This is a genomic window from Haloferax sp. AB510, from assembly GCF_024136985.1.
In the GTDB taxonomy this organism is placed as follows: Archaea; Halobacteriota; Halobacteria; order Halobacteriales; family Haloferacaceae; genus Haloferax.
The window spans coordinates 1-52,277 of the sequence record NZ_JAMYJY010000013.1; the positions used below are offsets into that span (position 1 = coordinate 1).

Annotated in this window: 50 protein-coding genes; 26 read left to right on the forward strand and 24 right to left on the reverse strand. The window is 65.0% G+C overall.

Annotation, left to right across the window (positions count from 1 at the left end; genetic code table 11):
- On the forward strand, positions 1–192 hold a 192-nt coding region (locus tag NKF06_RS04120), incomplete at its 5' end, for a hypothetical protein (protein ID WP_253244605.1).
- A gap of 143 nt (positions 193–335) precedes the next feature.
- Here NKF06_RS04120 and NKF06_RS04125 read toward each other — a convergent pair.
- Positions 336–530 (reverse strand): cold-shock protein, encoded by a 195-nt coding sequence (locus NKF06_RS04125; protein ID WP_004041873.1) that lies wholly within the window; start codon positions 528–530, stop codon positions 336–338.
- Between the two features lie 252 nt (positions 531–782).
- Between NKF06_RS04125 and NKF06_RS04130 the strand changes: the two genes are divergently transcribed.
- Complete coding sequence (locus NKF06_RS04130) at positions 783–1,400, forward strand: class I SAM-dependent methyltransferase (RefSeq protein WP_253244606.1); 618 nt, start codon at positions 783–785, stop codon at positions 1,398–1,400.
- A gap of 12 nt (positions 1,401–1,412) precedes the next feature.
- Here NKF06_RS04130 and NKF06_RS04135 read toward each other — a convergent pair whose 3' ends face one another.
- On the reverse strand, positions 1,413–2,129 hold the full coding sequence (locus NKF06_RS04135) for a hypothetical protein (protein ID WP_253244607.1): 717 nt from the start codon (positions 2,127–2,129) through the stop codon (positions 1,413–1,415).
- A gap of 119 nt (positions 2,130–2,248) precedes the next feature.
- On the opposite strand from NKF06_RS04135, the gene NKF06_RS04140 reads away from it, so the two are divergent.
- Together NKF06_RS04140 and NKF06_RS04145 are read left to right on the forward strand one after the other, a co-directional pair.
- Entirely contained in the window at positions 2,249–2,980 is a 732-nt protein-coding gene (locus tag NKF06_RS04140; RefSeq protein WP_253244608.1) for a hypothetical protein, read from the forward strand.
- 69 nt (positions 2,981–3,049) lie between these two features.
- On the forward strand, positions 3,050–3,598 hold the full coding sequence (locus NKF06_RS04145; RefSeq protein WP_253244609.1) for an NUDIX hydrolase: 549 nt from the start codon (positions 3,050–3,052) through the stop codon (positions 3,596–3,598).
- 68 nt (positions 3,599–3,666) lie between these two features.
- Here the strand turns inward: NKF06_RS04145 and NKF06_RS04150 are convergent, their stop codons facing one another.
- Both NKF06_RS04150 and NKF06_RS04155 read right to left on the reverse strand, forming a co-directional pair.
- Positions 3,667–4,560: an alpha/beta hydrolase gene (locus tag NKF06_RS04150; protein ID WP_058825822.1), complete on the reverse strand. Its 894-nt coding sequence runs from the start codon at positions 4,558–4,560 to the stop codon at positions 3,667–3,669.
- A gap of 189 nt (positions 4,561–4,749) precedes the next feature.
- Positions 4,750–5,406 (reverse strand): helix-turn-helix domain-containing protein, encoded by a 657-nt coding sequence (locus tag NKF06_RS04155; protein ID WP_253244610.1) that lies wholly within the window; start codon positions 5,404–5,406, stop codon positions 4,750–4,752.
- A 178-nt stretch (positions 5,407–5,584) separates the two neighbouring features.
- On the opposite strand from NKF06_RS04155, the gene NKF06_RS04160 reads away from it, so the two are divergent.
- Together NKF06_RS04160 and NKF06_RS04165 are read left to right on the forward strand one after the other, a co-directional pair.
- Positions 5,585–6,358, forward strand: a complete 774-nt coding sequence (locus NKF06_RS04160) for a CPBP family glutamic-type intramembrane protease (protein ID WP_253244611.1) — start codon at positions 5,585–5,587, stop codon at positions 6,356–6,358.
- 48 nt (positions 6,359–6,406) lie between these two features.
- Positions 6,407–8,278: an SLC13 family permease gene (locus NKF06_RS04165; protein ID WP_253244612.1), complete on the forward strand. Its 1,872-nt coding sequence runs from the start codon at positions 6,407–6,409 to the stop codon at positions 8,276–8,278.
- Positions 8,279–8,316: 38 nt separating this feature from the next.
- On the opposite strand, the gene NKF06_RS04170 is transcribed toward NKF06_RS04165, so the two are convergent.
- The 3 genes from NKF06_RS04170 to NKF06_RS04180 form a co-directional block, all read right to left on the reverse strand.
- Positions 8,317–8,799 (reverse strand): cupin domain-containing protein, encoded by a 483-nt coding sequence (locus NKF06_RS04170; RefSeq protein WP_253244613.1) that lies wholly within the window; start codon positions 8,797–8,799, stop codon positions 8,317–8,319.
- Positions 8,800–8,868: 69 nt separating this feature from the next.
- Positions 8,869–10,389: a methyl-accepting chemotaxis protein gene (locus NKF06_RS04175; RefSeq protein ID WP_253244614.1), complete on the reverse strand. Its 1,521-nt coding sequence runs from the start codon at positions 10,387–10,389 to the stop codon at positions 8,869–8,871.
- Positions 10,386–10,667 (reverse strand): hypothetical protein, encoded by a 282-nt coding sequence (locus NKF06_RS04180; RefSeq protein WP_253244615.1) that lies wholly within the window; start codon positions 10,665–10,667, stop codon positions 10,386–10,388. Before NKF06_RS04180 ends, NKF06_RS04175 begins: the two co-directional genes overlap by 4 nt.
- Before the next feature lie 186 nt (positions 10,668–10,853).
- Between NKF06_RS04180 and tgtA the strand changes: the two genes are divergently transcribed.
- The 3 genes from tgtA to NKF06_RS04195 all read left to right on the forward strand — a co-directional run bounded on the left by tgtA (position 10,854) and on the right by NKF06_RS04195 (position 13,131).
- Positions 10,854–12,398: a tRNA guanosine(15) transglycosylase TgtA gene (gene tgtA / locus NKF06_RS04185; RefSeq protein ID WP_253244616.1), complete on the forward strand. Its 1,545-nt coding sequence runs from the start codon at positions 10,854–10,856 to the stop codon at positions 12,396–12,398.
- A 72-nt stretch (positions 12,399–12,470) separates the two neighbouring features.
- Positions 12,471–12,746 carry a winged helix-turn-helix domain-containing protein gene (locus NKF06_RS04190; RefSeq protein ID WP_004041883.1) on the forward strand — a complete coding sequence of 92 codons (276 nt, stop codon included), beginning with the start codon at positions 12,471–12,473 and terminating at the stop codon, positions 12,744–12,746.
- 79 nt (positions 12,747–12,825) lie between these two features.
- Positions 12,826–13,131 carry a hypothetical protein gene (locus tag NKF06_RS04195; protein WP_253244617.1) on the forward strand — a complete coding sequence of 102 codons (306 nt, stop codon included), beginning with the start codon at positions 12,826–12,828 and terminating at the stop codon, positions 13,129–13,131.
- Between the two features lie 50 nt (positions 13,132–13,181).
- On the opposite strand, the gene epsC is transcribed toward NKF06_RS04195, so the two are convergent.
- Positions 13,182–14,045 carry a serine O-acetyltransferase EpsC gene (gene epsC / locus NKF06_RS04200; protein WP_253244618.1) on the reverse strand — a complete coding sequence of 288 codons (864 nt, stop codon included), beginning with the start codon at positions 14,043–14,045 and terminating at the stop codon, positions 13,182–13,184.
- Between the two features lie 254 nt (positions 14,046–14,299).
- Between epsC and NKF06_RS04205 the strand changes: the two genes are divergently transcribed.
- Positions 14,300–16,279 carry a PGF-CTERM sorting domain-containing protein gene (locus NKF06_RS04205; RefSeq protein ID WP_253244637.1) on the forward strand — a complete coding sequence of 660 codons (1,980 nt, stop codon included), beginning with the start codon at positions 14,300–14,302 and terminating at the stop codon, positions 16,277–16,279.
- Between the two features lie 103 nt (positions 16,280–16,382).
- Here the strand turns inward: NKF06_RS04205 and NKF06_RS04210 are convergent, their stop codons facing one another.
- Positions 16,383–16,844 (reverse strand): pyridoxamine 5'-phosphate oxidase family protein, encoded by a 462-nt coding sequence (locus NKF06_RS04210; RefSeq protein WP_253244619.1) that lies wholly within the window; start codon positions 16,842–16,844, stop codon positions 16,383–16,385.
- Between the two features lie 132 nt (positions 16,845–16,976).
- On the opposite strand from NKF06_RS04210, the gene NKF06_RS04215 reads away from it, so the two are divergent.
- From NKF06_RS04215 to NKF06_RS04240, 6 genes are all read left to right on the forward strand, one after another.
- Positions 16,977–17,330 (forward strand): hypothetical protein, encoded by a 354-nt coding sequence (locus tag NKF06_RS04215; protein ID WP_253244620.1) that lies wholly within the window; start codon positions 16,977–16,979, stop codon positions 17,328–17,330.
- Positions 17,331–17,450: 120 nt separating this feature from the next.
- Positions 17,451–19,208, forward strand: coding sequence for an archaeosine synthase (arcS, locus tag NKF06_RS04220; protein WP_253244621.1), 1,758 nt, complete (start codon positions 17,451–17,453; stop codon positions 19,206–19,208).
- Positions 19,209–19,431: 223 nt separating this feature from the next.
- Complete coding sequence (locus NKF06_RS04225; protein ID WP_058825812.1) at positions 19,432–19,701, forward strand: hypothetical protein; 270 nt, start codon at positions 19,432–19,434, stop codon at positions 19,699–19,701.
- Positions 19,702–19,848: 147 nt separating this feature from the next.
- On the forward strand, positions 19,849–20,157 hold the full coding sequence (locus NKF06_RS04230) for an ArsR family transcriptional regulator (RefSeq protein ID WP_253244622.1): 309 nt from the start codon (positions 19,849–19,851) through the stop codon (positions 20,155–20,157).
- A gap of 184 nt (positions 20,158–20,341) precedes the next feature.
- Positions 20,342–20,731 carry a hypothetical protein gene (locus NKF06_RS04235; RefSeq protein WP_058825810.1) on the forward strand — a complete coding sequence of 130 codons (390 nt, stop codon included), beginning with the start codon at positions 20,342–20,344 and terminating at the stop codon, positions 20,729–20,731.
- A gap of 597 nt (positions 20,732–21,328) precedes the next feature.
- Positions 21,329–22,225 carry a hypothetical protein gene (locus NKF06_RS04240; protein ID WP_253244623.1) on the forward strand — a complete coding sequence of 299 codons (897 nt, stop codon included), beginning with the start codon at positions 21,329–21,331 and terminating at the stop codon, positions 22,223–22,225.
- Between the two features lie 15 nt (positions 22,226–22,240).
- Here the strand turns inward: NKF06_RS04240 and NKF06_RS04245 are convergent, their stop codons facing one another.
- Positions 22,241–23,377 carry a hypothetical protein gene (locus NKF06_RS04245; RefSeq protein ID WP_253244624.1) on the reverse strand — a complete coding sequence of 379 codons (1,137 nt, stop codon included), beginning with the start codon at positions 23,375–23,377 and terminating at the stop codon, positions 22,241–22,243.
- A gap of 110 nt (positions 23,378–23,487) precedes the next feature.
- On the opposite strand from NKF06_RS04245, the gene NKF06_RS04250 reads away from it, so the two are divergent.
- Positions 23,488–24,510 (forward strand): DUF5305 domain-containing protein, encoded by a 1,023-nt coding sequence (locus tag NKF06_RS04250; protein ID WP_058828687.1) that lies wholly within the window; start codon positions 23,488–23,490, stop codon positions 24,508–24,510.
- A gap of 24 nt (positions 24,511–24,534) precedes the next feature.
- On the opposite strand, the gene NKF06_RS04255 is transcribed toward NKF06_RS04250, so the two are convergent.
- The 4 genes from NKF06_RS04255 to NKF06_RS04270 form a co-directional block, all read right to left on the reverse strand.
- Positions 24,535–25,128, reverse strand: coding sequence for a hypothetical protein (locus NKF06_RS04255; protein WP_058828688.1), 594 nt, complete (start codon positions 25,126–25,128; stop codon positions 24,535–24,537).
- Positions 25,129–25,226: 98 nt separating this feature from the next.
- Positions 25,227–25,781, reverse strand: a complete 555-nt coding sequence (locus NKF06_RS04260) for a hypothetical protein (RefSeq protein ID WP_253244625.1) — start codon at positions 25,779–25,781, stop codon at positions 25,227–25,229.
- A gap of 96 nt (positions 25,782–25,877) precedes the next feature.
- On the reverse strand, positions 25,878–26,591 hold the full coding sequence (locus NKF06_RS04265) for a hypothetical protein (protein ID WP_058828690.1): 714 nt from the start codon (positions 26,589–26,591) through the stop codon (positions 25,878–25,880).
- Positions 26,592–26,658: 67 nt separating this feature from the next.
- Positions 26,659–27,261 (reverse strand): hypothetical protein, encoded by a 603-nt coding sequence (locus NKF06_RS04270; RefSeq protein WP_253244626.1) that lies wholly within the window; start codon positions 27,259–27,261, stop codon positions 26,659–26,661.
- 449 nt (positions 27,262–27,710) lie between these two features.
- Between NKF06_RS04270 and NKF06_RS04275 the strand changes: the two genes are divergently transcribed.
- Positions 27,711–28,871, forward strand: coding sequence for a signal peptidase I (locus NKF06_RS04275; RefSeq protein ID WP_253244627.1), 1,161 nt, complete (start codon positions 27,711–27,713; stop codon positions 28,869–28,871).
- Between the two features lie 47 nt (positions 28,872–28,918).
- On the opposite strand, the gene NKF06_RS04280 is transcribed toward NKF06_RS04275, so the two are convergent.
- Positions 28,919–30,709, reverse strand: a complete 1,791-nt coding sequence (locus NKF06_RS04280; RefSeq protein ID WP_058828693.1) for a hypothetical protein — start codon at positions 30,707–30,709, stop codon at positions 28,919–28,921.
- A 364-nt stretch (positions 30,710–31,073) separates the two neighbouring features.
- Between NKF06_RS04280 and NKF06_RS04285 the strand changes: the two genes are divergently transcribed.
- Positions 31,074–31,331: a hypothetical protein gene (locus NKF06_RS04285; protein WP_253244628.1), complete on the forward strand. Its 258-nt coding sequence runs from the start codon at positions 31,074–31,076 to the stop codon at positions 31,329–31,331.
- A gap of 27 nt (positions 31,332–31,358) precedes the next feature.
- On the opposite strand, the gene NKF06_RS04290 is transcribed toward NKF06_RS04285, so the two are convergent.
- Together NKF06_RS04290 and NKF06_RS04295 are read right to left on the reverse strand one after the other, a co-directional pair.
- On the reverse strand, positions 31,359–31,754 hold the full coding sequence (locus NKF06_RS04290) for a histidine kinase (protein ID WP_058828695.1): 396 nt from the start codon (positions 31,752–31,754) through the stop codon (positions 31,359–31,361).
- A gap of 99 nt (positions 31,755–31,853) precedes the next feature.
- Positions 31,854–33,041: a tubulin/FtsZ family protein gene (locus tag NKF06_RS04295; protein ID WP_253244629.1), complete on the reverse strand. Its 1,188-nt coding sequence runs from the start codon at positions 33,039–33,041 to the stop codon at positions 31,854–31,856.
- Positions 33,042–33,168: 127 nt separating this feature from the next.
- Between NKF06_RS04295 and NKF06_RS04300 the strand changes: the two genes are divergently transcribed.
- Positions 33,169–33,648, forward strand: a complete 480-nt coding sequence (locus NKF06_RS04300; protein ID WP_253244630.1) for a zinc finger domain-containing protein — start codon at positions 33,169–33,171, stop codon at positions 33,646–33,648.
- An 84-nt stretch (positions 33,649–33,732) separates the two neighbouring features.
- On the opposite strand, the gene NKF06_RS04305 is transcribed toward NKF06_RS04300, so the two are convergent.
- From NKF06_RS04305 to NKF06_RS04325, 5 genes are all read right to left on the reverse strand, one after another.
- Positions 33,733–34,749 (reverse strand): cell division protein FtsA, encoded by a 1,017-nt coding sequence (locus NKF06_RS04305; RefSeq protein ID WP_042663325.1) that lies wholly within the window; start codon positions 34,747–34,749, stop codon positions 33,733–33,735.
- A gap of 132 nt (positions 34,750–34,881) precedes the next feature.
- Positions 34,882–35,781, reverse strand: coding sequence for a hypothetical protein (locus NKF06_RS04310; protein ID WP_058828698.1), 900 nt, complete (start codon positions 35,779–35,781; stop codon positions 34,882–34,884).
- Between the two features lie 123 nt (positions 35,782–35,904).
- Positions 35,905–37,287 (reverse strand): pentapeptide repeat-containing protein, encoded by a 1,383-nt coding sequence (locus NKF06_RS04315; protein ID WP_253244631.1) that lies wholly within the window; start codon positions 37,285–37,287, stop codon positions 35,905–35,907.
- A 96-nt stretch (positions 37,288–37,383) separates the two neighbouring features.
- Positions 37,384–37,743 (reverse strand): hypothetical protein, encoded by a 360-nt coding sequence (locus NKF06_RS04320; RefSeq protein ID WP_058828700.1) that lies wholly within the window; start codon positions 37,741–37,743, stop codon positions 37,384–37,386.
- Between the two features lie 272 nt (positions 37,744–38,015).
- On the reverse strand, positions 38,016–38,288 hold the full coding sequence (locus tag NKF06_RS04325) for a PRC-barrel domain-containing protein (protein WP_058828701.1): 273 nt from the start codon (positions 38,286–38,288) through the stop codon (positions 38,016–38,018).
- 497 nt (positions 38,289–38,785) lie between these two features.
- On the opposite strand from NKF06_RS04325, the gene NKF06_RS04330 reads away from it, so the two are divergent.
- Complete coding sequence (locus tag NKF06_RS04330; RefSeq protein WP_058828702.1) at positions 38,786–39,007, forward strand: hypothetical protein; 222 nt, start codon at positions 38,786–38,788, stop codon at positions 39,005–39,007.
- Positions 39,008–39,502: 495 nt separating this feature from the next.
- On the opposite strand, the gene NKF06_RS04335 is transcribed toward NKF06_RS04330, so the two are convergent.
- Entirely contained in the window at positions 39,503–39,847 is a 345-nt protein-coding gene (locus tag NKF06_RS04335; RefSeq protein WP_253244632.1) for a hypothetical protein, read from the reverse strand.
- Positions 39,848–39,869: 22 nt separating this feature from the next.
- On the opposite strand from NKF06_RS04335, the gene NKF06_RS04340 reads away from it, so the two are divergent.
- Together NKF06_RS04340 and NKF06_RS04345 are read left to right on the forward strand one after the other, a co-directional pair.
- Complete coding sequence (locus NKF06_RS04340; RefSeq protein WP_253244633.1) at positions 39,870–42,668, forward strand: PKD domain-containing protein; 2,799 nt, start codon at positions 39,870–39,872, stop codon at positions 42,666–42,668.
- A gap of 9 nt (positions 42,669–42,677) precedes the next feature.
- A complete protein-coding gene (locus tag NKF06_RS04345; protein WP_253244634.1) occupies positions 42,678–44,108 on the forward strand; it encodes a PKD domain-containing protein in 1,431 nt (476 codons plus the stop codon).
- A 272-nt stretch (positions 44,109–44,380) separates the two neighbouring features.
- On the opposite strand, the gene NKF06_RS21125 is transcribed toward NKF06_RS04345, so the two are convergent.
- A complete protein-coding gene (locus NKF06_RS21125; protein WP_253244635.1) occupies positions 44,381–48,889 on the reverse strand; it encodes a dockerin type I domain-containing protein in 4,509 nt (1,502 codons plus the stop codon).
- Between the two features lie 493 nt (positions 48,890–49,382).
- Here NKF06_RS21125 and NKF06_RS04355 point away from each other — a divergent pair, with 493 nt between their 5' ends.
- From NKF06_RS04355 to NKF06_RS04365, 3 genes are all read left to right on the forward strand, one after another.
- Positions 49,383–49,634, forward strand: coding sequence for a hypothetical protein (locus tag NKF06_RS04355; protein WP_058826966.1), 252 nt, complete (start codon positions 49,383–49,385; stop codon positions 49,632–49,634).
- 502 nt (positions 49,635–50,136) lie between these two features.
- The gene (locus NKF06_RS04360) at positions 50,137–50,427 is read left to right on the forward strand and encodes a hypothetical protein (protein ID WP_058826965.1); all 291 of its coding nucleotides are present in this window, start codon (positions 50,137–50,139) and stop codon (positions 50,425–50,427) included.
- A 173-nt stretch (positions 50,428–50,600) separates the two neighbouring features.
- Positions 50,601–52,277: phosphate acyltransferase (locus tag NKF06_RS04365; protein WP_253244636.1), on the forward strand; the 1,677-nt coding region annotated here is incomplete at its 3' end.

A 52,277-nucleotide genomic window follows, 5' to 3' on the forward strand; every position in this document is an offset into this window, starting at 1 on the left:
CGCGCCGAGGCGGGCGACCGCGGACGGGCGGACGAGAGCCTCGTCACCGTCGCGTCCCGCCTCGAACGCGTGGCCGAACGGCTGGCCGAGGCCCGCGAGGACCTGCCGGGGTCGCTCTCGCGGGCGACCGACCAGCGACTCGAACAGGCGCGGCGTCGCTCCGAGCAGGCCCGCGCGGCCGACGCGCTCTGAGTCAGTAATTCGCGCGGCCGGCGCTCTGTGTTGGAAGTGGATAGGTCGCGTAGCCGACCGGCCGCGAACGCGTCGCTCACCGGTCGAATATACGCAAAATGTGAGTTATCGTTCTGCCGCGAAACGCGGCGTACTAAATTAGTTTAAAGGCGCGTGAGGTTCGTCGCGCGCGGGCCCTTGGGGGCCTGCTCGATGTCGAACTCAACATCCGTGCCTTCTTCGAGGTCCGGGCCGCCGATGTCTTCCATGTGGAAGAACACGTCGTCGTCAGCATCGTCCGTCGAAATGAAACCGTAGCCGCCAGTGTCGTTGAAGAAATCAACGTTTCCTTTCGCCATTGCTTTTGAACACACACGCCCTTTGCGGATAAGACTTGTGAGGGTCGTGTTGTCACGGGGCTATTTTATTGAATATTTTTCTGAATCCTCGATCTTTGTAGACGAATGTTCTGTTGTGTCGGTTCTGCTCTCGTTCGCCTAGCGGTTCGTCGCCGATGGCGCGGTAATCTGTGGTATCGGCAGTTCTGCTCACCGAACCCGGCGGGTCGCGGCCGACGAGGCTTTACGCGTGGCCGGACGGTCTCCGACACCGTGGATGCTAACGACGTTCGTCGGAAGTGGGCGAATCGGTCGGGAGAGTTCTCGCCGGAGTACTACGCGTACTACGGGCCGAACGAGACGAGCGAGTCGATCCGGCGCGTCTTCGAGGCGCGTCTCGACCTCTCGGCGTCGATTCTCGAACTCGGTTGCGGTCCCGGTCGGCACCTCTCGCACCTCCGCGAACACGGCTTCGAGAACCTCCACGGCGTCGACATCAACCCCGACTGCTTCGAGGTGATGGCCGACGCCTACCCCGACCTCGCCGACTGCGGGACGTTCCGCGCCGCCGCCATCGAGGAGGTCGCCGAGGAGTTCTCCCCGGGCCAGTTCGACGCCGTCTACTCCATCGAGACGCTCCAGCACATCCACCCCGACGACGCGTGGGTGTTCGAGGCGCTCGCCCGGAGCGCGAGCGACTACTTCGTCACCGTCGAAAACGAGGGCGACCAGTCGGTCCCGCCCGAGGACCGCGGCGTCAACGACGACGAGTACGACTTCCCCCTCTACTACCGCGATTGGGAGGCCGTGTTCGCGTCGTTCGGCTTCGAACAGGTCGCCTGCGAGCGCGGCGACCGCGACACGCTCCGCGTGTTCCGCCGGACCGACTGACCTCGTTTTCACTCAGAAGCCGCCGTAGCGGAGGTACACCATATCGGCGATGAGGACGAGTTGGAACACTCCCTGTACGCCGCCGAGCATGGCGTTCTGTTTTCCGATGGCCGAGATGACGCCGGGATCCGGGTCCTCGGAGGTCATCTCGAAGTACATCCGTATCTCGCCGGGCATCAGGAAGCCGAAGCCCTGTACCGAGAGAATCGTGACGACGACGAGCGCGACGACGATGGCCGGTGTGGTCATCTGAAAGTCGCCGATGGTGGTCGCGACCCACGCGAGCGACCCGACGGTGGCGACGGCGAAGGCGACCTGCCAGCGCCGGTCGCGCCACGCGTTTAGTCGCCGTCCGAGCAGGAGAAACACCGGGATCAGGTTCGCGGCGGTGAACAGCGCGAGCCACGGTTCGGCGTGGGGAAACACCCCGAGTCGCTGGGCGAGCGTGATGCCACCCGCGATGGTGACAAGCGCCATCGACGGGAGGAAAAACGCGGTCTTCGGCGTGAGGCGCTCGAACACCGCGGCGCTCTGTTCGTCCGTCAGGCCGCCGATGACCGGTCCGAGAATCGCCCCCATGAACAGGTCGGTGCCCGTCCAGAGCAACCCCGCCATGACGTGGACGAACGTGTGTTGCTGAAGCGACCCGAGCGTGACCGCGTACCCCAACGCGAGAACGGAGACCGCGACGATGCCGCCCGCGAACGCCGGATTCGCTCGTCGTGCCATACCCCCGATTGTCCCACCAACCGTTGCCCTGTGTTGGCTCATCACATCCGTGACGTGTACTATCGGTGATAAAACCGGCGACGAACGCACTTATCCCCTCCAGCCACCACCCTCCGACAATGACTGACGCCCTCTCGTTCGATATCACGAGCGTCGACGACGTCGCGGCCAACCGCGACGAGGTTGTCGCGGCGGTCGAAGCCCACGCGGGGACCATCGCGCGCGAACTCGCCATCCTCCAGGGCGGCGACTACGGCCAAGAGACGTTCAAGACGCGCCGCGGGACGTGGACGCTCAAGTACGAGGCGGGCGCGCTGCAGTACCTCCGGTTCAAGGGGAAGTCGGGCGGCGAGACGTACGTCGTCTCGACCAAACAGCCCCCGGAGCCGAAGGCGCTCGCGACGGCGATGCAGGACTACCCGGCGTTCGTGGAGGCGTACAACGAGCACGTCGAGTCGCTCGACGGCGTCCTCGACGACGTGCCGACGGAGTTCCCCGCGGTGACGACGACCGAGGAAATCGTGGCCCAGCGGGACCAACTCGTCTCGACCATCCGCGAGGTGGCCGACACCATGGCGGGCGAGCTCAACCGCTTCGACGGCGAGTACGGCACCTTCACCCAGCGGGTCGGCGGCACGCGCTGGGAGCTGAAGTGGGACGGCCCGCGGGCGTCGTACCTGCGCGTCGGTGGCGAGGGCGGTATCTACCTGCTGTCGCAGTACGAACCACCCGCCGCGCCCGACGTGCGCGAACTCGCCGGCGACTTCGTCGCGTTCGTGGAGGCGTACAACGAGTACGTCGACGACCTCGAAGCCGACCTCGCGACCGTCTCGTTCGACGACGCTGGGTAACGGGGTATCGCGGTAGCGGTGTATCGGGGCACCGCGACGTTTTTGGAAACACCGCCGTCACGTGAAGCCATGAGCGACGACGACCTCGCGTGGGAGACCACCGACACGCGCATCGACTACTCGTGTCCCGGCTTCGACATCCGCATGGACGACGTTCGGCTCCCCGACGGGACCGAGACGGACTTTCACTACGTCGACGAGCCGGCGGCGGTCGTCGTCCTCCCCTTCACGCCCGACGGCGACGTGGTCGTCATCGACGAGTGGCGACAGGCCGTCGGCCGGACGAACCGCGGGCTCCCCGCCGGCGGTACCGAACCGGACGACGACGACTACGCCGCGGCCGCCCGGCGCGAACTCGCCGAGGAGACCGGCCACGAGGCCGAGTCGGTCGAGCCACTCGTGACCGTCGAGCCGGCCAACGGCATCGCCAACTCGGTCCACCACTACTTCGTCGCGCGCGGGTGCGAGCCGAGCGCCGACCAGAACCTCGACTTCAACGAGAGCATTCGCCCGACGACGGTCGAGTACGACGACCTCAAGCGGGCCGTCCTGACGGGCGAGGTCCGCGACGCGCGGACGGTCCTCGGCGTGCTCTACTACGAACTCGCCGGCGAGTAAGGAGCCGAGAGGGCCGTCGCTGGTTCCCCTTTTCGTCCTGCGTTTGCGTTCGCCTCCTGGACCGCCGCTCAGGAGAGATGACGAATCAGCTCGTCGGTCACCTCCTCGCGCTCGTGGTGTACCCAATGCGACGCGTCGGGGAACGTCCGAAGCCGGCCGTCCTCGCAGTAGTCGATGCTCTGTTTCGCCATCGAGGGGACGAGTGCGATGTCGTCTTCGCCCCAGCAGACCAGCGTCGGTTGGGTGACGACCTCGCGGGGCGGGCTTTCCGACCGGAGGAACCCACGATACCAGTCTATTCGCGGCCCGATACCCGTGTGCCGCCAGGCGGCCCGATAGCGGTCGATAGTCTCTCGGTCGAACGTCCCCGGGTTGGACGTCTTTTCGAGGGCGGCGACCATCCTGCTCGCGTCGTTCCAACTGAGAATCCATTCGGGGAGCCTCGGCAACTGATAGAACCAGACGTACCAACTCCGGGCGATCTGCTCGGGGCTCGACCGCAGGGTCGTTCGGTACACCGCCGGGTGTGGGACGTTCAGAATCCCGAGTCGGTCGACCGCGGACGGTTGGCGGAGGGCGACGTTCCATGCGACGAACCCGCCGAAATCGTGGCCGATCAGGTGGGCAGACTCCCGTCCCTCGTCACGGATGAGGGCGCACACGTCCGCTGTCAGTTCTGACACTCGGTAGGAGTCGATTCCGTCGGGGGCCTCGCTCAGGTTACACCCTCGCTGGTCGGGGACGACCACTCGGAAGCCCGCCTCGACGAGCCGCGGAATCTGGGCGCGCCACCCGTACCAGAAGTCGGGATGGCCGTGCAGTAACACGACTAGTGGGTCGTCGGAGTCGCCTGCAGTAACGACGTGTAACCGGACGCCGTTAACGTGACGGGTGGTGGATTCGATGCCGGACGCGTCGATGAGCGAGCCGTCGGTGCTTGGGTGGGTGTCTGTGTCCGTCATTGCTGTTGGCTCGGAGTGATGATCGGGCGCTGTCTCTGTGCGGGACTCATGTGAGTTCGAACCGGTACCTAAGCGCAGGTGACAGACCGGGGTACGGCTACTGCCGTAGCCGTGAGGCTACTTTTATCACCATGTCTGGCGCGAACCGCACCCACCGTCCGCCGTCCCGCAACGTCCGACGCGAAAACGTTAGCAAACAAGTTCGTTGAACACGCGCTGTTCGACTTTTCGGAGGTGTTCACCGGCCGTCGAAGGAGTGATTCCGACTGCCTCCCCAACGTCCCGAAGTGACGCCTCTCGGGGAACGTCGTAGTATCCCAACTGAACTGCCGCCTCCAGTACCTCCTCTTGTCGGGGAGTCAACGTCCTGCTGAACGTCGACTTGTCGGGTTCGAAATCGCCCATTTCGAGTAGTTCGACCGAGACACTCGCTCTTTCGACACCGACTTCGAACAGTTCTCCGAACGCCTCGTCGGTTCCCAGACACGTCAGCTTGATACCTCCGTCATCGGTGAAGCGCATCGGAGTCTCGATTACCAGCGGAGATTCCCGTTGTAGTTCCAGCGTCCGCCGCGACGGCTCTGTCGGTTCGAAATTACTCACGGCCATCCAAGGGTCATCTCCCGAGACGAGGTAGTCAATGACGCGCGGGGCGTTCTCCATAATCTGTCTGTATCGCTCTTGACTGCCGCTCGCTTCGGCGAACAGCAACACGGTGCCGTCGGCGAGCAACTCGACGTGATGAATCGCTCGCCTCTCGACCGACGGCGCTTCCGTCAACCGCTTTCCGAGGGGATGGAACGCGTCCCGGCTCTCCGGTTTGACCAGCACCGTGAGATATCGCATACGCTGAGTTGAGCTGCGTCGCGGTAAAACGTAGCGACTGTCCGACATTTCTCGGTCGGCCGCGGGCCGCGCGTCAGCTCACCGAGTGGTCAGGCGACCGACTCACACTCGCGTTCGCCCCTCGAACCCCGCTCCGAGGCGAGAAGGATTTTGATGCCGGCGCTCTAAGAGGTCGCCTGTGGCTACTACGACGCGCCTCCCTGACCCCGTTCGGTCCTTCCTCGCGGCTATCGCCCTCGGCGGCGGCGGTCTCGCGGTGGGCACGATACTCGTCGTCATCACGCAAGTCCTGGCGTTGAGCGCGGGCGTCGAACTGACGCCCCTCGCGCTCGTCGTCATGTCGCTCGTCCTCTTACAGGGCATCGCCTTCGGCGGCGTCGCCCTCGTCTACACCAGATACCGCGGCCTCGACCGCTCGTACTTCGGCGTCTCCGTCCCGTCGCTCCGCGACATCGTCGCGGTCGTCCTCGGCTACGTGACGGCGCTCGTCGCGGCGTTCGTCGGCGCGTTCCTCGTTTCGACGTTCGGCGTCCAAGCGGGGTCGAACCAGGTGACCGAAATCGCCGCGCAGGACCCCGAGGTGCTGTTGCTCCTCATCCCGGCGTCGTTCCTCCTCATCGGCCCCGGCGAGGAACTGCTGTTCCGCGGGGTCGTCCAGAACCGCATCCGCGAGTCGTTCGGCCCGGTGCCGGGCATCGCCCTCGCCAGCGCCATCTTCGCGGCGATTCACTACGTCGCGCTCACCGGCGGCGCGGGCGGCCGCCTCGTCACTATCGGCATCCTGTTCTTCCCGAGCGTCGTCTTCGGCTCGGCGTACGAACTGACCGACAACATCGCCGTGCCGGCGCTCATCCACGGTGCGTACAACGCGACACTGTTCTCGCTCGCGTACCTCATATTCAAGTTCGCCGAGATGAACCCCGGCGAGATTCCGACCGGGCTGTTGTTCTGAGCGGCCGTCGATACCAGCCTTTTTCCTTCGCTATCCCTTCGAACAGACGTGTTCTTCTCCACACTCGTGTCGGCTGTCCAGGGGCTGGTTCCGGCGGCCGTCACGGTGGATATGCTCGTCGTCTTCGCGCTCATCCTCCTCTCTCTCGTCTTGTTCGCCACCGAGTGGCTCCCCATCGACGTGACCGCCATCGTCGTGATGGTCCTCCTGATGGTGCTGGAGCCGTGGACGCAAATCACCCCGCAGGAGGGACTCTCGGGCTTCGCCAGCCCGGCGACCATCACCGTGCTAGCGATGCTCATCCTGAGCACGGGCGTCAACCGAACCGGTATCGTCCAACTCATCGGCCGGAAGATGGCCAACTACGCCGGCAATAGCCAAACGAAGCAACTCGCCGCGACCATCGGCGTCACCGGCCCGGTGTCGGGATTCATCAACAACACGCCGGTCGTCGCCATCCTCGTTCCGGTCGTTGCGGACCTCGCGCACAAAGGCAAGACCTCGCCGTCGAAGCTCCTCATGCCGCTTTCGTTCGCCTCGATGCTCGGCGGCACCCTGACAGTCATCGGTACGTCGACGAACATCCTCGCCAGCGACATCGTGGCCCAACTCGGGCGAGAGTCACCCGGCCTCGGTCTCCACGCCTTCGGGATGTTCGAGTTCACCAAACTCGGTGTCATCGTCTTCGTGGTCGGCGCGGTCTACCTCATGACGGTCGGCGTTCGCCTGCTCCCCAAGCGGGTGCCCGCCGAGGACGACCTCGTCGAGGAGTACGCGCTCCAGGAGTACCTCGCCGACGTGGTCGTCCCCGCGGACTCGTCGCTCATCGGCCAGACCGTTCAGGAAGCTCTCGGGAACGACGACCTCGACATCGACGTGTTACAGCTCATCCGCTACGGCGAGCAGTTCTTGGAGCCGCTGGCCCGCAAAGAGATTCACGAGAACGACACGCTCCGGCTCCGCACCAACCGGGAGACGCTCGAACGAATCATGCGCTCGGAAGGGCTCACGTTCGTCGGCGGGCCCCGCTCGGAGAGCGAACTCCACCCGGGCGAAGAAGAGCCGGTCATGGTCGAAGTCGTCATCCCCTCGGGTTCGTTTCTCGTCGGCGAGAGCCTCGCCAGTTCGACGTTCCGCCAGCGCTACGACGCGAACGTCCTCGCCTTCCGGACCCGCGGGAAGGTCGTCCGCGACCGGTTCGAGGACATCGACATCCGCGTCGGCGACACGCTGCTCGTGCAGGCACCGCCCGACAGCCTCACGCGACTCGTCCAAAACGAGGACTTCATCGTCGCCCACGAGTTCGACGACACCGACTACCGAACCGAAAAGACGCCGTTCGCCGTCGCCATCATCGCCGGCGTCGTCGCGCTCCCGGCGTTCAACGTCCTCCCAATCGTCGTCTCGGCGCTCGGCGGCGTCGTCGCGATGATTCTCACCGGCGTGCTCAAACCGAACGAACTGTACAAGTCGGTCGAGTGGAACGTCATCTTCCTGCTCGCGGGCGTCATCCCGCTCGGCGTCGCGCTCCAACAGACGGGTGCGGCGGCGCTCCTCGGTGACGCCGTCGCCTCGACGGCGACGTTCCTCCCCGCAATCGGTGTCCTGTGGGTGTTCTACCTCGCGACCGGGTTGCTCACGAGCGTCATCTCGAACAACGCGAGCGTCGTGCTCATGATTCCGGTCGCCGCCAGCGCCGCCCAATCAATCGGGGCCAACGCGTTCTCGTTCGTCCTCGCCGTCACGTTCGCGGCCTCGACGGCCTTCATGACTCCCGTCGGCTACCAGACGAACCTGTTCGTCTACGGCCCCGGCGGCTACACGTTCTCGGACTTCCTCCGCGTCGGCGCGCCGCTGCAGTTGCTCCTGTCGGTCGTCACCGTGGCCGGCATCGCCTTCTTCTGGGGCGTCGGCGCGTAGGCGCGTCGCTCCCGCCGTGTGAGTCGGCCACCGCCGACTCAGTCGTCGCCGTCGAACTCATCGCCGTCGAATTCGTGGTCGTAGAACGCTGAGACGGTTCGCTCCGCCGAACTTCCCGGCGGCGCGCCCACGTAGACGCCGACTTTGTCGATGTCCGGGTGTATCGTCACGTCGGGGTCGTTCATGGTCGACACCGCGAGATACCGGAGCGGTTCGTCGCCGTCGTTGACGACGCAGTGCGCCCCTGACTCGTCGCTCGGGCAGGGGACGTAGTCGCCCTCTGCGAGGGCGTGGACCTCACCGCCGAGGCGGACCTGCCCGCGCCCGGAAAGCACGTACAGCGCCTCCTCGTTCGCGGCGTGGTAGTGGTACGACCACGGCTGTGCGCCGGGCGGGAGTTCGTAGAGGCTACAGCCGAGGGCGTCGCTTCCGGCGGCCGCGCCCAACCGCTTCTGTTTGAACGTGCCTTCGACGCCGTCGCGGACCGTCCAGTCGATGTCGGACTCGTTGACTGGTTCCATATCGGCCGTTCGGCGAGTTGGCAGAAAAACGTTCGTCGGGGCCGCTCGGCCGTGCGCGCTGGGCGTCGGTCAGTTCGGGCGGTCGTCGCCGCGTCCGTCCGCCCGCATCGCTCGGTTGGGAGTCGAGGCCGCGGGCGTCGCCGTCTCGCGGCCCGGCACGCCGCCCGCCGCGCGCCCAGAGTCGAACTGCGAGACGAGCGACTTGAGCTGCTGTGCGCGCTCCGAGAGCGACGAGGACGACGCCGCAATCTGCTGGGTCGCGGCCGTCTGTTCTTCGGCCGCGGCGGAGACGTTCTGCGCCTCCGAGGCCGTCCGGTCGCTGAGGTTCGTTATCTCGTCCATCATCGTGACGACCTCTTGGGTCGACTGCGCCTGCTCGTCGGTGGCGCTGCTGATGGACTGGATGGAGTCGTTGCTGTCTTCGATTTTGTGGACGATTTCTTCGAGCACCTCGACCGTTTCGCCGACGGTCTCGCGGCTGGCTTCGACCTCGGCCTGCGTCTCGAAGGTGTCTTCGGCGACGCTCTCGGTCGATTGCTCGATGTCGCGGATGAGCGAGTCGACCTCTTGGGTCGCCTCGGCGGTCTCTTCGGCGAGCGTTTTCACCTCGCTGGCGACGACGGCGAACCCCTCACCGGCGTCGCCCGCGCCCGCCGCCTCGATGGAGGCGTTGAGCGCGAGGATGCTCGTCTTTTCGGCGATGTCGTCGATGAGGTCGACGACCTCGCTGATCTGCGTGACCGACTGCTGGAGTTCCTCGACCTCGGTGACGGTCTCGGTCGACCGTGACTCCAACTGCTCCATCTTCTCGATGGTCGAACCGGCGGCTTCCTGACTCTCCTTGGCGCGCCCTACGGTCTGTTGGGACTGTCGTGCGATTTCCTCGGAGGAGGAGGCAATCTCCTCGATGGTCGCAGAGAGGTTGCTCAGTTCGGACTCCGCGGCGTTGAGGTTCCGGTGTTGCGTCTCGTTGCCCGCCGAAATCTCCTCGATGCTGTTGGCCACGTCCGTGCTCGTCGTCTTCACGGCGTCGGCGCTCGCGGTGACTTCGGAGCTCTCGTCGTCGACCTGCTCTGCGAACGTCTGTATCTGGACGATGACCGAGTCGATGGCCTCCAACATCTCGTTGAAGCCCCGCCCGATGCGGCGCATCGCGTCGTTGTCGCTCTCGGCGTCGACACGGACGGTGAGGTCGCCGTCGGCGGCCGTCTGCATCGCGTCGCCGTAGTTCTCGGCCTGCCGTTCGAGGTCCGTCGTGAGCGCGTCGAGTTCGCGCCGCCGCTTTTCGGCGCTGTCGACGAGTTCCTTCATGTCCGCGACGATGGCGAGCGTCGCGGTGCCGCCGATTGCGAAGACGGCGACCGTGGCGGTCATCAGCGGCGAGGTCACGAGGTTGAATATCTCGGTGTAGATGCCGAGTTTCTCGAGCGTGAGGCTGACCATCCACAGAATCGCCAGCACGGAGGCGAACGCGTACGTCAGCCAGAACGACGCTTCCGCGTCGGTGTCGCGGTAGTTGAGCCACGCCAGCACCGCCGCGCCGATGAATCCGAGGGTCCCGATAGCGTCGAACAGCGCGTCGATTATCACGAGGTGTCACCGCCTTTGATGACGTTTTTCCGGCGGACGTACGCCGCCGCGAAGAACGTGACTCCCGCGAGGCCGATGCCGACCGCGTGCTCGACGAAGTTGAGTACCGACCCGAGGAAGAGCGCCTCGAGGTTCGTCGCGACCATCCCGACGACGAGGAGGACGTACCCCGCGGCGAACAGCTTGGTCTCGTCTCTGTACTGCGTGATAACCGGTATCAGCCCGACCAGGGCGACGGCGAGCGCGGTTACTTCGAGTGGTGATAAGTCGGCTAACATCTGGTTAGCCAGTTATTCTAATCTCTTTGTAAACTGTTCGCCCAAAAAATCACGTTTGATACCCATGGTGTATCCTTTCTAGAATATTTCAACGCATGTGGCTATTTCCGGTCGTGCGTCTGTTTTTGGGCGCGCGGCCGACCCGCGAACGCAACCCTTACCGCCGCGCTCGGGAAACGCCACTCCATGCGCGACCACTTCGAACTCCGCGACGGGGACCTCGCCGGCCGTATCGGCCGCCTCTCGGTCCCGCGTGCGGGGGTCACCGTCGAGACGCCGGCCCTCCTGCCGGTCGTCAACCCGAACATCGACACGATTTCGCCCGCGCGGTTGGAGTCCGAGTTCGGCGCGGACATCCTCATCACCAACTCCTACATCATCAAGACGAACGAGCACCTCCGCGAGGAGGCGCTCGACGTGGGCCTCCACGAGATGCTCGACTTCCACGGGGCCATCATGACCGACTCGGGGTCGTTCCAACTCGCCGAGTACGGCGAAATCGACACGACGACCGAGGAGATTCTCCAGTTCCAGCGGGACATCGGCACCGACATCGCCACGCCGGTCGACATCCCGACGCCGCCGGACGTGGCCCGCGAGCAGGCCGAGACGGACCTCGAAATCACCAGGCAAGCCCTCGCCGACGCCGAGGCGGCCGACACGGGAGAGATGCTCGTCAACGCCCCCGTTCAGGGGTCGACCTACCCGGACCTCCGCGAGGAGGCCGGCCGCCACGCCGACGCGACCGACCTCGACGTGTTCCCCGTGGGCGCGGTCGTCCCGATGATGAACGCCTACCGCTACGACGACATGGTCGACGCCGTCGCGGCCGCCAAGCGCGGCCTCGGCGTCGACGCCCCGGTCCACCTGTTCGGTGCGGGCCACCCGATGATGCTCGCGCTCGCCGTCGCCCTCGGCTGTGACCTGTTCGATTCCGCCGCCTACGCACTCTACGCCCGCGACGGCCGCTATCTCACGGTTCGCGGGACCGAACACCTCGAAGACCTCGAATACCTCCCGTGTACCTGTCCCATCTGCACGGAGTACTCGCCTGACGACCTGCGGGCCGCGGGGTCGAAAGAACAGGAGCAACTGCTCGCCGAACACAACCTCCACGTCACGTTCGCCGAACTCCGCCGCATCAAGCAGGCCATCCGCGACGGCGACCTCATGGAACTCGTCGAGGAGCGCGCCCGCTCGCACCCGGCGATGCTCGACGGCTACCGCGCGCTCCTCGACCACGTCGACCAGCTCGAACGCGAGGACCCCGCCTCGAAGGGCGCGTTCTTCTACGCCTCCAACGAGAGCGCCCACCGCCCCGAGGTCGCGCGCCACCACGCCCGGATGGACCGCCTGACCGCCGAGGGCCACGTCCTCCTCACCGAGGGCGGCATCCCCTCCGGCGACGACTTCGACGCGACGTGGCGGGTCGTCCCGCCGTTCGGCCCGTTCCCGCGGTCGCTCTCCGAGACGTACCCGCTCACCGCCGAAGTCCCCGAGCGACTCGACCGCGACGCCTACGAGCAGGCCGCCCGCGGCGTCTCGCGGCTGGTCGAGGAGAACCCCGACGCGGCGTTCACGCTGGCGCACGACGACTGGCCCGAGTCGGCGCTCGCTCACGTCCCCGAGTCGGTCGAGTTAGAGTCGCTGTCGACGGTCTCAGAGTGGTTGGCCGACGAGCGTGACGAAGCCGACGAGGACGACGACGGTTCGGCGTCGGCTGACGCGTAGACCAGTTCACTCGGTCGCGTCGGCGTCTGTCGGTCGATGCTCTTAGGTTCACCCGACGTATCAACGAACACGATGGAGGCTGTCCTCTGGTACGTGCTCACGGGAACCCGCGGCGGCGAAAACCGTGTGCGTATTCTCAAGACCGTAGAGGAGCAGCCGCGAAACGCCAACCAACTGGCCGAGACGCTCGACCTCGACTACAAAACCGTCCGGCACCACCTCGACGTGCTCATGGACAACGACGTAGTCCAGCGGAGCGGCGACGACTACGGCGCGGTCTACCTCCCGTCGCCGCGGTGTCGCGCCAACTGGGAGACCGTCGAGACAATCGTCGAGCGGATGGACTGAGTATGCGAGTCACAGACGCGGTGATTATGGAAAGATTTGGGAAAGCGTATATCAGGATGACGGGGAAAGGAGAGAACGAATGAGTATCTGGGTGGACGTCGCGACGGTCTCCTCGGGCGTCAACGTCGTCGTGCTGCTCGCACTGTCGGCGGTGTGGGCCCGAAACTACGTGACCTTCAGGTCTAAACACGCCGTCGGACTCCTCGTGTTCGGGGTGTTCCTCCTCGCCGAGAACGCGCTGGCGTTCTACATGTACATCCTCGACCCGACGCTCTCGGGATGGTTCAGCACCGACGTGCCCGTCATCGCGTGGCGACTGATGATGCTGTTGCACGTCTTCGAGACGGTCGGGCTCGTGTTCCTCGCGTGGATTACGTTCGACTGAAAACGCTGTTTTCTCTTGCCTCAGTCCGGTTTTGACGCATCCCCGCCCGCTCAGTCGCGGTGTTTCCGCTCGTGGGTCGGGTGTTCGGAGATGAAGACGCTCGTGTGGTCCGGCACGTCCTCGGTGACCCACGAGTTCGCACCGATGCTCACGTGGTCGCCGACGGAGACCGCGCCGAGCACCTTGGTCCCCGCGCCGATGACGACGCTGTCGCCGATGTCCGGGTGGCGTTTGTACCCCTTCTTGAGCGAGTGTTCGTCGTCTTCGTCCTCCTCGAAGTGGAGCGCGCCGAGGGTCACGTCCTGATAGATGCGCGCCCACTCGCCGATGGTCGTCGTCTCGCCGATGACGACGCCGGTGCCGTGGTCGATGAAGAAGTAGTCGCCGATGGTCGCGCCGGGGTGGATGTCGATGCCCGACTCCATCTTCGCGTACTCGGCGAGTTCGCGGGCGTATTCGGGCGCGCCGGCCTCGTAGAAGGCGTTGGCGACGCGGTGGACGATAATCGCCTGCACGCCGGGGTACGACCGGATAAGTTCCATGTAACCGCGGGCGGCGGGGTCACCTTTGTACGCCGCTTCGACGTCCTTCTTCAGCGTCTCGCGGATATCTGGAAGTTGCCTGACGACCTCGTCCACGACGGGCTTGGGGTCCTCGTCCGTGTAGGGTTCGATGCCGGAGTGACAGAGCGCGCCGAAGTTGGCGACGCCGTCGCGGAGGAGTTCCTCGTCGCCGACCCACGGCCCCGCGTTCCAACAGCGCGGGAACAGGAGTCGCTTGATGAGGTCAACGTCCTCTCGCAGGTGATTCCGCCGCGGGAACGAAAGCGACGTGTCCGTGGGGAAGGGGTCGTCGTCGGCGCGGTAGGACGCCGCGAGCCCGAGATGCGCGTCGCCCGAGTAGGTGTAGGACATCCGATAGCGATAGTTGGTGGACGAGCGGTATTTAACCCCGTCTCATCGGGCCCGATTCGCCGCCTTCGAACCGCGACTTCCGAGCGCGAATCGATCTCACCAGTCGGCGCGCTCCCGACCGCCGGATAAGGCTTCTGGCCGCCGAAATCGGGCGACTGGGGGCACATCGGGGAGAGATTTGGGTGACAGTTCGGAAAATCTTCTTTTAAATATTCGTCCCCCTCTGAGACATGCGACGCACACTCGCAGTGTTGATGACACTCGTCGTGGTCGTCGGGGGCATCCCGGCGGCCGCAGCGGCACAACAGGAGACCGCGTCCGTCTCCTTCGAGAACCAAGCGACAGGCGGCACGACCGTGACGGTTGATTCCGTCACGCTCCCCGACGGCGGCTTCGTGACGATTCACGACGCCTCCGTCACGGACGGTAACGTCCTCGGGAGCGTCGTCGGTTCGTCGGCGTACCTTGACGCCGGTACCCACGAGAACGTGACCGTCCACCTCGATGAACCCGTCGGTGAGTCCGGCACGTTCGTCGCCATGCCCCACATGGACTCCGACGGCGACCGCGTCTACTCGTTCGTCGCGGCCAACGGCGAGGCGGACGGCCCGTACACGGCTGACGGCAGCGCTGTCGTCGATACCGCGATGGTCAACGCGAGCGCGACCGTCTCCATGTCCGACCAGCCCACGACCGGCGACTCGGTCGTGGTCGACCGCGTCGAACTCTCGCAGGGCGGCTTCGTGACGATTCACGACGCGTCCGTCACCGAGGGCGCGGTGTTCGAGAGCATCCGCGGCACCTCGGCGTACCTGCCCGCCGGCGTCCACGAGAACGTCCGCGTCGAACTGGACGCGCCCGTGACCGAGAACACGACGCTCGTCCCGATGGCGCACATGGACACCGACGGTGACGAGATGTACACCTTCCCCGAGTCGGAAGGCGAGACGGACGGCCCGTACACGGCTGACGGCAGCGCCGTCGTCGACACCGCGATGGCCATGCCCTCCGACACGGCGAGCGTGAACTACACCGCGAAGGCCACCGGCGGCTACTCCGTCGTCGTCGACTCGGCGTACCTGCCCGAGGGCGGCTTCGTGACGATTCACGACGGCACCGTCACCGAGGGCGCGGTGTTCGAGAGCATCCGCGGCACCTCGATGTACCTCGAACCCGGCCTGCACCACGACGTGCGGGTCACACTCGACTCGCCGCTGAACGAGACGACCACCGTCGTCCCGATGGCGCACGTCGACTCTGACGGCGACGAGATGTACACCTTCCCCGAGTCCGAAGGCGAGGCCGACGGTCCGTACACGGCTGACGGCAGCGCCGTCGTCGACAGCGGCAACGCGACCGTCTCCGCCAGCGTCGACTACACGATGAAGTCCTCGGACGGCGCGACCGTCGTGGTCGACCGCGTCGAACTCTCCGAGGGCGGCTTCGTGACGATTCACGACCCGTCGCTGTCGGGCGGCGCGGTGTTCGATAGCGTGGTCGGCACCTCGATGTACCTGCCCGCCGGCGTCCACGAAGACGTGGCAGTCACCCTCGACGAGCCGATTCGCTCCTCGCAGGTGCTCACCCCCATGGCGCACATGGACACGAACGGCAACGAGGCCTACGACTTCGTGACCAGCGAGGGCGAGGCCGACGGTCCCTTCACGGCTGATGGCGGCGCGGTCGTCGCCAGCGCCCACACCTCGGTCAACGCGGTCGTGACCGCGATGGCCCAGTCCGGCGACGGCACGACCGTCACCGTCGACTCCGTCACGCTCCACAACGGCGGCTTCGTGACGGTCCACGACGCGACGGTCACCGAGGGTCAGGTCTTCGAGAGCGTCCGCGGCACCTCCGCGTACCTCGAACCCGGCACCCACGAGAACGTCGAAATCACCCTCGACACGCCGCTCGAGGAGTCCGGCACCGTCGTCCCGATGGCGCACATGGACACCAACGGCAACGAGGCCTACGACTTCGTGACCAGTGAGGGCGAACACGACGGACCCTACGTGGCCGCCGGCGGCGCGGTCGTCACGACCGCCGACTACACGGTCGAGGGCATGATGACGGACGAGCCGACCGAGACGATGACCGACGAACCCACGACCGAGATGACCGACGAGTCGATGGAGACGACGAGCGAGTCGTCCACCGACGCGCCCGGCTTCGGCCTCGTCGTGGCCCTCGTCGCACTCGTCGCGACGGCGCTCGTCGCCGTCCGACGTCGGTAATCCCGCTGACGACGCACCGGTCCACAACCACACAGAGGCACCCTTTTTCGTACGCCGCGCGGGCCAAAAGCCACCCCCGCGCGGCACGCGCCCCGCTTTGGGGTTATTTCGACTGTTTCATCCGCGCTGCGTAGTCCCACGTATGCAGCCGCTCGGGCCGAATCCGAATCACGACCTCGTCGCGGTCGGGCGCGAGCAGTCGCTCGGCCAGTTCCGAGTCGGTGTCGCCGAGATACCGGACGATGAGTCGCCGCAGAACCGCCTTCTCCGCGTCGGGTTCGACGGTCGCGGTGCCTCGGCCGCGGACGCCCCGATACGGCGGGTCGTTGGTCGAGATTTCGAACGCCACGTCGTCGTGGGCGCGGAGGAACCGCACCACGTCGGCGTCGGCCGAAGTGGCACACCGGAGTTCGGCCGCCTCGGGGTCCCACTCGTACCACAGCGAGAGCATCCAGAGGTCGTCCGCCGGGGTGCGACACGAGAGTCGGACCGGGGCGGTCGCGTCGGCGAGGAAGTCGTCGACGCGGTCGCGTGACCACGGGCCGGTGGGGTCGGAGGCGTTCATAGTGGCTGTTCGGGCGGAGCGGGCTAAATTCGGTAGGCTCGGTGGAAGTAGAGCGGCCGAACTGGTGGGTTCGGTCGCCGGCGAGTTCGCTGTGCCACCAGACATAGAAGTGTCTGGACACAAGCACCCGTGATGACGGACACAGACCTCGGTACGGCGGTAATCGTCTACGACGACCCCGACGAGGGAACCGTCGAGAAACGCGTCGAAAACGAGAACATCGCCTACTTTCAGGACCACTGGATCGTGAAACGCGACGAGGACGCCAGCGGCAACGACGTCGTCCGCCGGATTCCGATTCAGCGAGTCCACTACGTCGAGCGCTCCGTCGAGGAGTTCGAGGCGGAGGTCAAGACGCTCCGAAACCAGGTCGAGTCGTTCGCGAAGAACCTGCAATCGTCGCTCCTGGGCGGCGGTGACGACACCGACGCGCGAACGGAAGAGCCCCAGCGCATCGAAGTCGAAGACGATCGGTCGAGCAAGTAATCCGGCTCGTCTCCGCTGTTTTTCGCGTGACTCGCCGTGTACGACGACGCCCGGCGTCCCGCCCGGCTCGGCGCGCCCGCAGAAGACAAGTTAATTGGCTATCGGGGGCCGAAAGCGGGTATGACCGATTACTTCGAGGTTCACGCCCGCGACGGCGCCGCCCGAATCGGGGAGTTGCGGCTCTCCGAGGCGGTGACGACGCCGGCGGTCGTGGACGACGTGCTCGCGGACGCCGGCAGCCTCTGGGCGACCGAGCGCGAGTTCCCCGACGGCTCCGACGACGTGCTGACCGTGCTCCCCCACCGCTCGCTTCCCGCGGGGAGCGCCGACGAGGTGCGCGAGTCGTTCGCCGTCGACTACCCCGACGTTGACTTCCCCTCGGCCGCCGTCGTCACCGCCGACACGGCCGATGATTACGGCGCTGACGCCTACGTCCTCTCCGACGCGCAGGGCTTCGTCGGCCACGCGCGCGCCTTCCGCAACAACGTCATCGAGGCGAAGGAGAACCTGCCCGCCGACACGGCGCTCATGCTCTCGGGCGTCGCTACGCCCCGGAACGTCTCGCTTCTCGTCTACGCGGGCGTCGACCTCGTCGACGAGACACTCGCCCGCGCCCGCGGCCTCGAAGGGTTCTACCTCACGAGCGACGGCGAGTACTTCCTCGAAGACCTCGACGAATTCCCCTGCGCCTGCGAGGCCTGCCGCAAACCAGCCTCGGAGTTCACTCGCGCCGACGCGGCCGACCACAACGCCAACGCCCTGCGCGCCGAACTCGCGCGGGTCCGCCGCCGCGTGCGCGACGGTCGGCTCCGGGACTACGTGGAGGGGCAGGCCCGCCACGACCAGTGGCTGACCGCCCTGTTCCGACGGTTCGACCAGCAGTACAGCTTCATGGAGGAACGGGTCCCCGTCATCCGCGACTCGGAACTCACCGCGGCCTCCGAGGAATCCATCGACCGCGTGGAGATTCAGCGGTTCGCCGACCGCGTGACCAAACGCTACCGGAACCGCTTCGACAACCCGCTCGTGCTCCTGCCGTGCTCGGCGAAAAAGCCCTACAGCGAGTCCCAGAGCCACCGGCAGTTCCAGGAGGCCGTCCAGTACCGCGCGCACATGGTGTCGATGACCTCGCCCATCGGTGTCGTCCCGCAGGAGCTCGAACTCACCTACCCCGCCCAGCACTACGACTCGGTCGTCACGGGCGACTGGTCGGAAGACGAGAAGTCGTTCGTCGCCGAGGTGCTCCGGCGCTACCTGGAGCGCAACGACTACCCGCGAATCATCGCGCACCTCCCGCCGGGCGCGTACACGGAAATCGTCGAGCGCGTCGCCGACGACTTGGACCTCGACGTGGAGTTCACCGTCTCGGAACACCCGACGACGACGGAGTCCATCGGGAACCTCATGCGGACGCTCGACGGCGAACCCAAGTTCACCCGCGAGGAGCGCGAGCACAACGTCGTGAAGGCGCTCGCCGACTACCAACTCGGCCCGGACGCGGGCGACGCGCTCTTTGCCGACGTGGAGTTGGAGATGACGAGTCGGTATCCCAAACTGCAGGTGTGGAACGACGCGGGCGTGCAGTTGGCGACGATGGTCCCGCAGTACGGCGTGCTCTCCTTTACGCTCGAAGGCGCGAAGGTGTGGCGCGACAGCGACGCACCGACGAAGACGGTCGAAATCGACGGCTTCGTCCCGCACGGGTCGGTCCTCGCGCCGGGCGTCGTCGACGCCGACGAGGACATTCGGCCGGGCGACGAGGTCGTCGTCGAGGGACCGAAGGCGTTCGCCATCGGTCGCGCGGAGATGGGCGGTCGCGAACTGGTCGAGTCCACGCGCGGTATCGGCGTCGAGATTCGGCACGTCGAAGAGCGGTGACGCGAACGCGGGTCTGGTGACGCGGCCCCGACTCGCCTCGGAAATCGCAGGACATCTCATCGCCACCGGTCGAAGTTACTTAATTTTGATATACTTATTGCCGTCGTTAACCGCCCCCGAAACGCCAGTAAATGGTACGTATAGTGTGTTTCCTGTCGAACTCGGAATGTCGGAATTATCACGTCGCTATAACTTTAAATAGTATCACGTCCCAACGTGGGCCATGATGGTAGAACGACACGAGGGAGAGCGGTTGGAGTTCGACGAACTCCCCGACGATGGGACGATAGACTGGACGATTACCCAGGCGCTGTTGTCGGCGAGTGACTCCACGTCACGGGCATTGGAGTCGCACTTGTTGCAGGCGCAGTACCACGGTGACGCCGGGGCCGATACGGCGGCGACGGCGCAACACATCGACGATGCAATCGACCGCCATGCGCGGATTATCGAGGACCTGCGCCTCGCACGCGACGCGCTCGAACATCGATAAAACCGAACCCGCCGCCCCTGTCGCCCCTCGCCGCGCGAACCCGACCGCACGCCCTCCCGTTGACATCCTCCCCGCCCTGAAGGGCGGGGTTTTAGCCTTGAATTTCGCATAAGCTGTTTATTTAACAGCGGCTGCGAACAACCATGTATGAAGTTGGCCGTCCCAACTGACTTCGATATCCTCGAGGCACTCTCGGATAGGAGGCGGAACACCGCCGTGAATCTCTCGTATATCCTCGATAAGAACCGTTCGTACATCAACACGCGACTGCCGATTTTGGCGGACTACGGCCTGTTGGCGCGAGTCGGGCCCGCGCCGAACTCCGGGCTGTACGAAATCACAGACAAAGGGCTGGTCGTCATCGACAACCGCGACCAGTACCGGACAGACGGCGTCGACTTCGACGCCCTCGTCGAATCCGAACTCAGGGCGCGGACCGACGAGACGAACGCGTAACAGAGCAACGCGCCGCAACCGGAGGTCGGGACGGCTTTCGGAGGCACCCCGGCGCGCTGTTCTCGGTGATGAGTGGCGATGCTGTTCGACCCCGCCGCCCCACCGGCGTCGTGGTGTCGGAGTATGTCCGCACCGTGCTGTGACCGTCGCCGCCTTTTTGCCGCCTTGCCGCCCAGTGCGAGGCATGGATATCGAACCACTCTCGCTCGGCGTTCCGAAGCCTATCATCGACTCGCTCCCGGAGGCCGACGGCACGGCGGCACAGGACATGCAACGCGCCGTCGAGGGGCTCGAAACCCGACTGAACCGGGCCATCGACGGCGCGGAGACGGAATCGGAGGCCGCCGGCTACGTGGTCGACGCGCTCGAACGCCTCGAAGGCCACTACGAGCGCTACGACGAGTTCATCCCGGAACTCCGCGCGTGGGGGCAATCGCCCATCTACGCCATCGCGTGGCGGAACCTCCAAGCGGACCTCATCCTCCAAATCGAGGAGTACGACTGGCTGAAGCCGCACATCGACCGGGAACGAAACCTTCGACTGGTCGAAGACGGTATCAGATTCGGCAAGTAACCAACACACTAGATTTTCTGACTTGGTTGGTCGATTCTCGGCCCGAATAGCGCTTTGGCCGCCTCCAGAAATGCTAAAAGTTCGAATTTCTACTCTGCAGCTGTGCGACCCCACGTTCGCGGCCAGAACAGAGTCTACGATTTTACGAACCCTACGAATAAGACAGAGACTGGCCAATTGAGTTCCTAATTGATTTTATCGAGAAGAAAATCACACGTCTGTACTCATTTGGATCATAGCGTATTCTGCACTCTTGTCAATAAATTCTTCGAACGCGATTCCAAGATGCTCATGCTATTGTTCATAATGAACAATTCTATCGCTTCAACCTCTACCATAATTCGAGCAGACGAAATTCAATTTCAGATACTCATTAATCTTCTAATACAAAATCTGTCAGTCCATCTGTTCTCGCGAGACAGGAGCATAAGGCTATCTTGTCTTTCGCCCGGAAAGCCCCATACATTAAGTGAACCCCCTGCGAGTTCAAAACAGTGCAACACGTTGGGAACGGGACGCGTTATCGCTCTCGTTCCTGCTCAGTCGCCACCACTTCACGAACTCCCTCGCAATCCATGTTCACACCCATCGGCTAATATGGCAGACCGTGACGATTCGGAGTCGGGAGACTCCGACACCGAGATACAGAACTCGCCGTCGTTATCTGACCTTGCGGACCGCGTGGAAGACGGGACGCCTGCCTCGGATAAATCGGGCGATAGCGCCTCGCCGGCGGGAGAAGAGGGATCGACGACCGACCAGACGCCCTCGAAGCTCTCCGAACTGGCGGACTCAATTCGGCGGAAACAGGGCTCGTCGGCGTCGGACGACAAGGCCTCCGAGTGGGACCTCATCGACGACCTCCCGGACGCCCCCTTCGACGAGGCGAACTTCGACGAGAAGGCGGAGGCGGTGTTCGACCTCGTTTCCGAGCAGTCTAACATCCTCATCGTCGGGCCGGCGGAGACCGCAGCGGAGTACAACCTCTGTACGCAGCTCATGACCGGCGACTCGGGAGCCGCAAATCAGCTTCTCGTGTCCGTCGAGACGGCGCCCGAAGAGCAGCTCAACATCCTCAACAACTACCGCGTCGGGAGCGTCGAGAACCAGACGCTCATCAGCGTCCAGTCGTACGACGCCTCCGGGACAATCGACGCCGCTGACCTACCGATAACTATCAAGACCGTCACGAAGGCGACGGACCTCCGTCGCATCGGACTCCTCATCACGAAGTCGCTGAACGAGTGGGGCGAGTCGTCGGCTCAATCGACGCTCTGTGTGCATTCGCTTTCGAACCTCATCACCGCGGTGAACAACAACCAGCGCGTCTTCCGGTTCCTCCACATCCTCACGAATCGCATCTCGTCGGCTGGTGCCCGCGCCCACTACCACGTCGACCCGGCGCGACACGACGACCAGACGCTCCGGACCTTCAAGTCCCTGTTCGACGCGACGATAGAGTTCGAACCCGACGGGTCGCTATCGCTCGGCTGAGACGGGCGTCGCGCCTCACCGGACGTCGTCTTCGTTCCACTCGAACGTGTTCTCGTCGGCGTCTATCGCCGCGTCCGGATCGATAGCACCCGTGGCGTCCGCCGTCTCGTCGGTCTCGCCGGTCCCGTCGGTCGAGACCGACTCGAACGAGTCGATTATCTCGTTGACCGCCGCCCGACTCTGGCTCACCGAGCGGTCGGTCGTTCCCGACGCGCCGCGCTTCGGTTCGGGCGTTTGGTCGCCGGAGCCAGCGGGGCCCGGTTCGGTGTCGCGGTCGCTCGCGCCGTCGGGTCGCGCGTTCGCTCTCGGTGCGCGCCGCGTGCCCCCGTCGCTACTCGCGACTGTCACGGTGTAGTCGGTGAGCACGAGCCACTTGGTCTCTTTTTCGACGCCGTGCAGCGGGCGCTGACAGTTCGGACACTCCGGGCTGGTGAGCAGCGCGAGGTCGATGGTCTCCCCGCAGTGTTCGCAGTCACCCTCGTGGGTATCGACCTCCTTTGCGGCCTGTTTCACCCGGCGAAGCTGCTCGCGCTCGGCGCGTATCTCGCGTATCTCGGCCCCGTACTGCGTCTCGAACTCCGTGAGCTTCGTCTCGACGCGGTCGTCGGTCTCGACGAGGTGCTCGAGAATCGTCTGGAGGTTCTCGAACTCGTCGTCGAACCGCGCGTCGAGCGTTTGGTGTCGCTCGCGGAGGGTGGATTCGACCGCGTCGAGTTCGGCCGGCAGGTCCTCGACATCGTCGAGCGCGGCTTCTACCTCGTCGAGTTCGGCATCGACCTCGTCCAGTCGCGTCGTGAGCGCCTGAACCGACTGTTCGAGGTGCGCGCGCCGCTGTGCTTCCGTCTCAACCTCCGCTTCGAGCCCCTCGATGAGTTCGAGGACCTCGGCTAGTTCGTCGTCGCTCACGGGCTTGTTCTCCGTATCATCTCTGGAGCGCGTTGCGCGCTTCGCCTCGCTGGATCTCTCGTCCGAGGCGGGGCTGTCGCGACCCAGAAGTTCCGTGATTTCGTTGAGTTGCCAGTGCGACGCGAGCAACTCCTGGCACAACTGGTCGCGCGATTTACCGGTCTCGCTCATTCGCTGGTCCAGCCAGGCTTCGAACGACGACGGAGTCTCGTCCGCTGGGTCGTTGTCGACGGGGTCGGAGACCATGTACTGTACTGCCTCGCGGAACCTATCGGTCGCTAGGACAAAAGTTTTCTTGCGTCTCGAACTATCTGCCCGTATGTACGTCCCGCGAGTGCCACGTCCCCCTCTCGACAATGGGATTTGACGACCGCCTCGAGCTCTTCGTCACGCAGCAGGCTCGGGTGCTGGTCGCCGTGTTCGCCATCGCGGGCGTCGCGTGTCTAGTCGCCGCCGGCTACGTCTTTCTCACGCCGACGATCCAGACGGTGACCGAAGAGACGAACGTGCAATCGGTCGAGACCGGCGTCGACACGCGGGCGGTCGTCACCCAGGACACGACGCTCTACGAGCGTGGGTCGACGCTGGAGAACCGCTCTGTCTACTTCATGACGATTTCGCCCGACGTGTCGTTCCGCGTCCACACCGACGTACCAGCGAATCAATCGGTCAACGTCACACAGCGATTGGTCCTTCGCACCGTCGGCGTCCGAGACGGCTCGTCGTTCTACGAGAACGAGACTGTCCTCGTGGACGACCGGACGACCGTCACCAACGGGACCGCCGTCAACGCGCCCGTACTCAACGTCTCCGCGCTCGACCGCGATCTCCAGCAAAAGCGGACCGAGACCGGCGGCGTCGGTCAGTTCAGGACGAGTCTCAACCTCACGGTGACGTACCAGACAGGGTCGTACAGCGGGACGCTCGAAGCGAGCACGCCGCTCGTGTTCTCCGGGCGGGCCTACTACCTCGAACGGTCGCTGGCCGACGACCGGCGGCACTCGACGACCGTCGCGCGGAGCGTGACGCAACCGTCGACCCCCGTCGAGTACGGCGGACTCGCCGCGGCCGCGCTGGTGCTGTTCGGACTCGCGGGCCTCGTCATCCGCACCGAGTACCGAAGCGACCCCGAGGAACTCCGCACGAAAATCTCGCACAGTCGTCACGAGGAGTGGATCTCCCGGGGCGAGTTCCCGACGGACGCGAACAAGCCGTACATCTCGATTCTCACCCTCGAAGACCTCGTCGACGTGGCCATCGACACGAACCGGCGTGTCATCTTCGACCCCGAAATCGAGACGTACGCCGTCATCGACAGCAGCGAGATCTACTACTACTCGCTCGACGAGACCAACACGCACGCGTGGCTCAATCTCTGAGCCGCCCCTTCGAACGTGACCGTCCTACGGCGGCCGTTCGAGGTTTTCGAACTGGTAGCGACGATTCGTCACCGTGTGGTACGCCGCCGAGAGGCCGAACGCCGCGACGATAACGGTCGGGTAGGCGAGAAGCGGAACCGTCCCCGTCGGGAGCACGTCGGCCCACAGAGCCGCCACGATGAGACCCGAAAGGACCGAGAGACCGAGGTAGTACACCCCCCACGGAACCGAGTTCTCGGGGACGATGTCCATGTAGATGTCGAGGCGCTCCATGCGCTCTGTGAGTTCGACTTCGCCCCGGTCGTAGCGGAGGACGCCGGCCTGTTCGAGCCGCGGCAGGTGCGTCTGCTGGAGCGACGTGTAGACGGTCTTTCGCTCGGCGGAGGTCAGGTCCGGAATCTCCTTGTCCTGTTCCCACGCCGCGACCTGCTCTGCGAGGTCCGAGAGCTCGACCGTGCCGTCGGTTCGCTTGCAGTAGTGGAGGGTGTATCGACGGCGGTGGTTGCTCATCAGGTCGAAGATCTCGTCGCGCGTTAGCGCGTCGTCGCCCTCGCCGCCGTCGTCGGCATCCGAGGCTGACGCGCGGCCGAGCAACCCGCCGGCACCGCTGGAACTCATCTATCGACCGTCGATACTGCCCCGCTGTACATAGTTCCTCTGCTGTCAGCGACCACACAGATACCGTCTCGCCCAGCGCACCGACGGCTCCTGCCCGATTAGCCGCCGGAGTCCGGCGACTCTCGCTCGACGTGAATCCGCAGCGTGGCGCTGTACGTGTCGGGGTCCGGAAGGTCCTCCAGCGTACCCGGTCCCGTCCACGGAATGAGGTTAATCTGGAGGCCGAACGGGATCGACTCACCCGGTCCGAGAACGCCCTCTGACCCCGATACCGCCGGGCTCACGTCGAGCAAATCGTCGCCCGACGTCCCCGGAGATAGCGCCTCGTCGCCCGCCGTGACCTGCAGCGCCGCCTCCACGTCTTCGAGCGTCGAGGCCGAAAGCGAGTCGCTCGTGACGTCGAACTCGAAGTAGATGCCGTCGATATCGACCTCGCTGACGTTGGTGAGGCGGACGATATCCTCGAAACGAGTGATTGCGCGCTTGTTGACGCCGTTCTCGTCGCCGCCGGGGGTGAGCCGCGTCACGTAGCCGGACGAGTCCGTCTCGACGTGAATCGGCGGGTCGTTCGCCGCCGTGAGAGAGAGATAATCCGGTGCGACGATACGAAAACTCGCCCCAGACGTGGACTGGGTCGTCGTCGTGGCGCTCACGCCGAGGACACCGCTGATAATGAAGAAATTGCTGAGAACGAAGAGGGTCTGGCGGCGTGTGGGCATGGGGTTGCTGTATCGCGTTCTCCCGGAGCGCTACGCGCTCGGGTCGTCCTGTGTCGCGACCGCGGTCACTTCGTCGATGAGCGTGATACTCTCGCCGTTGTTCCCGAAGTCACCAGGTGAGAGGGCGTCTTCGATGCTACTTGCCGTCGTATCTACGGCGAGTTCGACAGATTCGGTCCCGGTGCCCGAGGAGACCATGACGTAGTTCGCCGGTTCGGTGGAATCGATCGACGACGTGTCAGTTGAGACGGTCTGCTTCGTTGAGTCGCCGTGTTTGAACTGGAAGGCGGTGTACGCCTCTTGTTTCGTGATGCCGCCGTCGGTGACAGCCGTGCCGAGCGTGGTGAACTCGAAGCCGACGTAGTAGTCGTCGTCAGCGTTGTTGTTCGTGATGTCTAGGATATTCCCGAGGTTCTTGTTCTGGTCCGCTTCAACGGCGACCTGAATCTCGACCATATCGCCGGTGAGCGTGCTCGACCGGTCGATGACGTGGACTTTGGGAAGTTCGTCCGGTTCGAGGGCCTCGAAGTCGATGTTCCCGTCGCTCGTCCCCGCGTCGGGGAACGTCGTAACGTCGCTCCCCGGGTTGTCCGGAACCGTAATGGAGATGTCTGCCCCCGGTGAAACGACGCGGAAACTCCCGTCTTCGTTCGACGAGAGCACTTCGGTCGCGCCCGTCCCGAGGACCGTTCCGGTTCCGACTGCGAGCGTTCCAATCGCGGTGATAACGGTGCGTCGTTTCATTCTGTCGTACTCTGCGACCGGTGTGTGTCGGTTGTCGAGTGGGTCATCGTGGCTGATTCGAAACTCTTCACGACGACTGCTCGGTCGCGACGATGGTCAGCGACGGCTCGGCGTCGATAGAGCCCGCGTTGTTCAGTGTCGAGTCCGTCGTGTCGATTTCGACGTCGAGCGCCGCGGAGTTGCCGCTACTCAGGTCAACCGTGCTGCCGGAGCCGATCGCGTCGGTGCTGGCGTCGCCCACGTAGAACGTCACGACGGCGACTGCGTTGCCGCTCCCGTCGCCGAAGACGAACGATGCGCTTCCGGACGCTGTCGGACTGTTGCTTGGTGCGTCAGTCGACACGCCGACCGTCGCCCCGGTCCCGTCGGCCGAATTGTTCGTGATGGTGACGACGTCGGAGAGCGTCGTGACCGCGTTCTGGTTGAAGCCACGGTCGGTTCCGGAGTCGTCCACGCCACCGAGGTTGATGGTCAGCGTGTCGCTGTTGTCGTTGCTGACGTAGTTGTCGTCGCCTTCAATGGTGAGGTAGGCGTTCGCGTCGCCTGCCGTGTCCACGCTCACTTCACGCGCCGCGCTCACGGTCGTAAAGGCGCCCGTTCCCACGAGTGCGCCGCCGCCGCCGACGAGCGCTCCGAGTCCGATCAAGATGTTGCGTCTGTTGATTGCCATGGTTGTGTTCTCCCTGACACAGGTGACTGCGTCGTTGTCTCTCCCAACAGAGCCTACCCACTTTGTATTCCGGTGCTTGAACGAGTCCTCGGTCGCCGTTCCGTTCGACAAGCCCGGCTTTCTCCCCGACGACCCCCGTTCAAGCCCACCTTTCGGGGCGCATTTTCGGCGTTCAAGTGAGGGTTTAAGACATCGAAATCGGCCCACAGTCTGTCGATTTTCGTTCGAACCCGACGTTCGTGGTGTCTCTTTGCATGATTCTTGGTAACACGATTTCCGAATCATGGCACAATTGAACACGACATACTAACACAGCGTACGTGAGAGCCCAGCGTCGTGACACGTGACGGATTCCACCGGCTCCCGAGCGTCCGGTCTCTACGCCCCGAACGGGCGGACGAGGCGGCGATAGGTAATTACGGGTTCACACGTAGTGTTCCACACACGCCGTGAAACTCAGCGACGTCCTCGAATACGCGGTGCTCGGACTCCTCGTCATCGCCGCCGTCGCGCTCCTGTTCGGGCAGGCGCTCGGCCAGCCGGTGCTCCTCGGCTACGTCGAGACGGGGAGCATGGCACCGACGATGGAGCCCGGCGACGGCTTCATCGCGGTCCCCTCGGTCCTGCTCGAAGACCCCGAGTCCGGCGACGTGGTCGTGTTCAACGCGCGCGAACTCCACGGCGGCGGGCTGACGACCCACCGGGTGGTCAGGTGGACCGAAGAGGGGTACATCACGCGCGGCGACGCCAACCCCTTTACCGACCAAGAGAGCGTCGAGCCGCCGGTCAAGCGCTCGCAAATCGTCGCCGAGGCGCTGCAGGTGAACGGGAACGTCGTCGTCATCCCGCAACTCGGTGCCGTCGTGGGGGCGGTGAACGGGCTTGCGACCGGCGCGTTCGACCTCATCGGGAGCCTGCCGGGGTTCGAGAGCGCCGCCGACGGGGAGCCATCGCCGATGTTCCTCGTCGCCATCGGCGGGATTCTCATCGCCCTGAGTCTCGTGTTCGACGGCTCCGGTGGCGGCCGAAAACAGAGTTCGCACAGCCGTCGCCGCCCGGACTACTACACGAGCGGCGTCGTTCTCTTCCTGCTCGTCGTCATCGTCGTCACGCCCGCGACGCTGAGTATGGTCCTCGGGTCGGGGCCGACGGAACTGACCATCGTGAGCTCCGAGTCGCCGAACGAGAACCCACTCGTCGTCGGCGTCGGCGAGACGACGGCCATCGACTACACGCTGACGAACAACGGCTACGTCCCGATTATTACTGTCCTCGAATCCCGTGACCCGGGTGTCTCCTTCGGTCAGTCCGTGTTCGTGGTCCCCGGAAAGGGCTCGCGAAACACGACGCTCACCATCCAAGCACCGGACCAGACCGGCGCGTACGACCGCGAAATACGCGAACAGCTGTACGTTCCCGTGCTCCCGCAGACAGTCATCCTCGGCTTACACGAGGTTCATCCGCTCCTCGCAATCGCGGCTATCGACGCCGTGTTGGCGTTCGTGACGCTCCTCGTGAGCGTCGTCGCACTCGGTCTCGGCCCGATTCGGCTGCGCTCGACGGGCCGGAACGTCTCGCTCGTCGAGCAGTTCAGACGCAAGTATCTGTGAGTGCGCTGGACGCCGATAGTCTGCAACGTCCGCGCTCCCGACTTCGACTACCCGCGAACCTGTCCGGCGCTCGGCGTTCCGGTCACTCCCGCGCCACCGGGGTCGTAGTCGAGGGTGTCGTCTCGGTCTTCGACTTCGAGGCCGTCGACCGAGAGCGTCGCCGACGCGTCGCCGAGTCCGACGGTGAGTTCGGCGTTCGTGGTGCGCAGGTCGGCGTCGCGGAGGAACACGTCGCCGTCGGCCGAAAGCGACACGTCCGCGTTCGTCGTCTCGAAGACGCTCTCGTTCGCGTGGAGTTCGCCCGCGGATTCGACGGTAATCTGCGCGTTTTTCGTCTCGACCGTCGCGCCGTCGAGCGTCACGTCGCCGGCCCCCGACTGGAGGTCGATTTGAGCGTTCTTCGTCTCGATGGACGCGCCCGCGGCACCGACGCGCTCGCCAGTGAGGTCAATCTGTTTCTCCCCGTGGACCGTCGCGTCCTCGATGTCGAGGAGGCCGTCGTCGGCGTCGAGCGAAATCCGTCCGTTGACGACCGTAATCGAGGCGTTCCGCGCCGACACCGTCTCCCCGCCCACCTCGATGTCGCGGTTCTGGTTCTGGAGGCTCGCGTCGCGGATGTCCACCGAACCGTCGTCGGCCGCGAGTTCGATTTTCCCGTTTCGCGTGCTGATGGCCGCGCCGCGGGCCTGAACCGACTCACCGGAGACGGTGACCTTGCCGTTCTGGTTATCGAGCGTCGCTCCCGTGACGTTCACGGGGCCGTCGTCGGCTGCGAGTTCGATTTCGTCGTTCGTGTTCCGGATGGTCGCACTACCAGCCTGAATCGTCTCTCCAGTCAGTTCGACCTTGTCGTTCTTCCCTCGGACCGCGCTCTCGCGCACGTCGAGCGTCCCGCCGTCGGCCGCGAGTTCTATCTTCCCGTTTTTCGCGTCTATCGTCGACTGACGGAGCGTTATCGACTCGCCTGAGAGGGTCGCCGCTCCCCAGTCGGAGACGACGGTGACATCGGTGAACTCGATGCTCGTCTCAGCCTCGATATCGACCGAGTCACCGCTCGTGAACGTCGTGTGCCTGACGACGACGCGCTTGGCCGAGATATCGATAGCGCGCCACCCGTTGTCGATGGTTCCGTTGTCGGTCCCGACGACGAGCACCGCATCGTCATCGTCGAACGTCGCGACCTCCTGTTCGGTCAGGACGCGCTCGCCGTCGTCGTAGGCGATGTCCTCGTCGGTGTCGACGTACGCGACGCCGTCCGACGGCCCCGCGGGGGTGCCGTCGCCGCCATCGTCGCCATCGCCGTTATCTCCGCCGTCTCCGTCGCCGCCATCGTCGCCACCGCCATTGCCGGGATTGCCACCACCGTTCCCGCTCGTGCAATCGTACTCAACTCGCGCTTCGAGCGTCGCATCGGAGATAGAGACGCCGTCCGCCTGTGCGGAATCGACTTCGACGATGAGTGTCGCCACGCCGCTGCCCGTGTTCGGTCGCCGGCAGTAAGCCGTCACTTGGTGTTCGCCGCCCCGGCTGAGCGTCGGAGAGCCGCCCGACTGCGCGAGCGAGAGGGCGTTCGTGTCCAAGCGGGCGCTGTACTCGACGGTCACGTCGGTGTCGAGGTTGTTCACGATTGACCCGACCGCCACGGCGTTGCCGCGGCTGGGGCTCGTCACGACTTCGCCGGTCGGTTCGAGCGCGACGAGGGCCCGATCGTCGTCGACGACGGAGACGTCGACCGGCCGCTGTCCGGAGACCGAACTAAAACTACCCGTCGGAACCGCGGCGAGGGTGACGCCGAGCACCGCGATGAGGACGCCGGCGTACCAGAGATTCTGATTCATGCGACGGTCTCCAGAGCCTACTCGTCCGTAAGACGTGGAGCGCCTTGTACACACCGACTGTCGGCGGTTCGGTCGGCCGCGCTCCTCGTCCGACGGCTGCGGCTCCCGAGAACAGTTAGTTACGCCCCACGAAGGGGGTGACCGAACCTAAGGGGAAGGGGGGAAGGGGGGATGAGTTCGGTCAAGTGGATGCGTCCGAGGGGTTACTCTGTACGGTGCTGCATCCGATTGGACACAGTCGCTTCGAATATATAAATGATTCTGATTGTCAATCTGAAGAATAATCTCTCCGGATAGTTATAACGATGTTATATCTGTTACAGCTAATGAAACGACTATGCTTCTCGGTATCGTCTCTCCTGTTATGGCGGAACACACATCGGCACGACGGCCCAGCGACGCACTCGACCGGGCGACGGCCCACGTCGACCGCGCCGAGGAACTCCTGTGGGAGTACGCTCGCGACCTCCCGGACGACGCAGACGACGAGTTTGACCGACTCTTCGAGCGGTTGTGGGCCGTACAGAACGAACTCAGACGGGTCTCGTTCTCGGCCGCCGACGCGGCCGACGAGGAGGAGCAGACGCTAGTCCCGTTCGACTTCCCGTCGACCGACGACTGACAAGTCCCGGCTGGGTCGTGCCGGTGACTACTCCGCTTGCCGTTCTAACCACTCTCTCGCGTCGCTGACGAGGTCTGACAGCGCCTCCTCGATGGGACCCTCGCCCGCGAGGTTCACGCTCCAGGTGACCTGCGACTGTACCGCTTGGAGGTTGAGCATTGTATTCTGGATTCGCGACGCTAGCACCACCGGGACCGTCGCGTCGAACCGCCGGATACCCTTGACCGCCTCGACGCCGTCGAACATCGGCGGGGCGTGGAGGCAGATGACGAGATGGGCCGGTGCCGCGGTCAACTGTTCGAACAACTCTTGGTTCGACTCCACGAACTCCACGTCCACGTCGGACTGCGCCATCGCCGAACCCGCGGGTTGCGGGCCGTACGCGAGGATGCGCGGCGTCGCCGCTATGCTTGTCTCAGACACGCACCTAGCTGTTCACCGAGAGCGTATTTGACACTTTCTCCGGAATGAAGCGTCGCCGACCGTGCCCTTGCTCCGGCAGCGGTCTGCGACGCGACCGGGTTAAAACAACGTATCGAGTCGCTCGTCGACGACTGCCTCCGCGTCGTCGCCGCCGTCGCCGCCGTCGCCGCCGGTCTCACGGTCGCGGCGGTCCCGCTCGGCCTCGACGGCGGTCGACTGGATTTCGGACACGCGGTCGCTCCGCGACACGTCGCCGAGGAGGACGAGCACGCCGACGTGGTTCGACTCGGGGAGCGGGTAGTCGCCGCCGCGGACCTCCATGCTCCCGGTCTGTTCTTCGACCCACGTCCGACTTCGCTCGATGGCCTTCCGGTTGAGCCACTCGGGCGGGCCGCTGACGACGACCAGTCCCCGGGACGCGGAATCTACGTCGCACGGGAGGGTGAGCCGACCGAGCACCGCCTTCCGCGTCTGGGTCGTGATGCGGTTGATGGAGTCGAGCTCGTCCACTGACGACGACCCCCCGCCCAGCAGTCCCTTGATGCTGAACCCGCCGCCGTCGTCGCTCTCGGGGAGTTCGCTCGCCGCGTAGCCGATAGTCGAGATGCCGCCGCCGCGGAGGGTGTTGATGACCTCCGAGGAGTCGACGACGCTCTCGCCGACCGTCCCCGACTCGCTCACCTCGCCCGAGGCGAAGAGGATGCCGAGGCGTCGCACCAGCTCTTCGTTCATCGAGTCGTGGGCCTGCGCGACGTCCTCGCCGCTTTTCGCCCACGCCCCGTTGTCGAACGCGAACACGTGGTCGGTCACGTCCACGAACGTCTTGAGCGACCGCGCGGCGTTGCGCGAGTAGAGCGCGCCCTCGTCGGCGGCGGGGAGGATGCCGACGCCGTAGATGGGCTGTTCGTAGATGCGCTGGAGGTGCTTCGCGAGCACGGGAGCCGCACCGCTTCCTGTGCCGCCGCCGAGGCCGGCGAAGATGAGAAACGCGTCGGCCGTGGAGGTCGGCGACCCGTCGGTGCCGCGAAGGAGCTGTCGGCTGTCGCGCTCGGCGAGTTCCGCGGCGAGTTCGTTGTCCGCGCCGACGCCGTGGCCGCTCACCTCGTCCGCGCCGAAGAGGATGCGGTTCTCCTCGGGGACGAGGTCGAGGCCGCGGAGGTCCGCCGACGCGGTGTTGTACGCCACCGCGTCGACGACGTAGTCGGCGTTCGTACGCTGTTCGTACCGAAGGAGGGCGTCGAGGACGTTCCCACCCGCTTGTCCCACTCCGAAGCAAAGGACCTTCATCGTCTCTCTGTGACACGCCATCAGTGGTGAATCTTCTGTTAGCGGACTGTCACCCGTGGTTCTCCGGCCCCGCCGCTGCCGACGGGGTAGTTCTATACGACCCGGGCGAGAACCACCGGCAAACTGCATGACCTGTCCGCGGTGTTCACAGCCCCTCTCGACGCTCTCGCTCGACGGCCGCGCGGCGCGCTACTGCGAGCGCTGCGGCTTCGTCGGCGTCGAGACGGTCCACGAGCGCGACGCGCCGAACCGAGAGTCGTGGGACGACGCGATAGCCCGCTTTCACGCACGGGCGGTCCGCGAGGCGCGCGAGCGCGACGGGGGCGTGGTGGCTGAAGACGAAGGCGGCGACGACGAGTCCGCTGGCGGCGACAGCGAGTCCGCTGGCGGCGACAGCGAGTCCGCTGACGGCGACGACGAGTCCGAACCCGAGAGCGACGAAGCTGACGCCGACAACAGCGAGAGCGACGCGACTGAAGGCGTCGCCGAGTCCGGAGCCGTCGAGGCCGACGAGACGGGTGACAGCGACACCGCTGACCGCGAGTCCAGCGACTACCAGCGCAAAAACGGGGAGGACGGCGACCGCGGGGACGAGGGCGACGAGTAACGCGCTCGTTCGCGCGCTCCCGGCGGCGCGTCGACCTTGGTCGTGACGTACTGTCCGGTCGGGTGCGTCAGTTCGGGTCGACGCTCAGTTTGATTCCGGCGCGGCTTCTGCTTCGGGTTCCGGTTCGGGCTCGGAGGCGCTCCCGTCGGACTCCTCTTCGGAGCGGGCGGCGACGAGCGACCCGCGGGCGACGCTGTACAGCGGGCGGTCGATGCTCCGGACCTCGTTGACGGAGAACGGAATCGTCGAGTCTTCGAGGTGGTGTTCGAACAGCTCCTCGAAGCCGTCGGGACTGGAGGTACCGCCGGTGACGACGACGGGCACGTCGAGGCCCTCTTCGATGTCTTCCTCGTCGACCTCGCGCTCGATGTTCTCGATGACGTAGTCGAGGAGGTTCTCGTAGTAAATCGAGAGCGCACCCTCGACGCCGCCGACGTCCGTGCGGAAGTCGAGTTGGAAGTCGTCTTCCTTGATAGACGTGACCTTGTCGACGGCCGTGCCGGTGGCCTGGGCGGTTTGCTGGTCGATCCAGTCGCCGCCGCGGGCGATGGAGAACTGCATGACCGGCACCGCGTAGTACGCCAAGCAGATGTTCGTCATGCCCGCACCGAAGGAGACGCCGAGACCGGTGAAGTTGTTGTCGGCGAGTTCGCTGTAGATGACCGCCATCCCCTCGTTGATGGGTTCGGGGTCGTAGCCCATATCGCCGAGCATCGATTCGAGCGTCTTGTCGTGATACAGCGTCGAGAGGTCCGAGTCGATTGGGTCCGCCGGACTCGAATAGAAGAGGCGCTCGTTCGGCCGGGAGGGCGAGCCGACGACCTGCTCGATGATGAGCTTGATCATCGGAATCGCGGAGGACTCCTCGCTGGAGAGGATGCCGTGTTGCATCGGCCGGCGCGTCTCCTTGCCGAAGATGTTCGCGAAGTTGAGTGCGTCGTCGCCGACGACGTACACCTTGTCGTCCTTGCGGATGTGGAGCACGTCGCTCCGCGAGAGCATCTGCTCCGCCATGTCGCTGTAGTCGATTTCGACGAACGAGTTTCGCTGCTGGACAAATACGGTCTCACTCCCATCCTGGCTCGCGGACAGGATGTTCATGGTACCTACGTCAAGGCCTTTCGCCATACCTCACGCGTCGTAGGGCTGTCGCATAAATCTGTATGCGCTTTTGACATTCACTTCCGCCGATGAATCCAACGCCGAACCGATAGCCCGGCGTCCCGCGACGACTCAGGAGAACAGTCCGCGAATCCGGTCCACCACGCCGTCCGAGTCCTCGCGTTCGGCCTCTGCCTGCTGTTGCTTCCGAAGCTCGGCCAGCGCGGTGGCCTGGTCGTCCGTGCTGTCGCCGACCGCTGTGTCCTTCTTCCCGCCGCGGAGCCCCTGTAGCCCGGCGACCGCGTCGTCGACGCCCCCACCGCGCGTCTCGGTCACCTTGGCGTTCTCGAAGCTCGCCCGATCCACGTCGTCGACGGCGGAGGTATCGAGCTTCAGGCGGGTGGTCTCGGTCTTGCGGACGCCGCCCCACGACAGTTCGGTGTTCGACATCGCCTCGTCCATGTCGCGGCGGACCTGCGCGGAGACGGCTTCCTCGTCTTCCTCGTCGGCCGCCTCGGACGCCGCGTTGTCCCCAGTCGCGGCGGGGCCGCTCGTCCTCGCGCGGGCGAGTTGGAAGCCGACGAGCGACGTGCCGCTCGCGGCGACGACCGCCACCGCGCCGAGTGAGTAGATGCCGACGATGCGGCCGCTCTGGTCGGCGCTCGCGGAGACGTTCCAGTTGTGGGGGTACGCGCCGACGAACTGGACGACGGCGACCGCACAGACGAGGAGCCCCGCGCCCGCGAGGACCGTCGGGAACCGGTACTGGGAGGGAAGCAGGACCACGACAGACACCAAGAGGAGGGGTATCCCGAGCGCGCCGGTGACGCCCGCGACCTCACGGAGTTCGTACTTGAAGATGTTCTCGGGCGGGATGCCGCCGCTCCACACCACCGCCGCGAGCGCGACGGCGAGCAGTCCGATAGCCGTAAAGAACAGCGCGAAGCCCACATAGACGGTCGTCTCGTCGGGGTCGGCGTCGACGTACCGCCGGTAGAGGGCGATGAGGGTGTTCTGCCCGTCACTCGACATGCCTCAGACCACTCTCCGGCGCGACATATAATGTTCGCCGGGTTCGGGGTTCGTACCGCCGCCGGCGTCCGAACCGGCGCCCCGCCACGACCCGCCGGCGCACCGTCACTGTCCGCCGAGCCGCTACTGCCCGCCGGCGTGCTCGACGGACATGTCGTAGGCCGCAACCGTGTCGTCGAGGGTCGCTTCGGTGAGCGTGGGGTCCGCGTCGAACCGCGCGCTGGTGAACCGAGCGGGCCCGCGGACGACGGTGTCGCCGAAGGCCGCAGCGTCCGTCACGTGCGTGTACGCGAAGTCCAGTCGACCCTCGATTTCCACCCCGAAGACGAGCGACTCGACGGTGCAGTCGGAGAAGTCCACGTCGCGCGCGACGCGGACGTCCGAACAGAACACTTCGTCGCCGAAGCGCGCGTGGTCACAGACGACGCTCCCGCCGACCGTGGTTTCGACCACTCGAACTGGCGAGTCGGCGGCACAGACCGCGTCGGAGAGGTCGAGGCCGCCGGTCACGGTCGCGCGGACGAACGACGCCGCCCCCGACTCAAACCGCGCGCTTCGGAAGCGGAGCGCCCGTCCCTCGACGGTCGCGTTGTCGAAGGAGACCGGGCCGTCGAACGCGCTGTGCGTGAAGTCAACGGTCCCGTCGCGGGCGGTGAGCCCCGTGCAGTCCATCCGACCGCCGAAGCCGGCGCTCGTCGCGTCGATGCCGCCGCTCACCGTGAGTCGGGTCGCGTCGACTTCGCCGTCGACCGTCAGGTGTTCGAGCGAGAGGCCGTCGCCGACGGTCGCCGACGCGGCGACGATACTCCCGCGGACGCGGCAGTGCGCGAGGGAGAGCCGACGGTCGCACGCGACGTTCCCGAGGTCGAGGCGACCGCCCACTCGGGTGTGAGAGAACCACGCTGGCCCGCCGAAATGAGCCTTCGCGAGCGACACGCCGTCGTCGACGACGCCCTTCCGGAACGTCGCCCCGCCCTCGAAGCGTGTCTCGGTCGCCACGACCGCCCCCGCGCTGAAGCCGGTCGCATCGAAGCGCTCGCCGAAGCGCGCCCCGCAGAGCACCCATTGGTCCCCGACCTGAAGGTTGCGACAGACGACCGTCGCGGGCGCGTCGAGTCGCTGCATGCACACCGCGCCGCCGACCGAGACGCGGTCGAGTCGGAGCGCGCCGCCGAGCGCCGCGTCGCGCAGGTCGATATCTCCTTTCACCATCGCGCCGCGGAAATCAAGCGGCGCGTCGTCGGCGAGCGTCAGCCCTGCGAGGTCGATGCGTTCGAACGACCCGCCGACGAACGCCGACGGCCGTTCGGGGTCGATAACCGTCTCGCGGAGCGCCTCGGTGACGGCCGCGGGCCGCGTTTCGCCCACCGGACGGTGAAAGAGACAGCGGTCGGCCGCACCGCTCGCGGGGTGCGGACACCGCCACACCGATGGCGATTCGTCGGCACCCGTCTCGTCGGCGGCGTCGAAGACGTGCTTGTAAGCACAGCGAGCGGGGCGTTCCACGTCGCTCGACCGTTCGTTGTTATCACGTAAATAGATTGTCACGACATCGAGAGCGTCCGGGTTCACCTTCGTCGCCGACCCAGTCGGCTGACCTGATTACCGCTCGATGAAGGGCGCGCCGGCCTCCGCGTCGCCGACGACGGCCGAGAACGTCGCCGCGAACTCGAAGTCGCGGACGGGGAGCGTGACCAGCCGAACCGTCTCGCCGGCGCTGTCGTGGAAGCCGACGACGGTCCGGTCCGACTCGAGTTCGACCGAACAGCCGGCGAAGACGGGACGGTTGAGCTGTATCGTCCGCACCTCCCGGACTTCCTCGGGAGTCGCCTGCTCGCCGTCGTGTCGGATCTGCACGAGTCGCGTCTCGGTCAGAAGCACCGTCATCTCCTCGTAGTGGCTGACCGACCGGAGCGTCTCGTGCTCACCGACGAACTCGTGAATCGACTCGTAGAGGCTCATACGTCGCCTACTCGACCCACTCGTATCAACGTATCTACAACAGTTTTCGCGTCTTTCGACCGTCAGTGCGGGTCGCGGACCTCGCGACTCGCGGCCTGAACGGTTGGGGCCCAACCGACTGTCAGAGGCGTGCAGGCGGGACGAGCCCCGTGGCTGGGCAATCGTGCTGTCCACATCCTGACCAACACGACCGCCCGCTATACGGTCGTCGTGCAGAGTATATCAACATATGTGCTCGTTGGCCGCGTGGACGGTGAAAACCGGTGTTCGAATCAGTCGACGGCTTCGATACCGGGGTCGCCCGTCAGGACGATGATGTCGGCCATCCCCCGAACGGACCTGAACGGGACCCGAATCCCCCGCGGGCCGACTTCCATTCCCTCAGGCGGGTCTTCGACCGAGACGAGAAGTGCGGTCACGCGGTCGGCGTCGAGGTCGACACAGAGGTCGACGGCCTCGCCCAACCGGTTCCCTGAGGCGGTGTACACGGGGCGGCCTTCGATGCTCGGAATCGGTTCGATGCCCGTCGGTGACTGGGGGACCATACCTACGCCATCGAACGTGTCAATGAAAAATACCTCGGTCGATACGGACCGCGTTGCCCCCGTCTTCCCGACTCCTGCGGCGTTCGGGTCCGAACGCGGACGCGAAAACCCGCGGTTTGCGCGGTCTTCGACACTCACTCGGCGACGTTCGACCGGACCACAGCACTCCGGTTTCGGCGGTGTATCGCCGCGGAAGAAGGACGGAATCGGGCGCTTGTGACAGCGTGAGCGGCTGACATGCCGATCCTCCGATACGTATTTAGGGAAACCTAATAGAGATCTATCTGGTCAGGATAGTTGAGCCTCGGTGTTCCTTCCACAGACCCACCACCACTACTGAGGCCTCTGGCCACCTTCTTAGCCCCGTATTCGACCGTGAGCACGCGCTTTGTTCCGGTGAGTTCGATGCACACGCGCCGTCGCCGACCGACCGCTGTCGTTCCGGCACGACCAAACTCGGCCTTCACGTTTATGTAGACGAACCAACTGGTTCACGTATGGTGAACAATCCGGTACGGGCGTACGGGGCGCTGGTCGTCATCGTCGCGGCGGCGGTCAGCGGTGCCGTCATTCTCTCGGGTTTCGTCGCTATCGACTTCGTACTCGACACGGTCACGGTGTGGGGATACATGGCTGCAGTCGGCGTGATGGTCGTCTGCGCGGTTGTCAGTTGGCTGACCGACCTCCCCGGTATCCTATCGAGCGAATTCGGGAACTAAAAACGGTGATACGGCGGGGCATTGGCCGCTGATGTGTCTCCCCGCTCGCTGCTCCAATTCAGTCGCCCGCTTTTTCGTGTAGTCGAGGTCATGCGGACCGTGTGCCTCCTTGCGGTACGCTCCGTCGTTCTCGGAGGTCGTTTGTGTGCAGTATGTGGGCACACCCTGACATTTATGTCGGCCAAAATGTATTTGGTCAACCATGACCCGCGGGTGTAAAACGTTCTGGCAGGGTACCGTTTCGCTCATACTCGCAGCAATTGTTCTTTCCGGGGGGGTCGTCGGTTTCGTCTCACCGACTGTCGTATCCGCGGCTCCGGCGGATTCTGTGCAGTCGACGAACCTCACGAGCAACGGTGCCGGCCAGGGTGTGGTCCATACGCAGAACGACTCGAACGCAACACAGTCATCACCGACAAATACGACCAACTCGTCCCTTTCTTCTTCGACAACAACTAACTCGTCGCTTTCTAACGAATCAAATTCGACTTCGAATCAAACTACGACGCCAGTAAACCAGACCGATGGGTCGAAAGATTCGGAGGAAGTGACTGAAGACAACAAAACACCTGATTCTTCGACTCCGGTGAACGAGACGGAAACTCCGGAGACGAATTCCACTGAAACTCCGGAGACGAACACTACTGAAACTCCGGTGAATGAGACAGAGACTCCGGAGACGAATTCAACCGAAACACCGGTGAATGAGACGGACACGCCGGAGACGAACACCACTGAAACTCCGGAGACGAATTCAACCGAAGCACCGGTGAACGAGACGGACACGCCGGAGTCGGACACATCCCCGAATGAGACAGAGACGTCGGAGACGAACGCCACCGAAGCGCCGGCGAACGAGACGGTGACGCCGCAAGCGAACGACACGGCGGCCCGAACTCAAGCGACCAACGGGACGGTCGAGGCAGCGCTCTCCGGCTCGGTGAGTATCACGTCGGTCAACACGACGATGTACGACGCACCGGTCGATTCGATTGCGAGCGGCCAGCCGGTGTCCGTTACTGTGGACTACTCGCTGTCCGGACAGAGTTCCTACGACATCCGGATTATCGAGCAGGACAGCACTGAACTCACGGACGATCAGGTCGCTTCGAAGACCGTCACGTCGGACTCGGGAGAGACGACCATTCGCGTTCCGGCGGACGCGCTGGACAACGCCGCCAGTGACGAGTCGTTCCTTGACCCCGGTATCGAACTTCGGGCGGTCGTGTTGCGAGGTGCCTTTCGCGACGACATCGAGTCTGCGACGGTCGACAAGGGCAGAACGAGTAGCACGATCTACCTCGCCGACGACTCGGTCGAGACGCCCGTCGTCGAAGGAGACACGACCGATGTCACGCTCTTCGGTTGGGGTTCGAACACGTACGCGGGGTGGGAGCTGAGAGAGGACGACTTGATCTCGAACCCGCTCGTGGCGTCCGGAAGCGCTCGAACCAACAGTTCGGGCTACTACGAACAGGACGTGCAGTACACGCCCAGTGAGTACCGAAGCGGGGTTGGTGACCCACCGATTGAGATATTCGCGGCGTCCGACGACTCCTCCGATACCACGCGGCAGTTCACCGTGGGCGTCACCGAGTCCGACGACCCACCGGTCATCGACGACATCAGCTTCGACCCGTCGGTCCCGAACCCGCACGACAGGAACGGGAACAACGGCGAGACGGTCACGATAACTGCCTCGGCGAGCGACGATAATCGCATCAGGTCGTACGACTGGGACGTCAACGGCGACGGCCAGTACGAGTACTCCGGGGAGTCTATCGACATCGTCTACCACGACGGCGGCGACTACGACGTGACGCTCCGGGTTACTGATTCGAGCGGACAGAGCGCCATGGAGACCGAGACGCTCCACGTCAACAGGCGTCCGTACCCGGACATCAATGGACCGGGGTCGGTCGTCTCGGCACCGGCGGGCGGCAGTGCGACGGTCACGCTCGATATCTACGACTCGACGGACCCCGACGGTAGCATCGATTATTCGGGAACGACGTGGATCGTCGCTGGTATCGACGGCACCGACTTCGGGACCGAGACGTACACCGACCGCGGCGGTGAACTCCAGGTTGACCTCCCGGCGGGGGACTACCGCGTCGAGGCGTACGTCGAGGACGACAACGGGTTCCGAGCGCTGACGAATCGCGTCGGCGAGTCGGTCGAGTTCGAGGTCAACGCTCGCCCGTCGGTCCAGGCGTCAGGCCCGAACGAGGTCAACGAGGGACGGTCGTTCACCTTGCGCGCCTCCGGCAGTGACGATAACGGCGACTCCCTGTCTTACTCGTGGACGCAGACGGGCGGCCCGGGGACGGCGGAGGGAAGCGGCAGCTCGGTGACGTTCGAAGCGCCCGAAATCGACAGCAGTAGCCGTCAACTGACGTTCGAAGTCACCGCCGACGACGGGCGCGCGACGGCGAGCGACACGGTCACCGTCACCGTTCAAAACACGAACGAACAGCCGACTGCGGACCTCGCCGCGACGCCGACGGAAATCGACGAGGGCCAGTCGGTCACGTTAGACGCAAGCGGGTCGTCGGACCCGGACGGAACGAGCCTCTCGTACGCGTGGGAGGTCGTCTCCGCGCCGACGAGCGGTGCCCCGACGCCGTCCGGTGCGAGCGGCGATGTCACGCTGACGACGCCGGGCGAGTACACCTACGAAGTGACGGTGACTGACCGTAGCGGCGACGGGAAGTCTGACACGGCCACCGTCACCGTAACTGTCGGAGACGTCAACAGAGCGCCGACCGCTTCGGTCACGGCGTCGCCCGACGAAGTTCGCGCGGGGTCGGGCGTGACGCTCGATGCGACCGACTCGTCGGACCCGGAGGGCGAACAACTCGCGTACGACTGGGAGGTCGTCTCGGCACCGACGAGTGACGCCCCGGCGCCGTCCGGTGCGAGCGGGTCGGTGACGCTGACGACGCCCGGCGAGTACACCTACGAGGTGACCGTGACCGACCGCGGCGGCGACGGGAAGTCCGACACGGCCACCGTCACCGTGAGCGTCTCGAACGAGACCGGAACGACAGTGAATCTCCGCTCCGATTCGGTCGCGACGACCGGCCAGCGGACGAACGTCAGCGTCGTCGTGCAGCGGGCCACGGACGGGGTTCGCTCGTACGACGTGACGCTCCACGTCTCGAACGCGTCGGTCGCGACCGTCGAGGACGTCTCCTTCGCCGGCGACCCGCAGTTCTCGAACGCGAACGTCTCCGACGGCGACGCGTCCGTTCGCGTGACCGCGGGGGCCGCGAACACGGCCGACAACGGGTCGGTCGTGATTGCAAACGTGACGCTCCTCGCCGACGCCGCCGGAACCACGGACGTGCGTGCGACCGTTCAGGCGCTCGGTGACGAGAACAACGACGCGTACGTCGTCACGGCGGTCAATAACACGACGATCACCGTCGAGTCCGGCCCGCCCGCGATAGGGTCCGACCGTAACCCGCCGACCGATCCGGACGGCGACGGCGTCTACGAGGACGTCAACGGAGACGGTGAGTTCAACGTCATCGACGTCTCCGCGCTCTTCGATAACCGAAACGACGCGGCCGTACAGGAGCACGGTCGCTTCTTCGATTTCAACGGAGACGGCGCGTTCAACGTCATCGACGTCTCCGCGCTCTTCGACCAACTCTAACTACTCACGATGTCATTCCACACTCGCTCGCTGCTCGTCGGGGTCGTGTTGCTCGCTGCGGTCGCCGGGAGCCTCGCGTTCGCCCCGCTCGCACAGGCCGCAGGTGAGACGACCGTTCGCCTCTCACCGGTAAACCAGTCGGTCGAAGCGAACGACACCACGACGGTCGATATCGTCGTCGAGAACGCTTCTGAGGGCGTCCGGTCCTACGACGTTTCGGTCCTGCTCGAGCGGGACGGAGTCGCCAGCGTTGCCGATGTCGAACTTAAGGGTGACCCGGGGTTCTCCGATGTCACCCCGGGAGACGACCGCCAGCGGGTTCGCATCACTGCCGGGACCGCTGACACCGCGACCGGGTCGAACGTGACGATTGCGACCGTGACCTTCACCGCCAACGGCACGGGCACGGCACCGGTCGCGCTCAGTGTGAACGCTCTCGGCGACAGCGACAACGTCGCGTACTCGGTGTCGCGAACCGTGAACGGGTCGCTGACGGTCGGTGACGCCGACGCCGGCGAAGATACGACCGCTCCGGTCGCAGACGCCGGCGACGACCTGACGACACCGGTCAACACGACCGTGACGCTGAACGCGAGCGGTTCGACGGACAACGTCGGTATCGACACCTATCAGTGGGACCTCGATGGAGACGGAACCGTCGAGCGAACAACCGAGACCCCGACGGTGACCACGTCGTTCGCTCGGCCCGGAACGACGGCTGTCGAACTCAGCGTGATTGACGCCGCCGGGAACACCGACTCGGACACCGTGAACGTGACCGCGGTGAGCGACTCGGAGGGCGTTACGGTGCGGTTGGACCCCGAGTCGTCCCGGGTCTCGCGGGGTAACGAGACCGCGGTCGACGTCGTCGTCGAGAACGTGACGAACGGCGTCCGGTCGTACGACATCTCGGTTTCGACGGCCGCCGGCTCGCCGGTCACCTTCGAAAACGCGACACTCGCCGGCGACCCCGGCTTCCGGTCGGTCGATATCGCCCCGAACGGAGACCGAATCTCTATCACCGCAGCGGCGGCTGATACGCCTGACACCGGCGCGGTCACCGTCGCGACGGTGACGGTTCGTGGCACTCACAGCGGAACCGCGACGCTCGAAGCGACCGTCACGGCGCTCGGCGACGAGGATAACGAGCCGTACACCGTCGGAACCGTGTCTAACACCTCGGTGACCGTTGGACAGCGTACCGGACCGCCCGCAATCGTCGCGGACCGCCTCCCGACGGACGTTGACAACGACGGCGTCTACGAGGACATCAACGGCGACGGGAACGTCTCGGTCTCGGACGTGCAGGCGATGTTCGCGAACCGAGACGACGACGCGCTCCGACAGCAGCGCGGCGCGTTCGACTTCACCGGGGACGGCGACATCAACATCGTCGACGTGCAGCGTCTCTTCGCCGACGTTCGCGGTCGTCCCGCCTGACGTCCGACACGCCGCTTCCGCGGACGCTCGCGGCCGTGTCGTCGGCGACCGGTCGGTTCTCTTCCTTCCGTCGTCCTGTCCGAACTCTGGGTGTGGCCGCGTTCCAGTGCGCCGTTGAATCTCCGCACGCTCGGCTCGCTCCCGTGGTGAGCGGTCGCCGTTCGAACGCTCGTGATGACGGAGGCTCCACACGTCGTCGACCCACAGGACGAGCGTCCGACGGTCCCGAAGAAAAGAAACGTCGTCGCGGGCGCTCCCGCGAGGGCGCAGTCTCAGTCCCGAATCTCGACGAACAGCCGCTGCACGTCGACGACGTTGACCTCGCCGTTACCGGAGAAGTCGAACTCGTCGGCGTTGTCGGTGATGGCCGGGCTGTTCCGGTTCGCGAACATCGCCTGCACGTCCGAGATGGTCACGTTTCCGTCACCGTTGATGTCCTCGAACGTTCCGTCGCCGTCCGGGTCGGTCGGCGCGGCGTCAGATGCGCCGACTGGTTCGAGGTCCACCGCGGTGAGGGTCACGCCGCTCTCGGAGCCGACGTCGTACTCGGTACCGGGTTCGCTTCCCAGCACCGTCTCCGACACCGCGAGTTCGGACGTTCCGGCGGACGTGAGCGTGACGTTCACGCGGGCGAAGGTGACGGTCCCAGTCTGCGCCGTGTCCATGCCGAACGCATCGATTGCGACCGAGTCGTTCTCCGGGCCGCGATTGATGTCGGTCCCGTTCGGCGAGCCGAGGACGGTCACGTCGGTGATCGTTCCCGCCGTGCCGTTCGTCAGGTTGAGCGTCGTTTCGAACGCGCCGACGCCCTCGGTCACGTTCGTCGCGACGAGGTCGACGGTCACCGTCTCGTTCACGCTCGCGGTCGTCGGCGTCGCGAGCGCCCGCACGTTGACCGCGTCCGGCGTCGCGTTGGTCTCGTCGTCACCCAACTGGACCGTCACGGTTCGGTCTCCGGTGAGCGTGAGCGTCTCGGTCGTCTCGACGCCTTCGAGGTCGGTCGCGTTCGGCGGCGCTTCGACGGTCAGCCGGAGGTCGCCGGCGAGTTCGACGCCGGGACGCCCCGTCGCGTCGAGCACCATCGTCCCGTTCGGAAGCGTGCTTCCGGAGACGAAGCCGACCGAACCGTTGTTGCGGTGGTCGACCGTCACGCGCGCGTTCTCGACCGGGTCGCCGCCGGCGTCGACGACGGAGACGTTGAGCAGGTGTGCCTCGGGAAGCCCGACTGTTTCGACGTCGCGCGGGGCGGTCCCCACGTCAATCGACGTCGCCGCGTAGACGTCCGGGACGGCGTCACGCGGGAAGCTCGTGCCCTGTTCGTCGTACCGCTCCTGTCGGAACTTCACGTTGTACGTCCCGTTTTCCGCGACGGCCACGCCGAACGAACCGTCGTCGGCCGTGCGAGCGAAGCCGCCGCCGGACGTCCCGTTCGTATCGCCGAGGACGACCGCGGTCCGGTTGTCCGCCGGTTCGCCGTCCGGCCGGACGAACTGGCCGGTGACGTTCACTCGGTCGGTCAACCGGACCGTGAGGTTCGTGTCCGACGTGACGTTCAGCCGCGTCCCGACGAAGGTTCCGTTCGGTCCTCTGGCCTGGACCTGCACGTTGCCGCCGTAATCGTTGGGAACCGCGTTCGGCCCGGCGACTTCGACACCCTTTGTCTGGCCGAAGATGAACTGACCGCTGTTGTCGGTCTCTCCGCTGACGGAGTCGAACACGCGGTTTCCGCCGTAGGCGACGACGACCGTCGCGTCGTCGGCCGGCTCACCTTGACGGTCGAGCACCGTCACGTTGAGCCGGCTGGCGCTCGGCAGCTCGTCGCTCCCGAGATGTGTCGAACTGTCGGCGTAGACGCGGTGGAGCGGGTAGATGTCCGGCACCCCGTCGACCTGGCTACTCGGCTGGACGAAGGAGACCTGATACGCCCCGCGGGCGGCCGTCAGGTCGTACTCGCCGTTCGGTCCGAGCGACGACACGTCGCCGTCGGTCGCGCCGAGCCGAGTGTCGAGGACGACCTCTCCGGGCGGAACGGTCCCGTCGGCGGCCTCCACGAAGCCAGTCAGGTTCGACTCCGTGTCGTCCGTCTCGTTCGCGGCGAGCGTGAACGAGAGTTCCGTGTCGTTCGTCACGGTGACGCGCTGTTGTTGAATCGTCTCCTCGTACGCGTCGGAGTCCGCCGGCGGCAGGACCTCGACGGTCACGTTGCCGGTGACTTCCACGCCGGGACGGGATGCATTACTGAGGGTGAGTAGTCCGTCGGCGTTCGTCAGGCCGCCGTACACCGCCCTCGCGGAGCCGTTGGCGTGTCCGAGACGAAGCCGCGCGTCTTCGACCGCAGTCCCGTTTTCGGCCGTCACGGAGACGTTGAGGACGTGGCCCTCGGGAATCTCCGCGTCGACGGTCGTCGTCTGTGACGTGTTGATTCGGTCGACCGCGTAGATGTCCGCGACGCCGTCGCGCGGCCACGCGTCGGCTCTGGCGGCCGACTCGCTTCCGTTGAACTGGTAGAAGCCGACGTGATACTCGGTGTCCTGAAGCACCGACTGGTCGAACTCCGCGATATCCTGCGTCGTGTTGTAGAACCCGGTGTCGTTCGTCGTCGCGGCGGCCGTCGGGGTATCGAGCGCCCCGTTGAACAGCGCGACCGTATCGTTGACCAGCGGCGTTCCATTGGTCGTCGTGATGCGGCCGGACACCGACGTGGTCTCGCGGACCGGCTCCGCGCTCTGGTTGACGTCGATGTAGCCCTCGTCCGACGAGAGCCGACCGTCTGCGGTGACGGTCTGGACCATCGCGGAGTAGCTGTCGGCTTCGGTCGTCGCCGGAATCCTGACCGTCGCGTTCTCGCCCGGCTCGAACGTCCGGGTCGTGAGTACGCGGTCTTCAGCGTCGCTATCCCACGAGTAGACGGTGAGCACGCCGCCTTCGACTGTCTCGTCGGGGACGTCGTAGTTGACTGTCACCGTCTCGCCGGGTGCGACTTCGGTGTAGCCGTTCCCGCGGTCCCCGACGCGGACGTTTATGGCGTACTGGCTCAGCGACGGCGACGTCCAGTAGTTGAAGTCCCGCGTCCGGCTGTCGGCCGCGAGCGCGACCGAGAGCTGCGCGTCAGCGGGCACGTCGTACGTGAACGACGCCTGCCCGGTCGCGTTCGTCGTCACCAGCCCGGTCGCGAACACGCCGGCTCGCAGGCCGTTGCGCGCACCGATGTACGCGACGGGCGCGTTCGAAACGGGCGACCCGTCCGCGTCGGTGAACGATATCGACCCGTTCGCCGACTGGCCGGGTTCGGTTCCGTACTCCCCGTCGAGGTCGGTTTCGCCCTGCGAGATGTCCGTGTAGCCGTAGCCGACGACTGTGCTGTCGTCGACAGTCGTCGTCGCGCGCAGTCGGATGTTCCTGTTGTGGTAGTCCGCAAGCGATTGCGGCAGGTCGAACGAGACGCTCGCCGCCCCGGTGCTGTTCGTCGTGACGGTCCGGTAATCGAGAACCGTCGCGTCGACTCCCGAGAGCACGCGAACGTCCTGGTTACTCACTGCCGTGTCGTTTTTCTCGACGATGACCGTCGCCGTTACGCTCCCGTCCGGGCTGACGTCGCCACCCGTCCGGACCTCCACCTCTGCCGCCGGCTCGTCCGGCACCGGTTCGTCGTCCTCAGTCGTTCGGTTTTCGACTTCGAGTTCGGCGTCCTCAGCGATTCGAACGCCGTTCGTCTCGAGGGTGACGTCGTAGTGGACGCGATACTCCGTCTGGTTCGCCGGCACGTCCCACGACGTCACGAACTGGCCGCTGGCGGTCGTCGTGAGCGTCTGGGTCTCGAGGACCGTATCGCTCTCGTTTTCGACGCGAAGCGTGATCTCCTCGTTCGCCAGCGGTTCGCCCGTCTCGGTGAGAACCGTTCCGGAAATCGACGCGCGCTCGCCCGGCCGAAGCTCCCACCAGTTCGGGATGTTGACGCTACTGATGTACTCCGCAGAATCGATGGTCGCGCGCTCGGTTTCGCCGTTCGGTCCGGTCGCGCGAACGACGTACGACCCGCTCTGCGTCGTCGTGAGGTTGAGCCGAGCGAAACTGTCGGCCCCTGTCGTCACGTTCTGTTCGGTTACGCTCCCGTTGGGTGCCCGAATCTCGACGTGAACCGGGTCACCGGTCGTGGGATCTCCGTCGACGCTCGTGTGAACGGCGACGCCAACGGTGCTGTTCCGCGGCGTCGTTTGACGGTAGTACTGCGGGACGAGCTGTGCCCGCGGGCCCGCGGTAAAGCTCGCGTAGCCGGTGTATCCGCTCACGTCTGACGTCACGAACACTCGGTACTCCCCGTTATCGCGTCCGGTGAGGTCGTAGTCGACGACTGCCGTTCCGTTTTCTCCGGTCGTCACGTTGAACGTGTCCGTCCCGTTCGGCGTCTCGACTTCGACCGTGAGCGACGTGTTCGCCGGCACGTACTCGTCCGTCGTCACGTTCACCGCGCTCACGCGGATGTTGACGGTCCCATCGCTGTCGTACGAGGGTTCGCCGTACTCGTAGGCGACGCTCGCCGCCACATCGATTCCCGGGTCCGAGTCGTGGCTGACCGAACTGAGGAGTTCGTCGGACGACTCGGCGTCGCTCGCCGTGACCGTCGAATCGTCCGTGAGTTCGACGCGTTCGGTCTGCTTTTCGATGCCGCCGTCGGTCCGTACGTAGGTGACGACGAGATACTCCCCTCGCGGGAGCGACGACGTGTCCACATCACCCCCTTCGAAGTGGTAGTCTTCGCCCGACTCCGTGTCGATGAACACCACCTCGAGAACCCCGCTTTCGTTTACTGGTTGTACCTCTGTGTCCGGTGGCTGCTGAATCTCCTCTGCCGCACTAACCCCAACCAATGCGACCGAGCAGACGAACAGCACTGCCCCTAGTGTAACTGCTATCCGTGCTCGCATCAGTCGCAAGTGTTTATTGAAATAGTATAATTGTACCGTACGCTGGAAACAATTGACTGGGCCGCGATGTCGGTGAGTCTCGCGACTCCCGACCGAACCACCACGAGAACGCCTTCGGGACCTCACAAGCGCAGAATGGGTGGATATAATAACTCTAACCTTGTTACATCAAATGTGAACATGGCTACCAATCCTGTCTCCCGGTGACTCGCCGATGGGAATCGTCCTCTCGACTGTCACTCGGAGAAACAATTATTGGCTGTTACATGAATCTCTAACCGAATGAGTGCCTTCAGTACTCCGTGAAAATGCGGATTCGTAGGTGCTGACAAGGAACGTTCCATACAACATGGTGGCTACACACTACGAAGTGGGTGAAACAGTACCAGTAGACATCTGCTCGGTCCCCGCCGAGGAGGAAGAAATCACGTTCGCCGTCCCCGTCGACGTCTACGACGGGTACGGGAGCGCCAAGCACGTCTATCCGACAGAGCAAGTCGAACGCATCTGGGACTTGTTCGTCACGAGCGGCGACACCGACGAGGTGGCGGTCGCAGACGAAGTTCGGCTCTACACGATTCCCCACGACGCGCTCCGCTGAGTGGGTCGTGGTCGCGCTGTCGTTCCCCTCCACATCGCGCTCGACTCGCGAGCGCGAGTCGCATTCGACGACCAGACATCGGGGCCGACCTATCCGATAGTTTACCATGGGTCGAACGGTCCAGAACTCGCAGACGTGCCACCGATTCGACCAGACAGCTCAGAGACAGCTATGCGTGACTACGCGGCGACGACCGTATCGGCTCGGACCGATCGCGGCGGTGGTTGGTACCGAGCAGCTCGCGTATAAGAGACCCGAACGACGCGTTCAGTGGTTGATCCCAGAACTCAGAGACCGCGTTCCGGTCGTGGCGCGGTAAGCCGACGGCCGGTGACCACACCCGCATCAAACGTATCAATTCATCAGTTAGTTCTGCGAGTTGAGTAATAATTATCACGGTGCTCGTTGGACATATGGCTGGAACTTGAGCAGTACGTCTCCGGAGTATGGGCAGGGAGAGATACTGCATACAACAATGAAAAATTGTGTGGGTTGTCAACGAATGGCCAAAGAGAGATACGATGCAGGGGAAACCGTACCGTCGACCATCTGTACAGTCGCCGACGACGACGAGGGGCTGACGTTCGGGGCGACAGTCGACGTCGACGAGGGAGAGGTTGCGTTCGCCGTTCCGGTCGAGGTCTACCATGGCTACGGGAGCGCGAAGCATATCTATCCGATCGAACAGGTCGAAGACGTTTCGGACCTGTTCGTAACGAAGAACCACTTCGAGGAGGTGTCCATCGCGGAGAGCGTACAGTTGTACACGATGCCGCACGACTCGCTCCGTTGATTGCGCGGCGCGCGAGTCGGCCCCCGCGTCGACCGCGACCCGCCTCGTTCGGACCCGCCCGCCTTCTCGGCGCGAAAGTCCGGTGCCGAGCCGCCGAATTCTACATGATTATCCATTGGTGTGTCTCTGTCGGAGCGAAGAGTCTACTTACCTGACCGTACCCATCACGAGCAATGACGCTCGAAGACGACGCCCGAGACTACCATCGGCGGCCGCCCGCGGGGAAAGTGGAGATTGCGACGACGAAGCCGACGAACACCCAACGCGACCTGAGCCTGGCGTACTCGCCGGGCGTGGCCGCGCCGTGTCTCGACATCGCGGAGGACGAAGACGCCGCCTACGAGTACACGGCGAAGGGCAACCTCGTCGGCGTCGTCTCCAACGGATCCGCCGTCCTCGGGCTGGGGGACATCGGGGCGCAGGCGTCGAAACCGGTGATGGAAGGCAAGGGCGTGCTGTTCAAGCGCTTCGCCGACATCGACGTGTTCGACGTTGAGTTCGACCACGACGACCCGCAGGCGTTCGTGGAGTCGGTCGCCGCGATGGAGCCGACGTTCGGCGGCATCAACTTGGAGGACATCAAGGCCCCCGAGTGCTTCGAAATCGAGGAGTCCCTGCGCGACCGAATGGACATCCCCGTGTTCCACGACGACCAGCACGGTACGGCCATCATCTCCGGCGCGGCGCTTTTGAACGCCGCCGACATCGCGGACAAGGAGCTGTCGTCGCTGAACGTCACCTTCTCGGGGGCGGGCGCGGCCGCGACGGCGACGGCGCGGTTCTACGTCTCGCTGGGCATCCCCCACGAGAATATCACGCTGTGCGACATCGACGGCGTCCTCTCGGAGTCGCGGGCCGACGCCGGCGACCTCGACGAGTACGCCGAACCGTTCGCCCGCGGCGTCGACGACGGCGACCTCGAAGACGCAATCGAGGGCGCGGACGTACTCGTCGGCCTCTCGGTCGGCGGCATCGTGAGCCAGGAAATGGTGCGGTCGATGGCCGACAACCCCATCATCTTCGCGATGGCGAACCCGGACCCCGAAATCGCCTACGAGGACGCAAAGGACGCCCGCGACGACACGGTCATCATGGCGACCGGGCGCTCCGACTACCCGAATCAGGTGAACAACGTCCTCGGGTTCCCTTTCATCTTCCGCGGCGCACTTGACGTGCGCGCGACCGAAATCAACGAGGAGATGAAGCGCGCGGCCGCCGAGGCGCTGGCGAACCTCGCCCGACAGGACGTGCCCGACGCGGTCGTCAAGGCCTACGGCGACGGCCCGCTCCAGTTCGGCCCCGACTACCTCATCCCCAAGCCGCTCGACCAACGCGTCCTCTACGAGGTGACGCCCGCCGTCGCCGAGGCGGCCATGGAGAGCGGCGCGGCCCGCCGCGAGCGCGACCTCGACGACTACCGCGAGGAGTTGGAGGCCCGCCTCGGGAAGTCCCGCGAGATGATGCGCGTCGTCCTCAACAAGGCGGCGACGAACCCCAAGCGGGTCGTCCTCGCCGAGGGCGAAGACGAGAAGATGATTCGCGCCGCGAGCCAGTTGGTCGAAGAGGGCATCGCCGAACCTCTCCTCGTCGGCCGGACGAAAGAGATTCTCCGCACCGCCGAGGACCTCGGCCTCGATTTCGACCCGACCATCGCCGACCCCGAAAGCGGCGAGTGGAACCACTACGTCGACCACCTCTACGAGCGCCGCCAGCGCAAGGGCCTCACCCGGACGGAGGCTGCCGAACTCGTGCGGAGCGACTCGAACTACTTCGCCAGCGTGATGGTCGCCATGGACGACGCGGACGCGATGCTGACGGGGCTGACCCACCACTACCCGTCGGCGCTCCGC

Bases quoted from the DNA above. Each gene is read 5' to 3' on its own strand.
- NKF06_RS04210 (WP_253244619.1), bottom strand. From the start codon at position 16,844: ATGAACGCCTCCGACCCCACCGGCCCGTGGTCACGCGACCGCGTCGAC.
- NKF06_RS04245 (WP_253244624.1), bottom strand. From the start codon at position 23,377: ATGGTCTCCGACCCCGTCGACAACGACCCAGCGGACGAGACTCCGTCG.
- NKF06_RS04155 (WP_253244610.1), bottom strand. From the start codon at position 5,406: ATGCGATATCTCACGGTGCTGGTCAAACCGGAGAGCCGGGACGCGTTC.
- arcS (WP_253244621.1), top strand. From the start codon at position 17,451: ATGACCGATTACTTCGAGGTTCACGCCCGCGACGGCGCCGCCCGAATC.
- NKF06_RS04205 (WP_253244637.1), top strand. From the start codon at position 14,300: ATGACACTCGTCGTGGTCGTCGGGGGCATCCCGGCGGCCGCAGCGGCA.
- NKF06_RS04300 (WP_253244630.1), top strand. From the start codon at position 33,169: ATGACCTGTCCGCGGTGTTCACAGCCCCTCTCGACGCTCTCGCTCGAC.
- NKF06_RS04325 (WP_058828701.1), bottom strand. From the start codon at position 38,288: ATGGTCCCCCAGTCACCGACGGGCATCGAACCGATTCCGAGCATCGAA.
- NKF06_RS04170 (WP_253244613.1), bottom strand. From the start codon at position 8,799: ATGGAACCAGTCAACGAGTCCGACATCGACTGGACGGTCCGCGACGGC.
- NKF06_RS04285 (WP_253244628.1), top strand. From the start codon at position 31,074: ATGGCGGAACACACATCGGCACGACGGCCCAGCGACGCACTCGACCGG.
- NKF06_RS04310 (WP_058828698.1), bottom strand. From the start codon at position 35,781: ATGTCGAGTGACGGGCAGAACACCCTCATCGCCCTCTACCGGCGGTAC.
- NKF06_RS04345 (WP_253244634.1), top strand. From the start codon at position 42,678: ATGTCATTCCACACTCGCTCGCTGCTCGTCGGGGTCGTGTTGCTCGCT.
- epsC (WP_253244618.1), bottom strand. From the start codon at position 14,045: ATGTCCTACACCTACTCGGGCGACGCGCATCTCGGGCTCGCGGCGTCC.
- NKF06_RS04195 (WP_253244617.1), top strand. From the start codon at position 12,826: ATGAGTATCTGGGTGGACGTCGCGACGGTCTCCTCGGGCGTCAACGTC.
- NKF06_RS04180 (WP_253244615.1), bottom strand. From the start codon at position 10,667: ATGTTAGCCGACTTATCACCACTCGAAGTAACCGCGCTCGCCGTCGCC.
- NKF06_RS04255 (WP_058828688.1), bottom strand. From the start codon at position 25,128: ATGAGTTCCAGCGGTGCCGGCGGGTTGCTCGGCCGCGCGTCAGCCTCG.
- NKF06_RS04125 (WP_004041873.1), bottom strand. From the start codon at position 530: ATGGCGAAAGGAAACGTTGATTTCTTCAACGACACTGGCGGCTACGGT.
- NKF06_RS04320 (WP_058828700.1), bottom strand. From the start codon at position 37,743: ATGAGCCTCTACGAGTCGATTCACGAGTTCGTCGGTGAGCACGAGACG.
- NKF06_RS04330 (WP_058828702.1), top strand. From the start codon at position 38,786: ATGGTGAACAATCCGGTACGGGCGTACGGGGCGCTGGTCGTCATCGTC.
- tgtA (WP_253244616.1), top strand. From the start codon at position 10,854: ATGCGCGACCACTTCGAACTCCGCGACGGGGACCTCGCCGGCCGTATC.
- NKF06_RS04305 (WP_042663325.1), bottom strand. From the start codon at position 34,749: ATGAACATCCTGTCCGCGAGCCAGGATGGGAGTGAGACCGTATTTGTC.
- NKF06_RS04140 (WP_253244608.1), top strand. From the start codon at position 2,249: ATGACTGACGCCCTCTCGTTCGATATCACGAGCGTCGACGACGTCGCG.
- NKF06_RS04215 (WP_253244620.1), top strand. From the start codon at position 16,977: ATGACGGACACAGACCTCGGTACGGCGGTAATCGTCTACGACGACCCC.
- NKF06_RS04280 (WP_058828693.1), bottom strand. From the start codon at position 30,709: ATGAATCAGAATCTCTGGTACGCCGGCGTCCTCATCGCGGTGCTCGGC.
- NKF06_RS04295 (WP_253244629.1), bottom strand. From the start codon at position 33,041: ATGAAGGTCCTTTGCTTCGGAGTGGGACAAGCGGGTGGGAACGTCCTC.
- NKF06_RS04250 (WP_058828687.1), top strand. From the start codon at position 23,488: ATGGGATTTGACGACCGCCTCGAGCTCTTCGTCACGCAGCAGGCTCGG.
- NKF06_RS04145 (WP_253244609.1), top strand. From the start codon at position 3,050: ATGAGCGACGACGACCTCGCGTGGGAGACCACCGACACGCGCATCGAC.
- NKF06_RS04230 (WP_253244622.1), top strand. From the start codon at position 19,849: ATGAAGTTGGCCGTCCCAACTGACTTCGATATCCTCGAGGCACTCTCG.
- NKF06_RS04360 (WP_058826965.1), top strand. From the start codon at position 50,137: ATGGCCAAAGAGAGATACGATGCAGGGGAAACCGTACCGTCGACCATC.
- NKF06_RS04270 (WP_253244626.1), bottom strand. From the start codon at position 27,261: ATGGCAATCAACAGACGCAACATCTTGATCGGACTCGGAGCGCTCGTC.
- NKF06_RS04225 (WP_058825812.1), top strand. From the start codon at position 19,432: ATGATGGTAGAACGACACGAGGGAGAGCGGTTGGAGTTCGACGAACTC.
- NKF06_RS04235 (WP_058825810.1), top strand. From the start codon at position 20,342: ATGGATATCGAACCACTCTCGCTCGGCGTTCCGAAGCCTATCATCGAC.
- NKF06_RS04135 (WP_253244607.1), bottom strand. From the start codon at position 2,129: ATGGCACGACGAGCGAATCCGGCGTTCGCGGGCGGCATCGTCGCGGTC.
- NKF06_RS04265 (WP_058828690.1), bottom strand. From the start codon at position 26,591: ATGAAACGACGCACCGTTATCACCGCGATTGGAACGCTCGCAGTCGGA.
- NKF06_RS04240 (WP_253244623.1), top strand. From the start codon at position 21,329: ATGGCAGACCGTGACGATTCGGAGTCGGGAGACTCCGACACCGAGATA.
- NKF06_RS04150 (WP_058825822.1), bottom strand. From the start codon at position 4,560: ATGACGGACACAGACACCCACCCAAGCACCGACGGCTCGCTCATCGAC.
- NKF06_RS04355 (WP_058826966.1), top strand. From the start codon at position 49,383: ATGGTGGCTACACACTACGAAGTGGGTGAAACAGTACCAGTAGACATC.
- NKF06_RS04190 (WP_004041883.1), top strand. From the start codon at position 12,471: ATGGAGGCTGTCCTCTGGTACGTGCTCACGGGAACCCGCGGCGGCGAA.